Raw genomic sequence first — 54802 nt, 5'->3', positions numbered from 1 at the left:
ATCCCGGCGTGCGCCTCGTGGTCGCGCAGCGCCTGCCGGCCGCGCAACTGCCGCTGCTGGCGGACGACCCGGACTGGCGTATCCGCCATGAAGTCGCGCAGCGCATCGAGCCGTCGCGCCTCGGTTCGCTGCTCGACGACGAGGATGCCGCGGTACGCGAGGCCGCGCGCGGCCGCGGAAACCGCGTCGCATGAATGCCACCGACCCAGGAGCCCAGCATGAAGATCAACCGTGACGGCGACATCGTGGAACTGAACGCTCCGCCGCGCTTCGGCTACGGCGAGAAAGTCATGAGCACGAAGACCGTGCGCAACGACGGCACCTTTCCGGGCCGCGAGATCGGCGACATCCTCGTCAAGAAGGGCGACGTCGGCTACGTCAGCAGCATCGGCACCTTCCTGCAGCAGTTCTACATCTATGGCGTCGAGTTCGTCGACCACGGCTACCGCGTCGGCATGAAGGGGCGCGAGCTCGAATCGCTCGACTACGACGACGATGAAGACGAGGCCGATGCCGCAACGGCCGCGGCCGATCTCGAAAACATTCCGGGAGCACCCGCATGATCGATCCGAGACTGCCGAAATTCGACTGGGGCATGCGCGTGATCGCTGTCGCCGACCTGCTCAACGACGGCTCCTACCCCGACCGCGAACCCGACGCCCTGCTCGCCGGCGCCGGCACGGTCGGCGAGATCGTGCAGATCGGCCGCCACACCGAGACCGACGCGCCGGTGTACCTGGTGGAGTTTCCCGACGGCAGCGTGATCGGCTGCCTCGAAGAAGAAATCGCGCGGGCGAGCTGAGCATGAAGGCCCACGCGATGAAACGCTCCGCCCCCGCCCCGGTCGCGCCGGCCGACGCCCCGCGCGCCGGCTTGCGCACCCAGCCCAACGAGCTCGACCTGCGGCGCATCGAGCGCCTGCTGGAAAAGCGCATCCGCTACCGCTACGTGTCGCCGCGCGTCGAGGCCTGCGACGACGGTTACCGCGTCGTCAGCCCGTGCTGCTCGCGCAATGTCGATACGGCCGGTGGCGACATCGAGATCGCGCGCCTCGTGTGGGACGGCGCCGGCGGCAGCTGGCGCCTGTATTCCCGCGACCACGCGCGCGGCGAGTGGATGTTCTACGACAGCGGCCGCCAGATCGACGCGGTGCTGATGGCGCTGCTCGCCGACCCCTTCCGCGTGTTCTGGCCGTAAGCGGACGCTGACGATCATGGGCGCGCCCATCTACCTCGACCACAACGCGACGACCCGGCCCGCGCCGGAGGTGATCGCCGCGATGACTGAGTGCCTCGAACACGGCTGGGGCAACCCGTCGAGCGCGCATCGCCTCGGCACCGAGGCCAAGGGGCGGCTCAATGCCGCGCGCGCTCAGGTCGCGGCGCTGATCGGCGCCGTCGCGGCGCGCATCGTATTCACGGCGAGCGCGACCGAAGCGAACCATATGGCGATCCTCGGCGCGCTCGCGGCGCGGCCGGACCGGCGCCACATCGTCACGAGCGCGGTCGAGCATCCATCCTCGCTGATGCTCTTGCGTCACCTGCAGAGCCGCGGCGTGCGCGTGACGACGCTGGGCGTAGATGCGGAAGGCCGCCTCGACCGCGCCGCACTGGACGCGGCGATCGACGACGACACCGCGCTCGTGAGCCTGATGTGGGCCAACAACGAGACCGGCGTGCTGTTTCCGGTCGCCGAGATCGCCGAAATCGCACAGCGCCGCGGCGTGCTGTTCCACTGCGACGCCGTGCAGGCCGCCGGGCGCGTGACGATCGACCTCGCGCAGCTGCCGATCGACCTCCTCACCCTGTCGGCGCACAAGCTGCACGGCCCCAAGGGCGTCGGCGCGCTCCATGTACGCAAGGACTTCGCGCTGCCGCCGATGGTCTTCGGCCATCAGGAGCGCGGCCGGCGCGGCGGCACCGAGAACCTCGCCGCGATCGTCGGTTTCGGCGTCGCCGCCCAGCTCGCTGCGCGCGCGCCGACCGAGGACATCCCCCGCCTCGCCGCGCTGCGCGACCGGCTCGAATTCGGCCTGCTGCAACGCATCCCGCAGACCCGCCTCAACGGCGCCGTCGCCGCGCGCATCGGCAACACGACGAACCTGCGCTTCGCCACCGTCGACGCCGAGATCGTGCTCGACCGCCTCGACCGCGCCGGCATCTGCGCCTCCAGCGGCTCGGCCTGCGCGGCCGGCGGCAGCGAGCCCTCGCCGGTGCTGCTCGCGATGGGCCAGAGCCGCGCCGAGGCGCTCGCCGCGCTGCGCTTCTCGCTCGGGCGCGACACCACCACCGCCGACATCGACCGGGTCCTCGAGCTGCTGCCCTGCATCGTGTGCCCGCTCGTCGGAGAGGCGGCATGAATCCGATTCACGCAAACCTGGAGCCCGCACCATGAAAATCATGATCCGCAAGGACCACGCCGGCGCGCTGTCGGCCTACGTGCCCAAGAAGGACCTCGAGGAGCCCATCGTCGCGATGGAGAAGGAAGGGCTGTGGGGCGGCAAGGTCACGCTCGGCAACGGCTGGCAGCTGGAACTGCCGGAGATGGCGGCCGACACGCGGCTGCCGATCACGGTCGAAGCACGCCGCCTCGGAGACTGAGATGAGCGTCACCGCGGAACAGCTCGCCCACGTGTGCACGCTGCTGCAGCGCACCGGCCCCGCCGAGAACCCGCTGCCGGCACTGCGCGCGGCCCTTCCCGGCATGGTGTTCACGCGCTGCGACGCCTCCGACATGGACGGCGAGACCCCCGCGACGCGCGCCGGCGACTACGACCTCTACCTCGTCGACAACTCCGACCATTGCTGGCGCATCACGACCGACCCGCAGCACGCCGGCGGTGTCGTGATCGCGGCGCACAGATAGCGAGACGCACCATGGACGACGGCTGGATCCCCCTCAACGACCCCGACATGAGCCTCGCCGAGATCGACGCGGTGAGCGCGGTGCTGAAGTCGTCGCGCCTGTCCGCCGGCCCGCGGGTCGAAGCCTTCGAGGACGAATTCGCCGACTACGTCGGCCGCCGCTACGGCATCGCGGTCGCGAGCGGCACGCTGGGCCTGATGCTCGGGCTGCGCGCGATGGGCATCGGCCCCGGCGACGAGGTGATCGCGTCGGCGTACGGCTGGCACCAGATCGCCCATGCGATCGTGCTCGCGGGCGCAACCCCGGTGTTCGCCGAGATCGACTACTGGTCGGGCTGCCTCGCGCCCGACAAGGCGGCGCAGAAGATCGGCCCGAGGACGCGCGCAATCGTCGCCGGCAACAGCAACGGCCATCCGGCGGCGTGGAACGAATTCCGCCAGCTCGCGGCGACCCACGGTCTGAAGCTGATCGAGGACTCGACCGAAGCGATCGGCTCGCGCTACCAGGGCCGGCTCGTCGGCGGTTTCGGCGACCTCGCGATCTTCGACTTCTCGCAGCCCTCGGCGCTGTGCTGCGGCGAAGGCGCGATGATCGTCACCGACGACCCGGAACTCGCGAGCGAGCTGCGCTACCACCGCAGCCGCGCGCTCGACGAGCGCTTCTCGATCTCGATCGCCAACCGCGTGCCCGCCCAGGCCGGCATCGGCGACGTGACCGCCGCGCTGGGCCTGGCGCAGCTGCAGCGCATCGACGAGATCCTCGCACGGCGCAAGAAGGTCGAGAGCTACTACCTCGCCCAGATCCAGTCCTTCGAAGGCATCAAGCCGCCCTACATCGCGCCCGAGATCGACGAGATCCACTGGCTGCTATTCCTCGTGCATCTGGGCACGCGCTTCACGAAGAGCGCGCGCAACCAGATCGTCGACGACCTCGCGACCGAGTCGATCGGGGCCGCCGCCTTCTGCAACCCGCTGCACCAGCAGTACTTCTACTCGACGCTCGGCTACAAGCGCGGCGACCTGAAAGTCACCGAAAAGATCGCCGACCGCGCGCTCGCCCTGCCCTTCCACGCTCACCTCGCCGAAGACCAGGTGCGCTTCATCGTCCAGACCGCCAAGGATTCGTCGGTGAATGTCGGCGCCGGCGCGGCGATCTACTGATACCCCCCTCGGAGACCGGAAATGACTGCAAACGCCCCCGCGCTGGAAGACATCGGCGCCGCCCTCGCCGCCGGCACGCTGATCCCCTACCTCGGCCCCGGCATGCTCGACCTGCTGCCCGACTGCCCGGTGCCTGCCTCGCCCGAGCAGCTCGTCGCCACGCTCACCGCGAAGACCACCGTGCCGCACAAGATCCGCGGCAAGCTCACCGCGGCGGCGCAGTACATCGAGAACTTCAAGCACCGCAAGAGCCTCGTCGCGCTGATGAACGACGCCTACGCCGTGAGCGTGCCACCCTCGGTGCTGCATCGCCGGCTCGCCGAACTGCCGCTGCCGCTCGTCGTCGACGCCTGGTACGACGACGCGATGCCGGCCGCGCTCGCGCCGCGACGCGACTGGGGCCAGGTGCAGGGCCTGTCGCAGTCCGAGCACTTCGGCAACTGGTTCGGCTTCTACGACGCCGACGGCGCGGTGACACCGGACGAATACGCCGCCGGCTGGACCACGCTGCTCTACAAGCCCCTCGGCGGACGCGCCCCGGCCGCGAATTACCTCGTCTCCGACTCCGACTACGTCGAGGTGCTGACCGAGATCGACATCCAGACGCCGATCCCGCAGGCGGTGCAGTACCTCCGCAGCGGGCGCAACTTCCTCTTCCTCGGCTGCCGCTTCAACGACCAGCTGCAGCGCAGCTTCGCGCGCCAGATCATGAAGCGCTCGTCCGACCGCCACTGGGCCGTGCTGCCGGGCGAGCCGACGAAGAACGAGCTGCGCTTCCTCGCCGAACAGAACATCACGCGCATCGACCTGCCGCTCGCCGAGTTCGCGGCGCGGTTCGCCACGCTCGGCGCGGAGGCGGCAGCGGCATAAGCCCCCACAACAGGCCCCTTCCCGGAAAAGGAGCGCACCCCATGTACGCAGGCGACCACTGGAACCCGCAGGCCCTCGGCCTGATCCCCACCGTCATCGAACAGAGCGGCCGCGGCGAGCGCGCGTACGACATCTACTCGCGGCTGCTGCGCGAGCGCGTGGTCTTCCTCGTCGGGCCGGTGAACGACGCCACCGCGAACCTCGTCGTCGCCCAGCTGCTGTTCCTGGAATCCGAGAACCCGGACAAGGACATCCACTTCTACATCAACTCGCCGGGCGGCTCGGTCACGGCCGGGCTTGCGATCTACGACACGATGCAGTTCATCAAGCCGGACGTATCGACGCTGTGCGTCGGCCAGGCCGCCTCGATGGGCGCCTTCCTGCTCGCCGCCGGGGCCGCCGGCAAGCGCTTCGCGCTGCCCAACTCGCGGATCATGATCCACCAGCCGCTGGGCGGCTTCCAGGGCCAGGCCTCGGACATCGCGATCCACGCGAAGGAGATCCTCTACCTGCGCGAACGGCTCAACGCCATGCTCGCCAGGCACAGCGGCAAGACCGTCAAACAGATCGATAAGGACACCGACCGCGACAACTTTCTTTCCGCCGAGGCAGCGGTCGCCTACGGGCTGGTGGACGAGGTCCTCGCCCACCGCGGCGCGCCTTCGGCCCCACGAGCCTGACACGGAGGGCTGCAGCATGTCAGAGAAGAAATCGTCCCCGACCGGCGTGCCGGTCCACTGCTCGTTCTGCGCCAAGAGCGCCGCGGAAGTGCGCAAGCTGATCGCCGGTCCGTCGGTGTTCATCTGCGACGAATGCATCGACCTGTGCAACGACATCGTGCACGACGAGGCGGCGAAGCTCACCGCCGCGGCGCTCGCCGACGGTGACCGCGCCCTGCCCACGCCGACGCAGATCCACGCGATCCTCGACCAGTACGTGATCGGCCAGCAAGCCGCGAAGCGCATCCTCGCGGTCGCGGTGTACAACCACTACAAGCGCCTGCGCCACCAGCACGACACGGCGGGCGGCGGCGACGTGGAGCTGTCGAAGAGCAACATCCTCCTCGTCGGTCCCACCGGCTCGGGCAAGACGCTGCTCGCGCAGACCCTCGCGCGGCTGCTCGACGTGCCTTTCGTGATGGCCGACGCGACGACGCTCACGGAGGCCGGTTACGTCGGCGAGGACGTCGAGAACATCATCCAGAAGCTGCTACAGAAGTGCGACTACGACGTCGACAAGGCCCAGCGCGGTATCGTGTATATCGACGAGATCGACAAGATCGCGCGCAAGTCGGACAACCCCTCGATCACGCGCGACGTCTCCGGCGAAGGCGTGCAGCAGGCGCTGCTCAAGCTCATCGAAGGCACCGTCGCGTCGGTGCCGCCGCAGGGAGGGCGCAAGCACCCGGGGCAGGACTTCATCCCGGTCGACACCGGCAACATCCTCTTCATCTGCGGCGGCGCCTTCGACGGACTCGAACGGGTCATCCGCCGCCGGCGCGAGAAGGGCGGCATCGGCTTCGCTGCGGAACTCAGCGACGGCGAAGACCGGCGCAGCCTCGGTGAACTCTTCGCCGACGTCGAGCCGGCCGACCTGATCCGCTTCGGCCTGATCCCCGAATTCGTCGGCCGGCTGCCGGTCGTCGCGACGCTCGCCGAGCTCGACGAGGCCGCGCTCGTGCAGATCCTCGTCGAGCCGAAGAACGCGCTGGTCAAGCAATACCGCAAGCTGCTGGAAATGGAAGGCGTGGAACTGGAGATCCCGCCCGCGGCGCTGTCGGCGATCGCCCGCAAGGCGCTGGCGCGCAAGACCGGTGCGCGCGGCCTGCGCTCGATCCTCGAAGCGGCGCTGCTCGACACGATGTACGAGCTGCCGGGGCGGCACGACGTGCAGGCGGTGCATGTCGGCGCCGAGGTGATCGAAGCGGGCGCCGCGCCGCTGCTGCTGCCCGCGCACGAGGAATTCGCCGAGGCCGCCGCCTGAGCGCGGCCCCCCGGCGTAGCCCCCTTTAGTTGCCGGGCTGCAGCGTGACCGACAGGCTCAGCGGCTTGCCCTCGCGCAGCACGCCCAGCTTCACGACATCGCCGACGCGATGGTCGTCGAGGCGGGCCGTGAGCCTGGCGACCGAATCGACGGGCTTGTCGTCGAGCGAGACGATGATGTCGCCCGGATACATGCTGCCGTCGATCTCGCGGCGGATGCCGCGCAGGCCCGCCTTGTCCGCCGCCGACCCGGGCATCACGCGCAGCACCACGATGCCCTCCACCTCGAGTTCGCGCTGCAGGCGCTCGTTCACGCCCTCGTCGATCTCGATGCCCAGCACCGGGCGGACATACTTGCCGTTGCGGATGAGCTGCGGCACCACGCGCATCACGGTATCGACGGGCACGGCGAAGCCGATGCCGGCGGACGCGCCGGACGGGCTGTAGATCGCCGTGTTGATCCCGATCAGCCGCCCGTTCGAGTCGAGCAGCGGACCGCCGGAATTGCCGGGATTGATCGCGGCGTCGGTCTGGATCAGGTGCTCGATGGTGGTCTCGCCGCCTTCGCCGGGCAGCGAGCGGTCCAGCGCCGACACGATACCGGTCGTCAGTGTCCAGTCCAGGCCGAAGGGGTTGCCGATCGCGAACACCTTCTGCCCCACCCTGAGGTCGCCGCTCGTGCCGATCGGCACCGGCGGCGGGCGTTTGAAACCGACGCCGATCCTGAGCACCGCGATGTCGTGCGCCGGACTCGCCCCGACCAGCGCCGCCTGGTAGTCGCGCCCGTCGGAAAGCTTCACGGTCGCCTGCGAGGCGCCCTGGATCACGTGGAGATTCGTCACGACGTGGCCGGCGTCATCCCAGATGAAGCCCGAACCCGTGCCGCGCGGCACCTGCATCACGTTGCGCGTCCACGCGTCGCGCACGAGCTGGGCCGTCGTGATGAACACGACCGAACCGCGCGCATGCTCGAACAGCTCGATGGTCGATTTCTCGTCCGCGGCGAGGTCGCCGCGCGGCGTGACGGTGCGCTCGGCCGCCTGCTTCGGGCTGAACCAGTCCTCGATGGCCGGCAGCACCTTCCACAGCAGCATCAGGGCTGCAAGGGCGAGCGTGACGATGAGCAGGCGCTGCAGGAATCGGTCGCGCGGCGGCGCGACAGGCGGAAATCGGTTGTAGGGGGTCATGATCGGGTCGAATGCGAAGCGGGTGGCCGGCGCAGCGCGGGTCGCCGCGGCAGCCGGTAGCCGTGAAACCCGCAAGATACCAACAGCAGCGCCGCCCGCGCCATAGGCAGACGCCGCGGCGTGCTCCCCTCAGTGCCGCGTGATCGAATCCGCCACCTTGGCGAACGCGGCGACGAGCTGCGCGCGCAGCTCGGCGTCGGCCACCTGCTCGTCGAGCGCGCGCGTCATGCACAGCATCCACGCCGCGCTCGCCGCGCGGTCGATGCCGAAACCGGCATGCGCCCGCCCCAGTCGCGGCGGGCCGTGGCGCTGTGCGTACAGCGGCGGTCCGCCCAGCCAGCCCGACAGGAACATGAAGAGTTTTTCCTTCGCGTGCGCCAGATCCTGCGGGTGCATCGCGCGGATCCGTGCCGCCTCGGGCAGTTCGCACATCAGCTCGTAGAAGCGCTCGACCAGGCGGCGCACGCCCGCCTCGCCACCGAGCTTCTGGTAGTGCGGGTTCGCGTTGGCGACGATCTTCGGAAAGGTCGGATGCATCGGGAGGAAGCCTCAACGGACGACAAGGGGAATGCCGAGCGGCGTGCGCCGCCCGAGCTGGGCGTCCACTTTACGCCGTACCGTGGCGAGGTCCAGTGGCCGCGTGAGCAGGCCGTCGGCACCGTATGCGCGCAGCGCGGCGACATCGGGCGCGGAGGCGGCATCGCACACCAGCAGGATCTTCGCGCCGCCCAGATTGGCCCGAAGGTGCGCGATCAGCCCCCCTTCCCGCCCGCCGCACAGGCCGTGCCCCAGCAGGACGAGCTGCGGCGGCCACGCGCTCGCCTTGTCGAGCGCCGCGTCCAGTTCCCCGAACACGTGGGTTTCGTTCTCGTCCGCGAGCATGAACTGCAGCGCGATACCGCTCACGTCATCGTCGTCGATGACGAAGATGCGCTTGTTTTCCACTGCCCGCTGGGTGTCGACGCCGATCTGCATGATGCGCTCCTGTGCGTGAAGTCCATCCGCAATGAAGCAAGGCCCATTCCGGCGGCACGGCCTGCGCTGCGCAGGCCGCCCACCCCCTGCGCCCGCGCGACGATCGAGCCCGCAGCCGCCATGCAACGACCCTCGCCCGCCCGCGCCGCGGAACGCCGTGCACGCGTCGCTCTGTGCCCTTTGTTCGGTTTGTAAAGCGCGCAGGCGCCTGTCACGGAAACGCGTCAAAACAGTTTTTATTCTTTTTATTCATCACGTTACAAGATTTTCCCCGCACTGGCACAAGGGTTGCTGAAGAGGCTTGCACCGTGATGTCTCGCCGAACGCGCAACTTGAGACGAAGACCTATAAGAGTTTCGGAGCGGCCAATACCGGATGCATGCAACGGTAAGCGCTGAAAACCTCAACCTGATTTTTCGATGTCAAGGAGATTCAAATGTCTGACCTCAGGCAAATCGCTTTCTACGGCAAGGGCGGGATCGGCAAATCCACGACCTCCCAGAACACCCTCGCGGCGCTGGCCGAGATGGGCCAGAAGATCCTCATCGTCGGCTGCGACCCGAAGGCCGACTCCACCCGCCTGATCCTGCACGCCAAGGCCCAGGACACCGTGCTGTCGCTCGCCGCCGACGCGGGTTCCGTGGAGGACCTGGAGCTCGAGGACGTGCTCAAGGTCGGTTACCGCGACATCCGTTGCGTCGAGTCCGGCGGCCCGGAGCCCGGCGTCGGCTGCGCCGGCCGCGGCGTCATCACCTCGATCAACTTCCTCGAGGAAAACGGCGCCTATGACGGCGTCGATTACGTCTCCTACGACGTGTTGGGTGACGTGGTGTGTGGCGGTTTCGCGATGCCGATCCGCGAGAACAAGGCGCAGGAAATCTACATCGTGATGTCCGGCGAAATGATGGCGATGTACGCCGCCAACAACATCTCGAAGGGCATCCTGAAGTACGCCAACGCCGGCGGCGTGCGCCTGGGCGGCCTGGTGTGCAACGAGCGCCAGACCGACAAGGAGTACGAACTCGCCGACGCGCTGGCGAAGAAGCTCGGCACCTCGCTGATCCACTTCATCCCGCGCGACAACGTCGTGCAGCACGCCGAGCTGCGCCGCATGACCGTGCTCGAGTACGACCCGGAATCCAAGCAGGCCGGGGAATACCGCCAGCTGGCGCAGAAGATCCACGCCAACAAGGGCAAGGGCACGATCCCGACGCCGATCACCATGGACGAGCTGGAGGACCTGCTGCTCGAGTTCGGGATCATGAAGCAGGAGGACACGTCGCTGATCGGCAAGAGCGCTGCCGAACTGGCGGCCTGAGCGCCCCCCGCGCGCCTGCGTCCCCGCGCGGGGCTGCAGGCGCGCAATGCGGAGACCTCCGCCGAAAGTGTGGCGCGGCCAGGGTGGCCGTTCGCCCGCCCCGCCGGTCCGCGCTTTGCGCAGAGCTCTCGCAGGTCGAGGGCGTGCCGGATTGACGACTCAGCTGACAACTCAGCGACAACTTAGACCGTGACTGGAGAGCACCATGAGCCTCACCGTTGAAGAAACCAAGACCCGCAACAAGGAACTGATCGCCGAGGTCCTCGAGGCCTACCCGGAAAAGACCGCCAAGAAGCGCGCCAAGCATCTGGCGGTGCACGAGGAAGGCAAGCCCGACTGCAACGTCAAGTCGAACATCAAGTCGCTGCCCGGCGTGATGACGATCCGCGGCTGTGCCTACGCCGGCTCCAAGGGCGTGGTGTGGGGCCCGATCAAGGACATGGTGCACATCAGCCATGGCCCGGTCGGCTGCGGCCAGTACTCGTGGGCGGCGCGCCGCAACTACTACATCGGCACGACCGGCGTCGATAGTTTCGTGACGATGCAATTCACCTCCGACTTCCAGGAGAAGGACATCGTCTTCGGCGGCGACAAGAAGCTGGAGAAGATCATGGACGAGATCCAGGAACTCTTCCCGCTCAACAAGGGCATCACGGTGCAGTCCGAATGCCCGATCGGCCTGATCGGCGACGACATCGAGGCGGTATCGAAGAAGAAGTCCAAGGAATACGGCGGCAAGACCATCGTGCCGGTGCGCTGCGAGGGCTTCCGCGGCGTGTCGCAGTCGCTCGGCCACCACATCGCCAACGACGCGGTGCGCGACTTCGTGTTCGACAAGACCGACCCGGACAAGAACAAGTTCGAGAGCAGCCCCTACGACGTCGCGATCATCGGCGACTACAACATCGGCGGCGACGCGTGGTCCTCGCGCATCCTGCTCGAGGAGATGGGCCTGCGCGTGATCGCGCAGTGGTCGGGCGACGGCACCCTCGCCGAGCTCGAGAACACGCCCAAGGCAAAGCTCAACGTGCTGCACTGCTACCGCTCGATGAACTACATCTCGCGCCACATGGAAGAGAAGTACGGCGTGCCTTGGGTCGAGTACAACTTCTTCGGCCCGTCGAAGATCGAGGCCAGCCTGCGCGAGATCGCCAGCCACTTCGACGACAAGATCAAGGAGAACACCGAAAAGGTCATCGCCAAGTACCGCGCGCTGACCGAGGCGGTGATCGCCAAATACAAGCCGCGCCTCGAAGGCAAGACGGTGATGCTCTTCGTCGGCGGCCTGCGCCCGCGCCACGTCATCGGCGCGTACGAGGACCTCGGCATGAACGTGGTCGGCACCGGCTACGAGTTCGGCCACGGCGACGACTACCAGCGCACCACGCACTACGTGAAGGACGGCACGCTGATCTACGACGACGTCACCGGCTTCGAGTTCGAGCAGTTCGTCGACAAGATCAAGCCCGACCTGGTCGGCTCCGGCATCAAGGAGAAGTACGTCTTCCAGAAGATGGGCGTGCCCTTCCGCCAGATGCACTCGTGGGACTACTCCGGCCCCTATCACGGCTACGACGGCTTCGCGATCTTCGCGCGCGACATGGACATGGCCATCAACAGCCCGGTGTGGGGGCTGGCGAAGGATCCCTTCGCCGAAGGCGAGCCAGCACTCGCCGAAGGCGAACCAACACTCGCAGCCTGACCTTGACGCCCAAATCCTTACGCTTCCAGGAGATTCACCATGCCGCAAAACGCTGAAAAGGTCATCGACCACGAGATGCTGTTCCGCCAGCCTGAATACACGGAGCTGTTCGAGAACAAGAAGGCCAACTTCGAATTCGGCCACCCCGCCGACAAGGTCGCCGAGATCCGCGACTGGACCAAGAGCTGGGACTACCGCGAGAAGAACTTCAAGCGCGAGGCGCTGACGGTGAACCCCGCCAAGGCCTGCCAGCCGCTCGGCGCGGTGTTCGTCGCCAACGGCTTCTCGAAGACGCTGTCCTTCGTGCATGGCTCGCAGGGCTGCGTCGCCTACTACCGCTCGCACTTCTCGCGCCACTTCAAGGAGCCGACCTCCTGCGTCTCCTCGTCGATGACCGAGGACGCGGCGGTGTTCGGCGGCCTCAACAACATGGTCGACGGCCTCGCCAACACGCTGAGCCTGTACAAGCCGGAGATGATCGCCGTCTCCACCACCTGCATGGCCGAGGTGATCGGCGACGACCTCGACGCGTTCATCAAGACCGCCAAGCAGAAAGGCAGCGTACCGGCCGAGTTCGACGTGCCCTTCGCCCACACCCCGGCCTTCGTCGGCAGCCACGTCACCGGCTACGACAACGCGCTGAAGGGCATCCTGCAGCACTTCTGGGACGGCAAGGCGGGCACCGCGCCCAAGCTCGAACGCGCGCCCAACGAGACCGTGAACTTCATCGGCGGCTTCGACGGCTACGTCGTCGGCAACATGAAGGAGATCAAGCGCCTGTTCTCGATGATGGGCGTCGAGGCGACCTTCCTGTGCGATCCGTCGGAAGCCTGGGATACCCCCACCGACGGCCAGTTCCGCATGTACGACGGCGGCACGACCAAGGAAGAGGCGGCGGCTGCCATCAACGCCAAGGCCACCTTCATCTACCAGGAGTACAGCGCCGAGAAGACCGCCAAGTACATCGCCGAGAAGGGCCAGGAAGTCGTCGCGCTGAACTCGCCGATCGGCGTCACCGGCACCGACAAGTTCCTCAAGGAGCTGTCGCGCATCACCGGCAAGCCGGTGCCCGAAGCGCTGAAGAAGGAACGCGGGCGGCTCGTCGATGCGATCACCGATTCGCAGGCCCACCTGCACGGCAAGAAGTTCGCGCTCTACGGCGATCCGGACCTGATGCTGGGCCTCACCCAGTTCCTGCTGGATCTCGGCTGCGAGCCGACCCACATCCTCGCGACCAACGGTGACGACAAGTGGGCCGCGAAGGTGCAGGCGCTGCTCGACGCCTCGCCGGTGGGCCGCGACTGCCACGTCTATCCGAAGCGCGACCTGTGGCACATGCGCTCGCTGCTCAACACCGAGCCGGTGGATTTCCTGATCGGCAACACCTACGGCAAATACCTCGAGCGCGACACCGGCACGCCGCTGATCCGCATCGGCTTCCCCATCTTCGACCGCCACCACTACCACCGGCTGCCGATCTGGGGCTACCAGGGCGGGCTGCACGTGCTGATGCAGATCCTCGACGAGTACTTCGAGGCGCTGGACGCCAACACCAACGTGGCGTCGAAGACCGACTACAGCTTCGACATCATCCGGTAAGGCGTCCCCGGACGCGCCGGGCCGGCGGCTTCGGTCGCCGCGCCCGGCGCCTTCTGAACCCGCAGCACCCGTCGCGCGGAGGCAAGAGATGAGCGCCCTGCTCAACCAGAAGATCCAGGCCGTTTTCGACGAACCCGGTTGCGACAAGAACCAGGGCAAGTCGGAGAAGGAACGCAAGAAGGGCTGCACCAAGCAGCTCGCGCCCGGCGCGGCGGCCGGCGGCTGTGCCTTCGACGGCGCGAAGATCGCGCTGCAGCCGATCGTCGATGTCGCCCACCTCGTGCACGGCCCGATCGCGTGCGAGGGCAACTCCTGGGACAACCGCCACGCGCTGTCCTCGGGCCCGACGACCTACCGCACCGGCTTCACGACCGACATCAACGAGATGGACGTCATCTACGGCGGCGAGAAGCGGCTCTTCAGGGCGATCAAGGAAATCATCGACAAGCAGGACCCGCCCGCGGTGTTCGTGTACCAGACCTGCGTCACCGCGCTGATCGGCGACGACGTCGAGGCCGTGTGCAAGGCCGCCAGCGCGAAGTTCGGCAAGCCGGTGATCCCGGTCAATTCGCCCGGCTTCGCCGGCGTGAAGAACCTCGGCAACAAGCTCGGCGCCGAGGCGCTGCTCGACTACGTGATCGGCACCGAGGAACCGGAATTCACCACGCCCTACGACATCAACATCATCGGCGAGTACAACCTCTCCGGCGAGCTGTGGCAGATCACGCCGCTGCTCGACGCGCTCGGGATCCGCGTGCTGTCCTGCATCAGCGGCGACGCGCGCTATAAGGAGGTCGCTTACGCGCATCGCGCGAAGGCGGCGATGATGGTGTGCTCGAAGGCGATGATCAACGTCGCGCGCAAGATGGAGGAGCGCTACGACATCCCCTTCTTCGAGGGCTCCTTCTACGGCATCGGCGACGTGTCGGACTCGCTGCGCGAGATCGCGCGCCTGCTGATCCAGCGCGGCGCGCCGGAAGAACTGATGGCGCGCACCGAAGCGCTGATCGCCGCCGAAGAAGCGCGCGCCTGGGCGCGGCTCGAACCCTACAAGGCCCGCCTCGCGGGCAAGCGCGTGCTGCTGATCACCGGCGGCGTGAAGTCCTGGTCGGTGGTCGCCGCGCTGCAGGAAGTCGGCATCGAGATCGTCGGCACCAGCGTCAAGAAATCGACCAAGGAAGACAAGGAAAAGATCAAGGAGATCATGGGCGACGAGGCGCACATGATCGACGACATGAGCCCGCGCGAGATGTACGCGATGCTCAAGGAAGCGCGCGCCGACATCATGCTCTCCGGCGGGCGCTCGCAGTTCGTCGCGCTGAAGGCCAAGATGCCGTGGCTCGACATCAACCAGGAACGCCACTACGCCTACGCCGGCTACGAAGGCATGGTGAGCCTCGTCGCGGAGATCGACAAAACGCTCCACAACCCGGTGTGGAAGCAGGTGCGCAAAGTTGCCCCCTGGGACGCCCCCGCTGTGGAGGTGGCCCATGGCTAAGGTGACGATCCCCAAGAAGGCCTGTGCGGTCAATCCGCTCAAGATGAGCCAGCCGCTGGGCGCGAGCTACGCCTTCCTCGGCATGAACCGCTGCATGCCGGTCATGCACGGCTCGCAGGGCTGTACCTCCTTTGGCCTCGTCGTGCTGGTGCGCCATTTCCGCGAGGCGATCCCGCTGCAGACGACCGCGATGAACGAGGCCACCACGATCATGGGCGGCATGGAGAACATCGAGAAGGCGATCCTCAACATCCGCACGCGCGCCAAGCCCGACCTGATCGCGATCTGCTCGACCGGCCTCACGGAGACCAAGGGCGACGACGTCGAGGGCTTCCTCAAGCTGATCCGCCAGCGCCACCCCGAGATCGCCGACACCGCGATCGTCTACGTCTCGACGCCGGACTACCTCGGCGCCTTCCAGGACGGCTGGGCGAAGGCCACGACCGCGATCATCGACACGCTCGTCGATCCGATCCCCAACGTCCACCCCCTGCGTCCGCAGCGCTCGCGCCAGGTCGCAGTCCTCCCCGGCTGCCACCTCACGCCGCGCGACATCGAGGAAGTGCGCGAGATCGTCGAATCCTTCGGCCTCGCGCCGATCTTCCTGCCCGACGTCTCCGGCTCGCTCGACGGCCATATCAACGACGACTTCAGCCCGACGACGATCGGCGGCACGACGCTCGCCGACACCCGCCGCCTCGGCGCTTCGATCGCCGCACTCGCGATCGGCGAGCAGATGCGCCCCGCCGCCGAAGCTCTGCACGCCCGCGCCGGCGTCCCCTACCGCGTCTTCGACCGGCTCACCGGCCTCGACGCGATGGACCAGTTCATCGCCCATCTCGCTGACATCTCCGGCACGCCGGTGCCCGAGAAATGGCGCCGCCAGCGCAGCCAGCTGCAGGACGCGATGCTCGACGGCCACTTCTTCATCGGCGGCAAAAGAATCGCGATCGGCGCCGAACCCGACCTGCTGTGGGCGCTCGGCAGCCTCGTCACCGAGATGGGCGCGACACTGCACACCGCGGTCACGACCACCGCCTCGCCGCTCCTCGAGCGTCTGCCGACCGACGAAGTCCTGATCGGCGACCTCGAAGACCTGGAGATCGGCGCCCGCGACTGCGACCTGATGATCACCCACTCGCACGGCCGCCAAGCCGCCGAACGGCTGCACATCCCCTTCCACCGCGCCGGCCTGCCGCTCTTCGACCGTCTCGGCGCCGGCGACCAGCTGTCCGTCGGCTACCGCGGCACCAAGGCGCTGATCTTCACGCTCGGCAACATGTTCCTCGCCGAACACCACGAGGTCGGGCCGACCCGCTGGGCCCTGCCTGCCGCCACGCTGCAGGCCGTCGCACGCGCGAGTCTCGCCGCCTGAAACCCACCGCAAAGGAGCTGACCATGAAAGTCGCCTTCACCACCCAGGACCTGCAAAGGGTCGACGCCCACTTCGGCTGGGCCAAGAACATCGCCGTGTATGACGTCCGCCCCGACGGCTACGACTTCGTCACGACCTTCGTCTTCGACGGCGACCTGCAGGAAGACGGCAACGAAGACAAGCTCGCGCCCAAGCTCGACGCGATCCGCGACTGCGCGATCCTCTACGTCGCCGCGATCGGCGGCTCGGGCGCCGCGCGCGTCGTCGCCAACAAGATCCATCCCGTCAAGGTGCCGCAGCCCGAGCCCATCCTCGACATCCTCGACAAGCTGCAGGCCACGCTCGCCGGCACGCCGCCGCCGTGGCTGCGCAAGGCGCTGCTGAAGGGACAGGAACGCGAATTCGATTTCGAAGACGAGGTGGAACATGGCTGAAGCAGCAGAAGCAACGGCGCTCGCCGCCGACCCGATGACGAGCGAGTTCATCGTCGAGCTCGTCAAACAATGGCGCGCGCAGGACACCCACGGCACCTGGGACGGCAAGAGCAACGAGACGCTGCTCGCGCCCTACATCATCACCCGGGAACAGCGCCGCGAGATCCCCATCATCGGCGACCCCGACCCGGAGACGCTGTGGCGGCTGGAGCTCTTCTACAACGCGGTCGGCCTCGCCATCGAGCGGCGCACCGGGATCATGGTCAAGCCGATGATGAAGATGAGCCACGAAGGCTTCGGCCAGCTCAACCTCGCCGCCGGGAGGCTGATCGTCGTCAATCGCTACCTGCGCGACATCCACCGCTTCGGCTTCGAGTCGGTGGAAAAGCTCGCCGCCGAAGGCACCAAGTGGGTCGAGGCCGGCGTCGACATGATCGCGAAATTCCCCGACGTCGCGAACTACGGCTGATCCAGGAGAAGGACATGGAAACGCTCGACGACCTGAAGGCCCAGGTCAGGAAACTCTCGGCCCGCGCGATGAACCTGAAGATGGAGCTGCACGACCTCTCGGAGGAGCTGCCGATCGGCTGGGAGAAGATCCCCGACATCGCCGCGAAGGCCTTCCAGGCCTTCGACGAACTCGCCGCCATGCGCGCGCGCATCGCCGAACTCGGAGGCTGAGCTCATGGCCGAGTTCACCATCACCCTGCCCAGCGGCCGCGCCTGGACGCCCCGCTTTGCCGAATCCATCAACGAAGAGAAGTGCATCGGCTGCGGCCGCTGCTTCAAGGTCTGCGGCCGCGACGTGCTGCAGCTCGTCGGCCTCGACGACGAAGGCGAACGCATCGCGGTCGGCGACGACGGGGACGACGACGAGTACGAGAAGAAGGTCATGACGATCGCGCACCCGGAGAACTGCGTCGGCTGCGAGGCGTGCATGAAGATCTGCCCCAAGAAGTGCTACACGCACCGCGCCGCGAGCGCCGCCTGAACCGCCTTAACCCCAACCCCGAGAGAGAACGAGGACGCCACCGATGCCCACCCTGACCATCCAGCCCGCCGGCAAGACCGTAGCCGTCGCCGCCGGCACCACCCTGCTGCAGGCCCTGCTCGCCGCCGGAGAGAACGTCGGCCACAAGTGCGACGGCAAGGCCCAGTGCGGATCCTGTCACCTCTTCGTGCAGGACGGCCGCAAGACCCTGTCGAAGATCCAGCGCGACGAAAACGAAAAGCTCGACAGCATCGTCGGCGTCGGCTCGAAATCGCGGCTCGCCTGTCAGGCCGTGATCGGCGAAGCCGACATCGCGGTCGAGCTGCTGAGTTTCGTGTAGGCGAGGACGGAATCATGCCGACCGCCGCCTGCACTCCGCTCCCCGACGGTGCCCTGGCGGCGATCGCGCGGCTGCGTCGGGCCACGGCGGGCTCCGCCCCGACCTACCCCGAGCTCCTCGCCGCCGCGCGCACGCCGGACGACGTCGTCACCCTCGCCCTCGCCGGCGTCATCACGAACGCGCCCCTGCGCCCCGCCCCCTACGACGTCCCCATCGCCGGCCTCGCCCCGCCAATCCTCGCGGCCGTCCTCGCCGACCGCTTCCCCCGCCTCACCCACGCCCACCACGCCGCCCTGCTCGCGCCCGCAGAAGCCGCGCAAGCCGCCGAGGCCGCCGGCGACCCGATCGACGAATTCCACGATCTCGTCACGCTGCTGCTCGAACACCGCAACGACGCCGACGCGAGCTCCCACGCCCTCGCGCACGCCGTCGCCACCGCGAGCATGGGCGCCGATCACCTGTGGCAGGACCTCGGGCTGCCGCACCGCCGCGCGCTGTCCGAACTCATGGACACGCGCTTCAGGACGCTGGCCCGGCGCAATAGCGGCGACATGAAGTGGAAGAAGTTCCTCTACAAGCAGCTGTGCGAACGTGCGGATATTTTCGTGTGCAAATCGCCGAGCTGCGCGGCCTGCTCCGACTACGACGCCTGCTTCGGCCCGGAGACCGATCCGGCGCCCTAGCCGCGCGCCCCCAACGGGGCGCTCACCACACCTCGGCGGGCGCGAGCAGGCGCTCGACGGGCCGCCCCTCGATCAGGTGTTCGTTGAAGATCTCCGCGACATCCTCCTTCTGCACGCCGCGGTACAGCACCCCTTCCGGATACACGAGCACGTTCGCGCCCTGATCGCAGGGTCCGATGCAACCGCTGTAGGTAACGGCGATCTCGGCGTACAGGTTGCGGTTCTGCAACTCCTGCCAGAAGGTCTGCAGCACATCGGACGCGCCCTTGTGCGCGCAGGCGCCGCGCGGATGTCCCGCGGGGCGGTTCTGGGAGCAGACGAAAACGTGGCGTTGGGGTCGGGGCATGGCGGTTCTCCGCTTGTCGTTTGGAATCCGGACCGGCATCCCGGCTCGCGGCACGATCGGCACCGCGACGCCGGGGCCGGGTTCTCAGCGCTGCGAGGGCAGCGAGGTGCGCAGCGAGTCGAGGCTCACGCCACGCGCGCCGCCGGCCTCCTGGAAGACCTTGAAGACCTTCTCGTCGGCCGGCGTCGAACGCACGAAATCGTCGTAGGCACGCGCCAGAAGCCCCTGGTAGCGCTTGTACAGCTCGGTTTCGTCGGACGACGCCCCGAGCCCCTTGTCCTGCCGCAGGTACTGGTAGAAGCGCTTCAGGATGTGCAGGCGGTTCACGTTCACGATGGCCTGCTGGTAGGGCACGGCGAAGAAGTCGAGAAATTCCTCGGCGTCCGAAAGCTTGGCCAGGCTTTCGATCAGGGTGCTCATGGGGGGGCTCCTCCAGTGACGACGCCGCGCGTAGAGCCCGGCGCAAGGGTAATGGGCGTGCCCGCCGGCGCGAACACGGGTTGGACGCAGTAATCCTCGGGCGCGCAGGCATGACAGGCGTCCGCCTGCGCATCCGCGGGCGCAACCGTCGCGAGCCTGCGCTCGAGGTCGCCGATGCGGTCGAGCAGGCACGCGATGGCCTTGCCGACCGGGTCCGGCATCTGGTGATGGTCGAGGTCTATGCCCTGCGCGAGGATGCGCCGCCGACTGCGCGGCAGCACCGTGCGCCCGGGGATGCCGACGACGGTCATGCCCGCGCTGACATCCTCGATGACCACCGAGTTGGCCGCGACGCGCGCGTTGTCGCCGATCGTGATCGGCCCGAGGATCTTCGCGCCGGCGCCGACGACGACCCCGCTGCCCAGCGTCGGGTGACGCTTGCCGGGGTTCCAGGTCGTGCCGCCGAGCGTGACGCCGTGGTACAGCGTGACGTCGTCGCCGATCTCCGCGGTTTCACCGATCACCACGCCGCAGCCGTGGTCGATGAAGAAGCGCCGCCCGATGCGCGCTCCCGGGTGGATGTCGATGTGCGTGACCATGCGCGCGACGTGGCTCAGCAACCGGGCGGGGTAGCGCAGGCCGCGCCGCCACAGCGCATGGGCGACGCGGTGCGCCGCGATCGCGTGGATGCCGGGGTAGATCGTCAGCACCTCGAGGCGGCTGCGCGCCGCCGGATCGCGCGCGAACACGCAGGCGACGTCCTCGCGCATCAGGGCGAACAGGCCCGGCGCGGCCACCGGCGCAGAGACGAGATCCGGGCAATCGGCGGCGTTCATCGCACGGACCCTCCGTCATGCGCCTCGCGCGCGAGGTTGCGGCTGTAGCGCGGCAGCTCGACGACCAGATCGTCCGAGCGGATCACCACCTGGCAGGCGAGACGCGACTGCGCCTCCAGCCCCCAGGCGCGGTCGAGCTGGTCCTCCTCGTCGGGCGAGGCGGGCGCGAGCGATGCGAAGCCCTCGCGGATGACGACATGGCAGGTCGCGCACGCACAGGACTTCTCGCACGCATGCTCCAGCGCGACCCCCTGCCGGAGCAGCGCGTCGCACAGGAAGGCGCCGGAACGCGCCTCGAACACCGCGCCTTCGGGGCTCAGCGTCGCGTGGGGGAGCAGCGTGATGCGCGGCATGGCGAAGTCCTTGTGGCTATCCTCGGGGGGCTCAGACGAGTTGTTCGAGCTGATCCAGCCGCTGACCGGAGAAAGCGCGCTGCACACCGGCGTTCATGCGGCGGGCGGCAAATTCGGTGGTCGCGCGGTTCAGTCCGTCGGTCGCCTGGCGCAGCGCGGCGAGACTCTCGGGGCTATGCACCTCCAGCAGTTCGCCGAGCGCGTACATCGCACGCGCGATCGCGGCACGCTCGGGCGGCGACAGCAGCGCCTGCCCGTCCTCGGCGAGCGCCGCCTCGGTCGCATCCAGCAGCCGGCGCGCGTCGACCTGCGCCTCGCGCACCATGCGCAACTGCAGGTCCTCCTCGGCACGCGCGTGCGAATCCTCCAGCATGCTGGCAATCTGTGCGTCGGTCAGGCCGTAGGACGGCTTCACGACGACCGCGGCCTCGACGCCGCTGCTCTGTTCGCGCGCCGACACCGACAACAGGCCGTCGGCGTCGACCTGGAAGGTCACGCGGATGCGCGCAGCCCCGGCGACCATCGGCGGAATGCCGTGCAGCTCGATCTGCGCGAGCGAACGACAGTCCGCGACCAGCTCGCGCTCGCCCTGCAGCACATGGATCGCCATCGCCGTCTGCCCGTCCTTGAAGGTCGTGAACTCCTGCGCGCGGGCGACCGGGAGCGTGGAGTTGCGCGGGATGATCTTCTCCATCAAGCCGCCCATCGTCTCGAGGCCCAGCGACAGCGGGATCACGTCGAGCAGCAGCCAGTCGTCCTCGCCGCGGTTGCCGGCGAGCACGTTGGCCTGCATTGCGGCACCGAGCGCGACGATCTGGTCGGGGTCGAGGTTCGTCAGCGGCTCGCGGCCGAAGCACTTCGCGACGGCCGCGCGCACGTGCGGCATGCGCGTCGCGCCGCCGACCAGCACGACGCCGCGGATGTCCTCCGCGGCCAGCCCGGCATCGCGCAAGGCCCGGCGCGCGGGCTTGAGGGTGCGCTCGACGAGGTCCTGCGTGAGCGTGACGAAGGTCTCGCGCGACAGGATCAGGTCGACCGGATCGTCGGCGCCCATCGGCACGCGGATCACCGCCCGATCGGTGCCCGACAACGCCTCCTTCGCCGCGCGGCAGCGCGCGTACAGCGTCTGCAGGTCCTGCGTGGAAGGCTGGCCGAGGCCGACCTCGGTACGCGCCCACGCGACGACGCGCCGATCGAAGTCGTCGCCGCCGAGCGCCGCGTCGCCGCCGGTCGCGAGGACCTCGAAGACGCCGCGCGCGAGTTTCAGGATCGAGATGTCGAAGGTGCCGCCGCCGAGGTCATACACCGCATACACGCCCTCCGCCGCGTTATCCAGGCCGTAGGCGATCGCCGCGGCGGTCGGCTCGTTCAGCAGGCGCAGCACGTCCAGGCCGGCGAGGCGCGCGGCGTCCTTGGTCGCCTGACGCTGGGCATCGTCGAAGTAGGCCGGCACCGTGATCACCGCACCGACCAGCGCCCCGCCCAGGCTCGCCTCCGCGCGCTCGCGCAGCGTGCGCAGGACTTCCGCGCCGATCTCGACCGGGCTCCGCGCGCCGGCAACCGTGTCGACGCGCACCATGCCCGGCGCATCGAGCAGACGATAGGGCACCACATGCCCGTCGCGCTCGACGTCCGCGAGACCGCGCCCCATCAGGCGCTTCGCCGACGAGACGGTGTTGAGCGGATCCTCGCTCTGGTGCGCAAGCGCCGCGTGGCCCGTCGTCACCTCGCCGTTCGCGCGGAAACGCACGACCGAAGGCAGCAGCATGCGCCCGTCGGCATCGGGAATCACCGCGGCGCTGCCGCTGATCACGCTGGCGACGAGCGAATTGGTCGTACCGAGATCGATGCCGACGGCCAGCCGGTGCTGGTGCGGGGCGGCCGAGCGGCCGGGTTCGCTGATCTGCAGAAGGGCCATGATCCTGTTTCCTCGTGTGCGTGAAAGGGCTGCGCGCCAACGTCGCTCAGACGTTGAAACTCTCGCCGCAGCCGCACTGGTCCTTGACGTTGGGGTTATGGAACTTGAAGCCTTCGTTGAGCCCCTCGCGCACGAAGTCGAGTTCGGTGCCGTCGAGGTACACATGGCTCTTGGGGTCCACCAGCACGGTGACGCCGTGGCTCTCGAACGTCAGGTCGTCCGCTTCCTGCCGGTCGACGAATTCGAGCGCGTACGCCATCCCGGAACAACCGCTGGTCTTCACCGCGAGCCGCAGGCCGATGCCCTTGCCGCGCTGCGCAAGGAAGGCATTGACGCGGCGCGCGGCGGATTCGCTGAGAGTGACGGACATGGCGCGCCCCTCACACCGAGAAGGAACTGCCGCAGCCACAGGTCGAGGTGGCGTTGGGGTTCTTGATCACGAAGCGGGAGCCCTCGAGCCCCTCCTCGAAGTCGATCTCGGCGCCGGCGAGGTACTGGTAGCTCATCGCATCGACGACGACCTGCACGCCGCGCCGCTCGACCGCGACGTCGTCCTCGGCCAGAGCCTCATCGAAGGCGAAGCCGTACTGGAAGCCGGAACAGCCGCCGCCGGACACGAAGATGCGCAGCTTGAGGCTCGCGTTTCCCTCCTCCTCGATCAGCTCGCGCACCTTGTCGGCGGCGGCATCGGTGAACAGGAAGGGCGCGCCGTCGGCTGCGGCAGGTGCGGCCGCGGTCTGGCAGGTGGCGAGGGAAGACGGCTTGCAGGCCGACGGGGCGGCAGCCGGAGAGGTGGCAGCCGGAGAGGTGGCACAGGCGGACATGGGAGGCTCCTTGAAGAGGGGTCGGGCGGGACGGTCGGGGTGGGTGAGGCTCAGGCGGCCTCGGGCTCGCAGGCGGCGTACTCGGACGCGGACGGCAGGTCGCCGGCCGACCGCTTCGAGCGGTAGTCGGCCACCGCCGCCTTGATCGCGTCCTCGGCGAGGATCGAGCAGTGGATCTTCACCGGCGGCAGCGCGAGCTCCTCGGCGATCGCGGTGTTCTTGATCGCCAGCGCCTCGTCGAGCGTCTTGCCCTTGACCCATTCGGTCACCAGCGAGCTCGACGCGATCGCCGAGCCGCAGCCGTAGGTCTTGAACTTCGCGTCCTCGATCACGCCGTCCTTGCCGACCATGATCTGCAGCTTCATCACGTCGCCGCAGGCCGGCGCGCCGACCATGCCGGTGCCGACACCGGCGTCGCCCGCATCCAGGGAGCCGACGTTGCGCGGGTTCTCGTAGTGGTCCAGGACCTTTTCGCTGTATGCCATTTCCAATCTCCAATTAACCGGGCGATGAAATACCGTTCGGGCTGAGCCTGTCGAAGCCCTGCGATTGCCCTTCGACAAGCTCAGGGCGAACGGAGGTGTTCGATCGGCGCCTTAAGGATCAATGCGCCGCCCATTGCACGGAATCGAGGTCGATGCCGGCCTTGTACATGTCCCACAGCGGCGACAGCTCGCGCAGCTTGCCGACCTTGTCGCGGATCAGCCGGATCGCGAAATCGACGTCCGCGACGCTCGTGAAGCGCCCGATGCTGAAGCGGATCGAGCTGTGCGCGAGCTCGTCGGAGAGCCCCAGCGCGCGCAGTACGTACGAGGGTTCGAGGCTCGCCGAGGTACAGGCCGAGCCGCTCGAGACCGCGATCTCCTTGATCGCCATCAGCAGCGATTCGCCTTCGACGTAGTTGAAGCTGATGTTCAGGTTGTGCGCGACGCGCCGTTCGAGGTCGCCATTGACCGACACCGCCTCCATGTCCGCGAAGCCCGCCAGCAGCCGGTCGCGCAGCATGCGGATGCGCTCGTTCTCGGCGCCCATCGTCTCGCGCGCGATACGGAAGGCCTCGCCCATACCGACGATCTGGTGCGTCGCCAGCGTGCCGGAACGGAAACCGCGCTCGTGCCCGCCGCCGTGCATCTCGGCCTCCAGCCGCACGCGCGGCTTGCGGCGCACGTAGAGCGCGCCGATCCCTTTCGGGCCGTAGGTCTTGTGCGCCGAAAAGCTCATCAGGTCGACCTTCAGCCGTGCGAGATCGATGTCGACCTTGCCGGTCGCCTGCGCCGCATCGACGTGCAGCAGCACGCCGCGTTCGCGGCAGATCTCGCCCAGCTCCGCGATCGGCTGGATCACGCCGATCTCGTTGTTCACGAACATCACCGACGCCAGGATCGTGTCCGGGCGCAGCGCCGCGCGGAAGGCGTCGAGGTCGAGCAGGCCGTTCGGCAGCACGTCGAGATAGGTAACCGAGTAGCCCTGGCGCTCCAGCTCGCGCATCGTGTCGAGCACCGCCTTGTGCTCGGTCTTCACGGTGATCAGGTGCCTGCCCCTGCCCGAGTGGAAGCGCGCCACGCCCTTGATCGCGAGGTTGTTCGATTCGGTCGCGCCCGAGGTCCACACGATCTCGCGCGGATCGGCGCCGACCAGCGCGGCGACGTTTTCGCGCGCGTTCTCCACGGCCTCCTCGGCCGCCCAGCCGAAGGCATGCGAGCGGCTCGCGGGGTTGCCGAATAACTCGGTCAGGTAGGGGATCATCCGTTCGGCCACGCGGGGATCGACCGGCGTGGTGGCGGAGTAATCCAGATAGATCGGCTGTTTGCTCATCCTCGGCTCCGGCACGTTCGGGACTGTGTGCAGTTCAGTCCGTGACCACTTTTCGCAAGGTCCGTACCAGATCGAGAATTACGACTACCGCATTGTTTTTACACGTTTTTCAAAAATGACCATGTCGCAGCCGCAGACCGGGGTTTGTCGCGTTTGTCGCTTTTAGTGCAGTGCAGTGCTCATCGAGCAGGGGACGGAGTCCCCCACGTCGCCCGCTCGTATCGAACTGCGCCAAGTGGGAGCGCCTGGGACGTACCCAAAGAAAAACGAGCGATGTCCCAATTGCATGGGCAAGACGTCCGCGGCGATCACCCGCCATCGGCCGTTGCCGGCCGGCGGACTCAGCAGCCCGCCCGGATTATGCTAATGTGCTCGATTTGATTCCGGTAACGATATGCGTCGACGCGCAAGATGGGTCGCGGGCACGCTGCCCGCGGGCGGATCGCCAAAACGCCCCCCAGAGCGGCCACCCAGCACGGAGCGAATCCAGCGACTCGTTCGCGCAAACCGGAAGGGACTTGTCGGCCGCCCGCTGACGTCGAGTCTGCACCGGACGGCCGTCACACGGGAGAGGCTGCCCTATCGCCTTTGCGCGATCGCATTGGCCGTCCTCGGCTGCGGCCTGATCGCCGCAACATTCGGGGCAGGACATTCGACGTGGCTGGCGGGAGCGGGAGCGGTCACGTTGGGCGCGGGCGTCGCACTCGCATCGCGACACCGCGCAAGCTCCGCCGCGCCGCCGAACATGCTCGGACTGGACCTCGGACGCGCGGCCGAAAGCCTGGACGCCTTCCTCGCGGACGTTTCGCCGCATCTTCCCGAGGCCGCCCTGGCCACACTGGCGCGGATCAAGGCGACGCTCGCACAGGTTCTCGCCACGCTGGCGGAAGGCGGGAATCCGGCGCTCGACGTGTCGAGCGAGGAACGCTTCTTCGCGCACGCGATGGTTTCGCGCTACCTGCCCGATGCCTGCCGCCACTACATGGACGCGGCCACCGCCGCCGGCCGCACCGGCCGGCTTCGGGACGGTCGCACGCTGGAAGAGTCCCTTTGCCGCCAGCTGGATGCGCTCCAGTCGAGACTGGAGCGCATCCAGGCAAACCTCGCCGCCAGCAAGGCCGAGCAGCTGGCCAACCACGAAGCCTTCCTCAATACGAAGAATTAAAGGAGCGCGGGCAACCGCACTCCTTCCCGACAGCGCGCTCCTGCTCAGGACTGCAGGCTGGCAGCGGCCTCCGGACTGCCCTGGATGTCGATCGCTCCGTCCATCAGGTCGGCCTCCTGCTTGTCACGGACGGTCTTGGCCAGGGTGAACACGGAACTCACGAGGAACATCCAGGCCACGACCATGTAGCCCTTTTCCCAGCCCCCGATCTTCATGCGAATCAGCCCCCAGGCCGTCAGCGCGATCGCGACACCGAAGCCGACCCACACCGTCATCACCCAGCCGTTGGTATCGATACGTTCGTCGCGGTTGTCACGGGTCATCTTCGCGAGCGTGAATGCGGCGAAAAGGCAGAAGAAATAGCCGATGGCGACGAACGCCCGATCGAGATCCTCGCTCGGCATGTTCCAGATGCCGACCGCGCACCCGATGACTGCGAGACCGAATGTCAGCCACACCTGAAAGATCCAGCTTGGGGTGTCGCGACGAATGAGATATTTCTGGGACATTGCTTGCTTCTCCTTTAGTGAAAACGATGTACTAGAGACGGACCGGGCCGTCGATCTGCGCCGGCGTACCCCTGGCGATCCGCGCCTGGCGGGCAGTATCCATATAGGCCTCGGATCGCCTGAGCTGCTCGCGCATCACCGCGTTGTGCTGCCCCATGACCTCGAGCGCCTTGCTGCGGAAGGTGTCCATCGTGTCCATGGCGGAGAAGGTGAGATCGAACATTTCCTTCATCTTGTCGACGCCCAGGAGCGGATTGCTGCCGAATTGAACGCAGCGTTCGGCGTGGTTGTTCAGTAGCTTGCCCGACTCCGCTATCAGGTTTTCGATCGTGCCATTGACGCCGGCGAGCATGTTCATCACCTTGACCTGATTGCCCGTCGCGCGCGCGACCGTCTGCGCCACGGCGAGCGCCGACATGCCGGTTGTCGCCACCCGGTCGCAACCGATCACCATCTCGCGGCAGGTCTTCTTGAGCACGTCGAGCGACAGGTAGCCGTTCACGCACACCGCCTGCTGGGTAAGGATGTCCTGCAGGTTCTGCCGGGCGTAATACAGCACTTCCTGTTCGAGGGCCGTCGCCCGTTCGATATCCACGGACCTGAGCGCGGCCGCCTTCTGTGCGAGGTGCTCGTCGAGACGCTCGGCGAAATGCGCGGCGGATTTGAGCTTCTGCAGCGCTTCCCATAACCGTGCGCGCGTCGCCTCGATTTCCAGCGCATCGCGCTCCATGTCGTCACGCGCCGCATAGATGCGCTGCAGCGTTGCCTGGATCTGGGTTGCGGCGCTCTGGAAGCGGCGGAAGTATGTCTTCAGCTTGTCGCCGAACGGCAGGATGCCGAGCAGCTTGTTGCGCGACAGCAGGTCCCCTTCCTTGCCGGGGTCGAGTTCATCGAGCTGTCTGCGCAAGTCCTCGATTGCCCGGAATGCGGGCGAGTCCTCCATGCCGATCATGTTGCGCTCCATGAAGCGGCCGGTCATGAGACCCGACGCCATGGAAATCTCTTCGCGCCCCAGTCGGAATGCGGAGTCCAGCCTGGACTTGAAGACGTCGCCCCGCACGTCCTCCGTCAGCAAGGCATTCACGAAGCGCTCGACCTGCGCATCGATTTCGGCGACACGCTCGGCGCTCAGCGGAATCGCGTCGGTCGCCTGCTCATCGCTGACGGCCGGCGGCACCTCAGGCGGAGTGAGTGAAAAGGCGGGCGCAGCGTGGCTCACCCGTGAGGATGTCGTCATGGCGGAAGCGGCAATCAAAGCTATTACTATAGCATTTTTGCATGCCTATGCCATTTACCGATACCGATGCGCCAGGGGATGCAGCCGCGAACGGGAACATTCGCCGCGATCCGGACCGCTACCCCTGAATAAAAACACCGGCACGGAGCCGGTGTCGTTCGCATCTATCGCTGAGCCTTCCCGGCTAGCAGTTCCCCTTCTTCGCCTGTCCCGGCGGACAGAATCCGCCACCCGAGCCTCCATGGCCGCCCGGATCGACCACGACCGAACCGGCCGGCGTATACACAGCGCATGCGCCGACGAGCGACGCGAGCGCGATCAGGGCAAAGAAGCGCTTCATGTAACCTCCGCAAATTCAGGAATGCGGCGCAATCATAGCGCAGCCTCGGCCGGGCCTTGGGACGGACGCGTTGCGGAGGATTTCAGTCGGGCTCGCGCTCCGCCAGGGCGCGTGCCGCCGCGATGCGTTCGGCACCGTCCGGATGGGTGCCGAGAAAGGCGAAGCGCTCCGGCTGTCCGCTGGTCGAGAGCTTCTCGAAGAAGCGCACCGCCCCCTCCGGATCGTAGCCTGCGCGGCGCATGTAGGCGATGCCGGCCTCGTCGGCGGCGCGCTCGTCGTCGCGGCTGTACCCATTCTCGGCCATGTTGGTCGCGAATTCGGCGAAGAGCGGCGTCAAGGGGAAGCCCACCGCGGTCAGGAGCACGCTCGCGATGGCCACCATGCCGCCGGTCTCGTTGCGGCGCGACAGGCGCTGTTCCGTGTGACGCAGGTTCAGGTGCGCCAGCTCGTGCCCGATCAGCGCCGCCCACGCCGCTTCGTCCGCGCCGAGCAGTTCGACCATCCCGACGTGGATGCCGATCACGCCGTCCTGGCCGGAGCGTATCGCGAAGGCGTTGGCACCGGGGTTGTCGACCAGCAGGTACTGCGGACGAGCGCCCGGCGTCGCCGCCCCCACGCGCCGGGCCGCGGCCCAGGCGGCGCGCAGGGCATCCGCATCGAACCAGCGCACGGCGCCCTGCACCTGCACGCCGACCCGCCGCCCTTCAGCGGCACCGAGCTCGGCAAGCGGCCACGCCGTCGCGTGGCCGTTGTGGCGCGGCACCTTGCTCCGCTGCGGCGGGCTCTCGGCAGGCGGATGCCCGGCCGGCGGCTGCATCGCGCAGCCGCCGGCCAATGCCAGCAGCAACGCCAGCGCATACGTCCGACCATCGGCAGCGACGTTCATCATGGGGACGGGCAATCGATGCGCGAATACATTCCTGCAGCATACACAAAGAACATCGCCCGCGGGCGCCGCGCGAGATGCGGATATCCGCCCACGCGAACCGCCTCAGGCCGGCTTCACGACCATCAGGAAATACACCGCCACCATCGCCGTGAACGCCGGGTAGCCGAGCAGCTCCCAGCGTTTCGCATAGGCCCAGTAGCGCTGCGGCAGCACATCCCCGTGCTCGTGGGCGGCGATCGCCATCCGCCCCATCGCGATCTGGTACCACACGACCGGCAGCCAGCAGATCCCCGCGAGCACATACAGCGCCAGCGAGGCGACGAGCCACGGCGCGTCCAGCGGATAGCCGGCGAGGTGGATCATGTAGGCGCCGGACAGCGGCTGGACGATCACCGCGGGCGTCGTGAACCACCAGTCCGCGCGCACGACGAGGCGCGACACCACGGCGATCGCCTCGACCGATCCCGAGCGGTTGGCGAAGAAGAGATAGAAGGCCGTGCCGAAGCCGGTGCCGACCATCAGCACGGACGAAAGGATGTGGATCGTCTTCACGGTCAGGTAGTCCATGACGGCTCCTCTGCGGCAAGGATGAACAGGATGGCGAGGATGGGCACGTTCTTGAGCACAGGCCCGAAGGGATGGGCGAGGAAGTCCGGCAGCGCGACGGCGATGATCGCCGTGTAGCCGACCACCAGCGCCGCCTGCGCGGCCCACAGCGCCCGGCGCGGATAGGCGAGGCAGGCGATGCCCAGCGCGAGATCCAGTGCCGCGGCCCCATAAAGCGCAAGCGTCGCCGGCCATCCGTCCAGCCCGACGCGTGCCAGCAGCTCGAGGCTGTGCTCGACCGGATGGACGAAGACACTCACGAACGCGGTCGCGATCCAGACGAACGCGAGGGCGAGTCGGAGCAGCGGCCCGCGCCAGGCGGCGAGCGCGCGCTGGCGCAACAGCTCCGATTCCGCGGGCGGAATGAAGTCCTCGATGCCCTTCGGCGTATGCCCCAGCAGCGTCGCGGTGGCGGCCGCATCGGCGGCGCTGCCGGCGCGGAGCATGCGCCAGCTGTCCGGCGTCAGCGGCACCCGCGGAATCCAGCCGGCAACACGCGCGACAAGCGCCATGAGCGGGGCGGGGATGCGCAGGTACAACGGCCGCGGGAAACCCATCCCCCGCCGCAAGCACTCCAGCATCTCGCGATAGGACACGCGCGTGCCGCCGGCCAGGTCGATCTGCTGCCCGCTTGGCGTGTCGGAGGCCACCGCCCGCTCGACCGCCGCGGCGAGGTCGTCGATATGGATCGGCTGGAACGTAGCCGCGCCCAGCGCCGGCAACGGCACCACCGGCAGGCTCGCGAACATGCGGAACATCGACGCGGAAATGCCGTCCGGCCCATACACGAGCGACGGCCGCAGGATCAGCCATTCCACGGGCAGGCTCGTCAGGCAACGGTCGGCCGCGTACTTGCTCGCGAAGTAAGGTGTTGCACAGGACTCGGCGCCGAGCGCCGAGATCTGCACCACCCGTCGCACCCCGGCCTTCGCGCAGGCCGCAAACAGCGCCGCCGGTGCACGCTGGTGCACGTCGTCGAAACGCGCGTCCGCGCTTTCCCTGATGATGCCCACCGCATTGACGACGACCTCGACACCGGCCAGCCGCCCGCACCACCGCTCCACCGCCGTATCCGCTGCGAAGTCGATCGCGATGTCACCCGCCCGGACGGGCTTCCTCACGCCGCGGACGACCTCGTGGCCGGCCGCCGCGAGGCGTGCGCAGATCGCCATCCCCATGAAGCCGGCGGCACCGCACACGAGGATCTTCATTGCGCGATCTCCAGCAGTTCCCTGCGTGTTGCGGGGTCGGGGAGGTTGCGCATGATCATCCGCGCGACGACGGCGACGGACACGACGATTCCGAGCGCCGTCATCATCAGCGCATGACGCGCAACCACGTCGATCGCCGCGCCCGGATTGCTGCTGCGCCCGAAGGCGAGCGCGAGGATCAGCGGGATGCCCGTGATCATGATCGCATTGACGCGCACCCAGAACTCGGACCGGTCGTACGTACCGCACAGGTCGCACAGCAGCCGTGTCGTGACTTCCTGCAGGTAGCGGCTGACGGCGAACCCGATGACGACCGGAATGGAGACTTCGACGAGGAAATTCACGATACCCATGGCTACTCTCCTTTTCAGACAGTTGTTTCAGTAAAAACAGAAATTCACGCCGCAAAAAAACGGGCGGTCAAGCCCGTGGTCCCGCCAGCCTGCTCAGCCCTTCTTCCTGAACGTCTTGCTGATCTTCGCGCTGACACCCAGCGTCTTCATCAAGGTTTCCGGCCTGATCCGCAACATCTCGTCCGACAGCGTGCACATGATCTCGATGAACTTCAGCGTCTCCTCGATACGCTGCCGCGTCCCGTCGTCCTCGTCATCGATTGCCGGATTCTCCAGACATTCGCGCAGCGCGACCGCCGTCGGATCGATCTCGCGCTGACGGCGCCCGGCGACGATCAGCTTGAAGAGTTCCCAGATGTCGGTCGAGGTCTCGAAATGGTCGCGGCGGTCCCCCCTCAGATGCACGACCCGCGCGAGGTTCCACGCCTGCAGCTCCTTGAGGCTGGTACTCACGTTCGAGCGTGCGACCCCCAGCGTCTCGGTGATCTCCTCGGCGTCGAGCGGTCGCCCGGCGAGGTAGAGCAGCGCGTGGATCTGCGCGACGGTGCGATTGACCCCCCAGCGGGATCCCATCTCCCCCCAGTGGAGGACAAAGCGTTCGGCGATCGGTTTGAGTTCCATGGGGGCAACTCTAAACCTTCTGTTATTTCTGTCAATGCAGAAATACAAAGAAAGGATCGAGCCGGTGCGGGGCGAAAGCAGGCCCCACGGCGCGTTCGGCTGCAGTTCCCGCGCGCCTGCGCTTGTGCCGAAAGCCGCGACGCTGCCCCGATAAAGAAAGGGCCTGCTCGCGCAGGCCCTTTCGGCGTTCAGACAGGCGCCGCCGCAGATGCGGCGGCGGCCGTCCCGATCACTCGAACTCGATGATGACTTCGTCCACCGAGAGACTCGCGCCCGGCTTCGCGACGACCTTGCTGACCTTGCCGTCCTGCTCGGCCTTGAGCACGTTCTCCATCTTCATCGCCTCGATGATCGCGAGCTTCTCGCCCGCCTTCACTTCCTGGCCTTCGGCGACGCAGATGTCGCGCAGCAGGCCCGGCATCGGCGACAGCAGGAACTTCGACATGTCCGGCGGCAGCTTCTCCGGCATCATCGCCAGCAGCTCGGCGGCGCGCTCGGTCATCACGATCGGCTCGACCTGCAGGCCGAAGTGCGAGATGCGGTAGCGCAGGCCGCGGCGCTCGATCTGCAGGCAGATCGGCGCGCCGTTCACGGTGCCCTGGAACAGCAGGTCGCCGAACTTCCAGTCGGAGACGATGCTGTAGGTCTTGTCGGCGTGCGTGATGTCGAGCCCGTTGGCCGTATGCAGCACGGACATCGGGTACTGCTTGCCGCCCATCACGACCACCCACTCGCTGCCCACCTTGCGGCCGTGGCCGGCGAGCTGGCCGTCGATCTGCACGGCGCGGTCGATGTAGCGCAGGCGCGCGAAGGTCGCGACCGCCGCGAGCAGCGCGGGATCGTCGTGCGGCACCATCGACGCGTCGAAGCCCTGCGGGTACTCCTCGGCGATGAAGCCGGTGTTGAAGTTGCCCGAGCAGAAGCGCGGGTGCTGCAGCAGCGCGGCCTGGAAGGGGATGTTCGAGCTGATGCCGCGGATCACGAAGGCGTTGAGCGCGTCGCGCATGCGCTCGATCGCCTGCTCGCGGTTCGCGCCGTGCACGATCAGCTTCGCGATCATCGAGTCGTAGAACATCGAGATCTCGCCGCCTTCATACACGCCGGTATCGACGCGCACCTTGCCCGGAATCTCGGTCGGCGCCTGGAACTTCACCAGGCGGCCGGTCGAGGGCAGGAAGCCGCGGAACGGGTCTTCGGCGTTGATGCGGCACTCCATCGACCAGCCATTGATCTTCACGTCGGCCTGGGCGATGGGGAGCTTCTCGCCATAGGCGACGCGGATCATCTGCTCGACCAGATCGAGGCCGGTGATGAGTTCGGTGACCGGATGCTCCACCTGCAGGCGGGTGTTCATCTCGAGGAAGTAGAACTCCTTGGTCGCGCCGCTGACCACGAACTCGACCGTGCCGGCCGATTCGTAGTTCACCGCACGTGCCAGCGCCACCGCCTGCTCGCCCATCGCCTTGCGCATGTCGGGGTCGACGAAGGGGCTCGGCGCCTCCTCGATGACCTTCTGGTGACGGCGCTGGATCGAGCAATCGCGCTCGTTCAGGTACACGTAGTTGCCATGCGAGTCGCCGAGCACCTGGATCTCGATGTGGCGCGGCTCGAGCACGTACTTCTCGATGAACACGCGGTCGTCGCCGAACGACGCCTTCGCCTCATTCACGCACGACGAGAAACCCTCGAAGGCTTCCTGGTCGTTGTACGCAACGCGCAGGCCCTTGCCGCCGCCGCCGGCGGACGCCTTGATCATCACCGGATAGCCGATCTTCTTGGCGATCTCGACCGCTTCCGCGGGGCCGGCGATCGCGTCGTTGTAGCCGGGGATCGTATTCACGCCGGCTTCGATCGCGAGCTTCTTCGACTCGATCTTGTCGCCCATCTTGGCGACCGAGTAGTGCTTCGGCCCGATGAACTTGATGCCTTCCTCTTCCAGGCGGCGCGAGAACTCGGCGTTCTCGGACAGGAAGCCGTAGCCCGGATGGACCGCTTCGGCGCCGGTCTGCTTGCAGGCGTCGATGATCTTGTCCATGCGCAGATAGGACTCTTTCGACGCAGCCGGTCCGATGCACACGGCCTCGTCGGCCATCTCCACGAACAGCGCATCCTTGTCGGCCTCGGAATGGACGGCGACGGTGGCGATGCCCATCTTGCGGGCGGTCTTGATGACGCGGCAGGCGATCTCGCCGCGGTTTGCGATCAGGATTTTCTTAAACATATTCCTCAGTCTCCCTGGGCAATCAGAGCGGGATGTTGCCGTGCTTGCGCCACGGGTTTTCGAGTTCCTTGTTCTTCAGCATCGACAGCGAGCGGCACACGCGCTTGCGCGTCTCGTGCGGCATGATCACGTCGTCGATGAAGCCGCGCGCGCCGGCCACGAACGGGTTGGCGAAGCGCGCCTTGTACTCGGCTTCGCGCTGCGCGAGCTTGGCGGGATCGTCCTTCTCGCCGCGGAAGATGATCTCCACCGCGCCCTTCGGGCCCATCACCGCGATTTCGGCCGACGGCCACGCGAAGTTCACGTCGCCGCGCAGGTGCTTGGACGACATAACGTCGTAGGCGCCGCCGTAGGCCTTGCGGGTGATGAGCGTGACCTTCGGCACCGTGCATTCGGCGTAGGCGTAGAGCAGCTTGGCGCCGTGCTTGATGATGCCGCCGTATTCCTGCGTCGTGCCCGGCATGAAGCCCGGGACGTCGACCAGGGTCACGACCGGGATGTTGAACGCGTCGCAGAAGCGCACGAAGCGCGCCGCCTTGATCGAGCTCTTGATGTCGAGGCAGCCTGCGAGCACCAGCGGCTGGTTCGCCACGATGCCGACCGGAGCGCCTTCCATGCGCGCGAAGCCGATGATGATGTTCTTGGCGTAGTCGGGCTGCAGCTCGAAGAAGTCGCCGTCATCGACCATCTTGATGATGACTTCCTTCATGTCATAGGGCTGGTTCGGGTTGGTCGGCACCAGCGTGTCGAGCGAGAAGTCGAGGCGCTCGGCCGGGTCGATCGCCGGCACCGTCGGGGCCTTCTCGCGGTTGCTCGACGGGATGAAGCCGATCAGGCGGCGGGTCATCATCAGCGCCTCGACGTCGTTCTCGAACGCGAGGTCGGCGACACCCGACTTGGTGTTGTGGGTCACCGCACCGCCCAGTTCCTCGGCGGTCACTTCCTCGTGGGTCACGGTCTTCACGACTTCCGGACCGGTCACGAACATGTACGAGGAATCCTTCACCATGAAGATGAAGTCGGTCATCGCCGGGCTATACACCGCGCCGCCGGCGCAGGGGCCCATGATCAGCGAGATCTGCGGCACGACGCCCGAGGCCATCACGTTGCGCTGGAACACGTCGGCGTAGCCGCCGAGCGAATCCACGCCTTCCTGGATACGCGCGCCGCCCGAGTCGTTGAGGCCGATCACCGGCGCGCCGACCTTCATCGCGTGGTCCATGACCTTGCAGATCTTCTCCGCGTGGGTCTCGGACAGCGAGCCGCCGAACACCGTGAAGTCCTGCGAGAACACGAACACCAGGCGACCGTTGACGGTGCCGTAGCCGATCACCACGCCGTCACCCGGAGTGTGGTCCGCTTCCATGCCGAACTCGGTGCAGCGGTGCTCCTTGAACATGTCCCATTCTTCGAAGCTGCCTTCGTCGAGCAGCAGCTCGATGCGCTCGCGCGCGGTGAGCTTGCCCTTGGAATGCTGCGCGTCGATGCGCTTCTGCCCGCCGCCGAGGCGCGCCTTGGCGCGCTTTTCGTCGAGCTGACGAATGATCTCTTGCATTGATGACCTCCTTGACTTGTTCTGCTGTCCCCGACCTTGTGCCGACCGGGCCTTCAACTTCAATTCTGTTCGAAACTGCTTGCATCGGTACTAGCGTCCACTACCGCGGCAACTCGATACCGTTCGCCCTGAGCCTGTCGAAGGGCGGGGCATCGGCAGGGCTTCGACAGGCTCAGCCCGAACGGTGGTGGGTAGCCTGCGTCTCAGCAGCCTGCGGCCTTCTCCACATATCCGAGCAAGCGCATCGCGGCAGCCGAGGGCGTCGTCGTCCCCTCCTCCACCGCGCGGGCGAGCCCGGGCAATTCGTGCTTCACCTGCGGATGTCCGCGGAAATGACTGCGCAGCCCCGCGTCGATCAGATCCCACATCCACGCCAGCGCCTGATGGCGCCGCTTGGCCTCGAACTCGCCGGAGGCCTGCATCGCCTTGCGGTAATCCGTCACCGCCGTCCAGAAGTCGGCGATGCCGTGCTTCTGCAGGGCGGACAGCGTCAGCACCGGCACCGTCCAGTTCGGACTCGCCGGCCGCAGCATGTGCAGCGCCGTCTTCATCTGCGACTTGGCGCGCATCGCCGCACCGGCGTCGATGTCCGCCTTGTTGATGACGATGAGATCGGCGATCTCCATGATCCCTTTCTTGATCGCCTGCAGGTCGTCGCCCGCGTTGGGCAGCTGCAGCAGGCAGAAGATGTCGCTCATGCCGGCGACCGCGGTCTCGCTCTGCCCGACGCCGACGGTCTCGATGATGATGACGTCGAAGCCCGCGGCCTCGCATACCAGCATCGTCTCGCGCGTCTTCTCGGCGACGCCGCCGAGGCTGCCCGCAGAGGGGCTCGGTCGGATGAACGCGGCGGGGTTCTGCGACAGCAGCTCCATGCGCGTCTTGTCGCCGAGGATCGAACCGCCCGTCAGCGACGAGGACGGGTCGACCGCCAGCACCGCGACACGCAGACCCTGTTCGATCAGATACAGCCCCAGTGCCTCGATGAAGGTCGACTTGCCCACCCCCGGCACGCCCGAGATGCCGACCCGCATCGCCCCACCGGTATGCGGCAGCAGCGCTTCGAGCACGTGCCGTGCACGCGCCTTGTGGTCCTCGCGCTGCGACTCGATCAACGTGATGGTCTTGGCGAGGGGACGCAGTTGACGCGCGAGCACGCCGTCAACCAGCGCACGGTCGGCGGACGAGAGGTCAGATTGAACTTCCCGCATCAGACCTTCTCACCGTTCGCCCTGAGCCTGTCGAAGGGCATCTCCGGGCCCCAAGTACGCTTGGCGTTGGCAAGCTCCGTGATCCTGTTCCAATCTCCCGCAATCAATGCTTCCTTCTTGGCTCTGGACCAACCCTTGATCTTCCTTTCGAAGGCGATGGCTTGCTCGCGCGTTTCGAACTCACCGGCCCACAGCAAAGTCACCGGCTTCCGCGATGCGGTATACCCCACCAGCCCAGATTCATGTTGGCGCATTCGCTGCTCCAAATCGTCTGTATGCCCGCAGTAGTAAGAGGTATCCGTGCATCGCAGGATATAAACAAGAAAAGGTCGCATTGCCGGGAATTGACAAGCCCTTCGACAAGCTCAGGGCGAACGGTCATTAACGGAATGTCATTGTTTCCGCGTCGCGCGGATCTGCTTCAGCACTTCACGCGCGGCCGCCGGAATCGGCGTGCCCGGTCCGAAGATGCCTTTTGCCCCGGCAGCATACAGCGCATCGTAGTCCTGCGCCGGGATCACGCCGCCGACGAAGACGACGATGTCGTCCGCGCCGAGCCGCTTCAGCTCGTTCACGATCTGCGGCACCAGCGTCTTGTGACCGGCGGCGAGGCTCGAGCAGCCCACCGCGTGCACGTCGTTCTCGACGGCGTGGCGCGCGGCTTCTTCCGGCGTCTGGAAGAGCGGGCCGATGTCGATGTCGAAGCCGAGGTCGGCGAAGGCCGAGGCGACAACCTTCGCGCCGCGGTCGTGGCCGTCCTGGCCGAGCTTGGCGATCATGATGCGCGGGCGGCGGCCTTCTTCGGCGACGAAGGTTTCGATGTCGGCCTTCAGTTCCTTCCAGTCGGCATCGTTTTCCACGACGGCTCCATACACGCCGGACACGGCTTGCGGGTTGGCACGATAGCGGCCGAAGATCTTCTCCAGCGCGTCGGAGATCTCGCCGACCGTCGCGCGCAGGCGCACGGCCTTCACGGCGAGGTCGAGCAGGTTGCCGTCGCCGGTCTCGGCGCACTTCGTCAGCGCATCGAGGGCGGCCTGCACGGCGGCGCTGTCGCGCGTCGCACGGATCTTGGTGAGGCGCGCAATCTGCGACTCGCGCACCGCGTGGTTGTCGATGTCGAGGATCTCGATCGGATCCTCCTTCGCCAGCTTGTACTTGTTCACGCCGACGATGACGTCCTTGCCCGAGTCGATGCGCGCCTGCTTGTCGGCGGCACATTCCTCGACCTTCATCTTGGCCCAGCCCGACTCGACCGCCTTGGTCATGCCGCCCATCGTCTCGATCTCCTCGATCAGCGACCAGGCCTTGTCCACCATGTCCTGGGTCAGCTTTTCCATCATGTACGAGCCGGCCCACGGATCGACGACGTTACAGATGTGCGTCTCTTCCTGGATGATGATCTGGGTGTTGCGCGCGATCCGTGCCGAGAACTCGGTCGGCAGCGCGATCGCCTCGTCGAGCGCGTTGGTGTGCAGCGACTGCGTGCCGCCGAAGACCGCGGCCATCGCCTCGATCGTCGTGCGCACGACGTTGTTGTAGGGATCCTGCTCGGTGAGCGACCAGCCCGAGGTCTGCGAGTGCGTGCGCAGCATCATCGACTTCGCGCTCTTCGGGTTGAACTGCTTCATGATCCGCCACCACAGCAGACGCGCCGCGCGCATCTTGGCGATCTCGAGGTAGAAGTTCATCCCCACCGCCCAGAAGAAGGACAGCCGACCGGCGAAGGTGTCGACGTCCATGCCGCTGTTGATGCCGGTGCGCACGTACTCGAGGCCGTCGGCGAGCGTGAACGCGAGTTCGATTGCCTGGTTCGCACCCGCTTCCTGGATGTGGTAGCCGGAGATCGAGATCGAGTTGAACTTCGGCATGTGCTGCGCCGTGTACCCGAAGATGTCGGCGATGATCTTCATCGACGGCGTCGGCGGGTAGATATAGGTATTGCGGACCATGAACTCCTTGAGGATGTCGTTCTGGATGGTCCCGGAGAGCTTGTCCTGCGAAACGCCCTGCTCTTCGGCGGCGACGATGTAGCCGGCGAGAATCGGCAGCACGGCGCCGTTCATCGTCATGGATACCGACACCTTGTCGAGCGGGATCTCGTTGAAGAGGATCTTCATGTCCTCGACCGAATCGATCGCCACGCCGGCCTTGCCGACGTCGCCGGTGACGCGCGGATGATCCGAGTCATAACCACGGTGCGTCGCGAGGTCGAACGCGACCGACACGCCCTGGCCACCGGCCGCGAGCGCCTTGCGGTAGAACGCGTTCGACTCCTCGGCGGTCGAGAAGCCGGCGTACTGGCGGATGGTCCACGGCTTCACGGCGTACATCGTCGGCTGCGGGCCGCGCAGGAAGGGCTCGAAGCCGGGCAGCGTATCGGTGTGCTGCAGGTCGGCCGTGTCCGCCTTGGTATACAGCGGCTTGACCGCGATGCCTTCGGGCGTCACCCAGTTGAGCTTCGCCACGTCGCCACCCGGCGCATGTTTCGCGGCCGCCTTGTTCCAGGCTTCCAGGTCCGACTGCGGATAAGCCGGCATCTTGTCGTTCGGCATGACAAACCCTCTCCGATTCCATTGGCCGCGGCAGGCGGCGTTAGCGTTGTCTCGTACTGCTGTTTGAACGGCTGGCTGGCGACGACGAGACCGCCCGCAGTCCGAAGACTGCAGGCGGTCGCCGGCGCTCCCATGCATTCGGCGTAGCTCCCTCTCCCTCTCGTTGCGCAGCAGGCCAAGGGTCCGCCAGCGCAAGCTCCCAATCCTACGCCGCACATGGGAAGTTGACTTGTACCGTCGCACGAATAATACTTTATCCATAATTATGAATGCAACAGTCGGCGAGCCGGAATTTCGACGACAATTCGGCCCGCAACATTTCCGCATCGAACAGCCCCCATGACCGCCACCCGCATCGCCCCGCTCGCGCTGTACCAGGAAGTCGCCGAGCGGCTGCGCCAGCTCATCTTCTCGCACGAACTTGCACCCGGCACCTGGGTCGACGAGCAGGCGCTCGCCGACAACTACGGCATCTCGCGCACGCCGCTGCGCGAGGCGCTGAAGGTGCTCGCCTCCGAAGGGCTCGTCACGCTGAAACCGCGCCGCGGGTGCTACGTCACCGAGATCTCCGAGCGCGATCTCGACGAGATCTTCGCCGTGATGGCCCTCCTCGAAGGCCAGTGCGCCCAGACCACGGCGCAAAAGGCCACCGACGCGGACCTCGACCACCTGCGCGCGATCCACGCCGGACTGGAAAAGGCCGCAGCGGCGGAAGACATCAACGGCTTCTTCGAATCGAACCAGGCCTTCCACCTCGCGCTGCAGGAAATCGCCGACAACCGCTGGCTGCAGCACGCGATCGAAGATCTGCGCCGCGTGATCAAGCTGTCGCGCCATCACTCGCTGTTCGGCGAAGGCCGCCTCGAGCAGTCGCTCGCCGAACACCGCGAGATCCTCGCCGCGCTCACCGCGCGCCGTGCGGACGACGCGGAACGGCTGATGCGCGCCCACATCAACAGCGGCCGCGCAGCCCTCGGGCGCATCGCCAAGGCACGCAACAAGGTCGCCTGAACAAGGTCGTCGCAGGGCGGAAAACGAAGTTTCGGCGCAGCCAGAAGCGAAGCGCCTTCCGCCGAACGCGTGGGCCAATCCAGACGCCCCCTCCGGCGGATAACGCCTTCGGCTCATCCGCCCTACGGAGCTGCCCTTCGACAAGCCCAAGGCGAACGGTGGTGAGTCGAGTCCCGCCTCCTACCCGCCCGGCCGCGTCATCGCCTCCGGATCGACCCACAGATCGAACTCCTCCGCGCGGACGTAGCCGCTCGCCAGCGCCGCCTCGCGCAACGACAGGCCTTCGTGGTGCGCCTTCTTCGCGATCTCCGCGGCGCGGTCGTAGCCGATGTGGCGGTTGAGCGCCGTCACGAGCATCAGATTCTTCTCCAGGTTCTCGCGGATGCGCGGCAGGTTGGGCTTCAGGCCGCGCGCGCAGTGCGCCTCGAAGGCGTCGCACGCATCCGCCAGCAGCGCGATGCTCTCCAGCACGTTGTGCGCCATCACCGGCTTGTACACGTTGAGCTGGAAGTTGCCCTGCGTACCGGCGAACGCGACCGCGGCATCGTTGCCGAACACCTGCACGCACACCATCGTCAGTGCCTCGCACTGCGTCGGATTCACCTTGCCCGGCATGATCGACGAACCCGGCTCGTTCTCGGGAATCGACAGCTCGCCGATGCCGCAGCGCGGCCCGCTCGCCAGCCAGCGCACGTCGTTGGCCATCTTCATCAGCCCGCCCGCCAGCGTGCGCAGCGCGGCCGAGGTCTGCACCAGCGCATCGTGCGCCGCCAGCGCGAAGAAGCGGTCCGGCGCGCTGCGGAACGGATGGCCGGTGAGCTGCGCGATCTGCGCCGCCGCGCAATCGCCGAAGCGCGGATGGGCATTGAGCCCGGTACCGACGGCCGTGCCGCCGATCGCCAGCTCGTACAGGGCCGGGAGACTCGCCGTCACCGCGGCGAGGCCGAAGTCGATCTGCGCCACCCACGCGCCGATCTCCTGGCCGAGCGTCACCGGCGTCGCATCCTGCAGATGGGTGCGACCGGTCTTGACGATCTCCTCGCTGGCCTTCGCCTTGTCCGCCAGCGTATCGCGCAGGCGCCGCACGGCCGGCAGCAGGCGATCGTGCAGTTCGCCGACGATCGCGATGTGCATTGCGGTCGGAAACGTATCGTTCGAAGACTGCCCACGATTGACGTGGTCATTCGGATGAATTGGCCGCTTCGACCCGATCGTGCCCCCCGCCAGCTCGATCGCGCGGTTCGCGATCACCTCGTTGGCATTCATGTTCGACTGCGTGCCGGAGCCGGTCTGGAACACGACCAGCGGAAAATGCGCATCCAGTTCGCCGGAAATCACCTCGTCGGCCGCCACGCCGATCAGCCGTGCCAGCTCCGGCGGCAGCTCGCCCAGCTCGGCGTTCGCCTGTGCCGCCGCCTTCTTGAGAATTCCCAGCGCCCGGATCATCGCCCTCCCCCAGCGGAAGCGGTCCGTACCGATCGGAAAGTGCGCGAGCGAGCGCTCCGTCTGGGCTCCCCAGTAACGGTCCGCCGCCACCTCGACAGGCCCCATCGAATCGGTTTCGGTACGCGTCGCATCCATGCTTTTCTCCCGTCCGTCCGCCAGCCACACTTCCGGCCCGCACGTTTCTTTGACGTCCCCGGCTGACGCGGATTCCCGCAACCCGCACACATGACGGACACCGTGAATTTGTAACTTCTCGCAATAATCCCGCGCTCACTAACATCCTGAAGCAGGTAAGGGAGCAGCGACTCCCCGGACGCAAGCGCGTTACGGCCCGCAGGGAGACTCCACGCGATGCCAGGAAGCCAGAGCGACTCGAACACGCCTGCCCGCAGAAACGGAGCGGCCGCACGCGCCGACAACAGCCCCGAGCTGCGGCGCGTGCTGGCGAACATCCGCGTGCTGATCGCGATCGTCGCCGCCACCGAGGCCGTCTCCCTGTCGGCCTCCACCCGCCCGACGATGATGATCGCAGTGCTGGGCTACGCGGCCTGGGCGGGCTGGCTGTGCTGGGTCGAGCTGCACGGCACGCGCCCGATCCGCTCCATGCTCACCTCCTGGATCGACGCCATCTGGATCCTGTTGTTCGCGTGGCTGGCCGGCACGCAGAGCAGTCTCTATACGCTGCTCCTGCTCTTCCCGGTGCTCTTCGCCGCACTGAGCTTCGGCTTCGTGCCCGGCCTCGTGATCTCGCTATTCTCCGCTGCAGGCGCGGCCGGCGAACTGCTCCTCCGCGACATGGACATCGGCAGACACTCGCCGGAAATCATCCTCCAGCCCTTGTCGATCCTGATCCTGGGACCACTGGTTGCCGGCCTCGCGCGCGCCGGCGTGCAGATGAACGAGCAGATGTCCATCGCCGACCGCCTGCTCGGCGCCGCCGACCCGCGCCTCGGCGTCAAGCGCGTCGCCGAGACCCTGCTGCGGGCCGTCGCACGACACTTCACGGCCGATCTCGGCCTGCTGCTGATCTGGCTCCCGGGCGGCGACGCGCGGCTGTTCCGCTGCGACCGCAACGGCCGGTTCGGCGAACTCGACGGCGAACTGCGCACCGCCTTCGTCGACGCGCTGGTGCGCCTGCCCGCGGACGTCGTCAGCGTGCACCACTACACCCACGTCCTCGGCCGCTTTCCGCTGCGATACACCAGCGGCTTCGATCTGGTGAACAAGGCGCCCACGAACGCGGCACGCGCGGCCGTGCAGGATCTCGCCGAGGCGCTGGACGCGCACTCGATGATCGCGATCCCCATCTGCCGCCGCGGCCCCCATCCCTGCCGCCTGGTGCTCGAATCCGCGCACCGCCGCTATCGCTCCCACGACGCCGACCTCGTCGCCGGCGTCATGGACCAGCTCGCCCCCGTGCTCGAGAACGCCGGCCTGCTGGAGCGCCTCGCCGACGAGGCGATGGCCACCGAACGAGCTCGCATCGGCCGCGACCTCCACGATAATGCGATCCAGCCCTATCTCGGCCTCAAGTACGGCATCGAAGCCCTCGCGCGCAAGGCCGGCGCGGACAATCCGCTGCGCACGGACATCCTCACCCTGCAAGAAGTCGCGCTCGAAGAACTGCACACCCTGCGCGAGCTCGTGAGCGGCATGCGCAACGGCGCCTCCGGCGGCGACGACGCCCTCTGCCCCGCCTTGCAGCGACAGGCCAGGCGCTTCAAGGAACTGTTCGGCATCGACGTGTCGGTGCAGTGCGAAGGCAATCTGTCGATCCGGCGCAAACTCGCCGCTGCCATCTTCCCGATGGTCAGCGAGGCACTCACCAACATCCGCCGCCACACTGCCGCCCCACGTGCGGAGATCCTCGTCCGCGCGGACGACAATAACTACGTCGTCGAGGTCCGCAACCCGCACGACATCGACTCGCCTCCGGAACCCTTCGTACCCCGCTCGGTTGTCGAACGCGCGGATTCTGTAAGTGGATGTGTCGTAGTCGACATCCAGCGGAACGGCATCACTGCTCTAATGATTTCGATCCCGAAAACAACCTGAGCGGCGACCGATCATGATTGAAGTCACCGAACGCCCAATCCGTGTTTTCCTCGTCGATGACCATCGCGCAACGCTGTGGGGCCTCGAACGCCTCGTCGGCACGGCGCAACGCATGCAACTGGCAGGCAGCGCGACCAGCATCGCCGAACTTCTCGCATCCCCGGAAAGCCGCGAGGCCGACGTCATCGTCATCGACCTCGACCTCGGCGGCCACGACTCCAGCGACTCCTTCGCCGAGCTTCTCTCGACCTACGGCGCGAAGGTCCTCGTCCTCACCGGCGCCCGCGATCTCGACGCCCATCGCCGCGCCGTGCTTGCCGGCGCCCGCGGCGTCGTGCGCAAGGAGGAACCCGTCGACGTCCTGTTGCGCGCGATCGAAAAGGTGCACGAAGGCGACGTTTGGGTGAACCGCGCGCTCATCGGCGACATCATGAACATGCTCACGGGCAAAAAGAAAGCCGCCGCCCCCGACGACGCCCGCATCGCAACCCTCACGCCCAAGGAGGTCGAAGTCATCGGCGCCGTCGTACGCTACAAGGGCGCCAAGAGCCTCGTCATCGCCGACGACCTCGGCATCAGCGAACACACGCTGCGCAACCACCTGACCGCCATCTACCACAAGCTCGAAGTGCATGGCCGGCTCGAGCTGTACCTGTACGCCAAGGAACGCTGCATAGGCACCGTCGCGCAATAGCTCACTCGTCGCGCTGCACCGCTCCAGCCTCGACAGTATCTTGCGCGGCACACCGCAGCCAAGGTTCACTGGTCGGCCGGCGATGAGCCGGACGGCCTGCAACTAGTTCATTTGTCACGCCCGGCAGGGGCACCTCCGCCCGCGCGCAACGCCTGCCCGAACACTAGTCTTGGAAAGTAGCGCGGACACTGCAATCGCCCGCGAATCCGCCGACAGGCACCATGACCGCCCCCGCGCACGAGACGCCGCGCGGGAGCATGCCGTGCCCCCTGCCCGTCACGCACCCACCGCCACACCGGAGGAGAGACCATGCGTCGCGCCATTTTCCTCGCCCCGCTCGTCGGAGCCTGCCTGCTGTTCGCCCAGCCGCACGCCCACGCCGGCGACCTGCCCGCCGGCGTCACACCGCCACCCCGCTTCGCGCCAGACCAGCTACTGGTCGCCTTTCGCCCCGGCACCCCCGGCGCCGACATCGCGCAGGCCCATGCCGCGGCCGGCGCACAGGTGATCAGGCGCTTCGACGCCATCGGTGTGCATTTCCTGCGGATTCCCTCGGGTGCGGTCGAAGCGACGGCCGCGCTCTACGAGCGCAATCCGAACGTCCGCTATGCCGAACCCAACTTCCACCGCCCGCTGATCCTCCCCACCGAAGGCCGGGACCCGATGCTCCCGACGGGGCTCGGCACCGAGTACCTGGCCCTGCAATGGGGCCTCAACAACACCGGCCAGCCGCTCTACGATTCGGCGTCGGGTGCCAACGTGACCGGCACGCTGGATGCCGACATCGACGCACCGGAAGCGTGGGATCTCTCCCGCAGCAATGACAGCATCAAGATCGCGATTCTCGACAGCGGGGTCGAATGCACCCACGTCGACCTCCTCGGCAAGTGCGTCGAACAACAGAACTTCACCGACAGCACCACCACGGCGGACGTGATCGGGCACGGCACCCACGTCGCCGGCATCGCCGCAGCGAACACAAACAACGGCAAGGGCACGGCCGGCGTCGGCTGGAACGCGAAAATCGGTTCGCTCAAGGTATGCCATGAATGGCCGTCCGAATCCTTCCCCCTGCTCGGCATGTGCGACGTCGCCGACTCCGTCGCAGGCCTGATGCATGCCGCCAACAACGGTTACCGCGTGGCGAACATGAGCTACGGCAGCGACCCCGATCCCTATTCGCCCTCGCAGGCCGAAGCGGACGCCATCAAATACGCCTGGAGCAAGGGCGTCGTCCTCGTCGCGGCCGCCGGCAACGACTACGCCTCGACGCGCCACTACCCCGCCGCCTTCCCCGAAGTCATCTCCGTCGCAGCCACCGACCGCCACGACAACCTCGCCTACTTCTCGAGCTTCGGCTCGTCGTGGGTCTCCGTCGCCGCCCCCGGCCACGACATCCTGTCGGCCTACCCCAACGCCGGCTGCGGCATTCCGGCGGACGACCCGGAAGGCTGCTACAACTGGCTGTCCGGCACCTCGATGGCCTCCCCCCACGTCGCCGGCCTCGCCGCGCTCGTGCTCACCCGCTACGGGAACATCACGAACACCCAGGCCCGCGCCCATATCGAGAACACCGCCAACGCCCAAGGCGCACTCGGCCAGAACTTCCGCGCCTGGGTGCGATACGGCCGCATCAACGCCCACCTCGCCCTCACCGCCGACAACCCGCCCCCTCCGCCTGCGAGCATCACCCTGACGGCCACCGGCTACAAGGTGAAAGGCCAGCAAAAGGCCGACCTGCAATGGACCGTCACGACCGCGGGAACCATGAGCATCCTGCGCAACGGTGCTGTCATCGTCAACGAACCCAACGACGGCACCTACACCGACCCGATCAACCGCACCGGCGGCGGTTCCTATACTTACAAGGTGTGCGAAACCGGCACGGCCACCTGCTCAAATGAGGCTGTTGTCGCCTTCTGATGCCGGACGGGCACGGCCACAAACGCGCAAAGGAACTGTGGTCGGAATGGAAACGGAGGCAAACATGAGCAAGCTCAAAGACGTGGTGTCGCACCATGCTCTGCAGTCGCTTGAAATGCCACCTGCTTGTTCAAGTTTGACAAACGTTCACGTATAAAGAACAATCGAAAATAATGAACGAGAACGCCGTTCATATTCAACAACCGTTCACGTAACGCGAACAAACCCAACCGACGGCCGTGGATCGAGGCAGCCCCTTGAAGGAAAAAGAAATCCTTGAGCGCGCGACCGAGGCCTTTGCAAACGAAACCGGTTTGCGCACGAGAATTTGGCCCGCGCCTGCCGACCAGTTGCGAGCCGATGCCTTGCTCGATGTCCTTGTAGACAATCGTACTGTCCGCTTTCTCGCAGAGATCAAAGCGGTCGACCGTTTTCAGACCTTGGGGACGATCAAAGCAAAGGGCGAACATGCGCCGCATCCGCTCATCCTGGTCGCCCCATACATCACCGCAGTGACCGCCCAGCAATGCCGGGCGCTGCGCCTCCCGTTCATGGACGAGGCTGGCAATGCATACATTGAAGCCCCCGGGTTGTTCGTCTACATCACGGGAAAACGCCGCCCCGTCCAAACGCGTATCACTCCCGCCTATCGCGCCTTGACCCCCGCTGGACTCCGGATCGTGTTTGCGTTGCTCAATCGCCCCGTGCTCGCAAATGCACCATACCGCGACATCGCCAAGGCCGCACGGGTAGCGCTTGGAACTGTGGGTGACGTATTGATGGATCTGGAACACCGCGGCCATCTCGCACCCGAAAAGCCCGGCCCACGTCGTCTACTGGCCCCGCGTCGCCTCCAGGAAGAGTGGATAACCCACTATCCGATCAAACTCAGGCCCAAGCTGAACGCTCGTCGCTTCACCGCACCCAAGAACGACTGGTGGCGGGATCAAGATGTCCGCCAGCACAATGCCTACTGGGGAGGCGAAGTTGCCGCAGCAAAGATTACCGGCTACCTGAAACCAGCGACTGCCACGGTCTACCTCCAAGGCAAGCCGGATGCGCTCATCCTTGCCAACCGACTTCGTCCTGATGCTAACGGTGAGGTCGAGCTCCTGGATGCGTTTTGGACTCCCGACACCCCGCGTCAAGCCGATGATGTCGCCCCCCCTCTGGTCATCTATGCCGACCTGATGGCCACCGCCGATCCGCGCAATGTCGAAACAGCGAAATTGATCCATGACCAATACCTCGCCACAACTGACGGTGCGACCCGACCGCCCGGTTGATCCCCTCCTTCAAGACATTCTGCGCCGGGTCGATGCCGCCACACGCGAACTGGGCATCGAATACTTCGTCGGTGGCGCATTGGCGCGCGACCTGATCCTGCTCCACGTCTTTGGCCGACACACGGGCCGCGCCACCCGCGATGTCGATCTGGGAATCCACATCGATGATTGGACCACGCTCGACGCGCTCAAGGCCAACTTGACCCGGGAGGGAGCGTTCTCCGAGAAGGCCGGCATTGCTCATCGGCTTATGTACGACGCACACGATGCGGCCTTCGGGATTCCCCTTGATCTGTTGCCGTTTGGCGGTGTCGAATCAACTGACGGAACGATCGCCTGGCCCCCGGGCATGGAGATCCTCATGAGCGTCGCCGGATTCGCCGAAGCTCGCCAGTCGGCCATGATGGTCGGCGTGGCCGACGACCTTTGCGTTCCTGTCGCCTCACTGCCGGCCCTTGCGATGCTCAAGCTCATCGCCTGGCGTGACCGTCATCGGGAAACCACCAAGGATGCCGCGGACTTCCTGCTGATCGCGCGGCACTACTGCGACGCCGGCAACATCGACCGGCTCTACGATGCTGAGCCGGTTTTGCTGCAGGCGGCCGATTTCGATCCGGAACTCGCAGGCGCCATACTGCTGGGCAAGGACGCTGCGGAAATCTCCCTGCCGCGCACGACGCAGGCCGTAACGGTCATCCTGACCGACGCCGGGCTACGGCAGCAACTGATCGGCCAACTCCTGCGAACCACGCTATCAATGGGAGACGATGCCGGAAGCTCCCGAGTAGAGCGCTACCTTAACGCATTCCAAAGCGGACTAACGACTGTTGCGGCGAAGCAGCCCCAACGCCGGCGGACACGCTGATCAAGGTCTGCGTATCGCAAGACACCCCCTTCTCCTGGTCCGACCGCGTGATCGAGGCGACGAGCCTCGACGACGTCTTCGCCGACGACTGACCCGACCCCGCCCGGCCTCCCATCCGGGTAATTTGTCACGGGTCTCCCGCGCGTATCATCCCATGGGCGAAACTACCCAATGCACGGTATGTTGAGACCATCGCGGCCCAAGCCGCATGCGTGGAGCACGCCGTCGTGCCCTGCCTCACCGTTGCCCGTCCGATTGAAGTGCTGCTGGTCGATGACCAGCGGGCGATTCTGGCCGGAGTGAGCGCGCTCGTGGAAAGCGAAGGAAAAGCGATGCAGGTTTCCGGCTGCGCCACCACCGGCCGCCAAGCCCTTGACCTGGCGCGGCGTCTCCAGCCAGACGTCATCGTCCTCGACGCCGAACTCGGCGGCGAGGACGGACTGGCACTGATCACTCAACTCCGCAACGCCTGTTGCGCCACCATCATCGTCTTCACCTGCCACTGCGACGCGGCCACCCTCCAACGCTCGCTCGCGCTAGGTGCCGCACGGCTCGTCACGAAAACCGCGCCGGGCGCGGAACTGCTAGCCGCCATCGTCGAAACGGCCGAAGTGTCCGGCTGAATCGATCGCGAGCATCCATGCGCCGACAGCTTGGCCTTATAAGGCTAACACGCCCACAACCTGGCATCCGACCGGGCTGAAGACCGGGACATCTGTCACGGACGCACCGACAGCAACGCACTATCTTCGGCAGGCGGATCCAACGATGCCTTGCAGACACAATTGGTCCATGCTTGAAAGGCCCGAATCGAGCCGGCGAACCACCCATTCGCCCGCACCAAGGACCGGAGAGAGGGAGTCATGAAAGACCGCAAGCTGCTCTCGATCGTCATTCCCGCATTCAACGAAGCTGATGTCCTGCCTGAGTTCCAGCGGCGGCTCACAGCCGTCACCACTGCGCTGCCGCTCGAATGCGAAATCGTCTATGTCAACGACGGGAGCACCGACGGTACGCCCTCCGTGCTGCGCGCCCTGCGGCAGCGGGACGACCGGATCGCGATCATCGAACTGTCGCGCAACTTCGGCAAGGACCTTGCGATGACGGCGGGCATCGACCACGCGCGGGGCGACGCAGTCGTCGTGATCGACGCCGACCTGCAGGATCCGCCCGAACTCATCCCGGAGCTCGTTCGCGGCTGGCAGGAGGGCTACGACGTCGTCTACGCGCAGCGCACCGAGCGCAACGGCGAAAGTCTCGCCAAGAAACTTACCGCACGGCTTTTCTATCGCGTCATCGGCAAGCTCGCCCACTTCCACATCCCGCGCGACACCGGGGATTTCCGCCTGCTCAGCCGCCGCGCCGTCGAGGCGCTTGGCCGGCTGCGCGAACAGCACCGCTTCATGAAAGGGCTGTTCGCCTGGATCGGCTACCCGCAAAAGGCCGTACCCTACCGGCGCGCCCCTCGCCATTCCGGGCGCAGCAAGTGGAATTACTGGAAACTGTGGAACTTCGCGCTGGAGGGAATCACCTCCTTCAGCACCGCCCCGCTCAAGGCCGCCACCTATATCGGCGCCCTTACGGCCGCCTTCGCCTTCATGTACGGCGCTTACATCATCGTGTCGACGCTGCGCTTCGGCAACGCCGTGGCGGGCTACCCCTCGTTGATGACCGTGATCCTCTTTCTTGGCGGCATACAGCTTGCTGCCCTGGGCGTGATTGGCGAATACCTGGCGAGACTCTTCGACGAAGCGAAGGGCCGCCCCCTTTATCTCGTCAGTGAATTCCAGCCCTCACGGCCCGCAATGCGTCCGCGTCTCGCGACCCGGCAGCACGGCGTGCGGCGCGTTGGCGCCTGACTCCGGCGGATTCGCACTGGTCCTCCGAAAACGGATCGCTCCATAGGTGAGACGCCCAAAAATTTTTCCACGGCCGTCGTCGTACGACGGCTCTCTCATTGAGTGACCGCGACGGATTCCTTGATGTGAGCGACAGCCACCCCATCGGTATGAACCCGCCTCCAGCCCGGCAAGCGGTCCAATAACGCCACGGCGGGGGCACCAGCGTCCAGCAAGGTCCAGCCGATTCGGTAATCCGCCAGCAGCATCTCAAGCGCATTCGTATCCGCCAGTCCCACCGCGTCGATATAGCGCTTCAGAAAGCCATCGCCATACATGTCGGCGCGCCCGTCGATGAACACAGGGATGCCTCGGTAGATAAGGTATCCACCAAAATTATATGAGTTGAGTACCGACCCTGTAGCTCCGGCGCGGATCGCCGCGTCCACCGCGGCATCGGGGGTACTTTTCGCTAGTGGCGAAAACTCTCGTGATTGAAAGACTGCTCCGATCATCACGGCTGCAAGCAATCCGGCAACGGCGATTGCCCCACGTCGTGCAGGCACCGCAAACGCAGCGAACATGCGATCCAGGAATTCCGCATCGCGCTTCGTATCCTTCGTTTCACGCCCGGCACCCGCAAAGGATGCCGCAATCAAGAAGGGACTCACCAACCCGAGAAGCGACACATGGCGCTGATGTTTAAGTGCGAGGTGCGCCAACCCCAGCACGAGGATCAGCCTTATTAGTGGCAGGCGCATACGTCCCGAGCACGCCAAAGCCAATACAAGCAGGAGCCAGAGTTCCAGAGTCTGCAGCTGCTGGAAATCCGCCGAACGCCATTCGTCAATAACCTTTAGGGCGAGTTCCATGCTGCTCACCTGAAACGGAAACACAAGCCCGTTCCAGCCCCAAGGCGTCACCAGCGCCGCCAGCGCGCTCAGTCCGACAAAGGCAGCCCACGGCAACACGCTATTGCGCCTCTTGTCCGCGGGCAGGCTCATAACTGCATCCAAGGCCAGTACCGCCCCCAGTCCAATCCCGAGAATGAAGCTGCCATGCAGATTGGCCCACAGCGGCATCAGGAGCAGCGCCCACCAAGGGGGATTTCTCCGGTACTCCCCCGCATTCACCAAAGTTCCCACCCAGACAGCCAGAAAGGGCCAAACAAGAACGTGCGGGCGCACCAGCAGATGCCCCATTAACATGCCCGCGGCGAATGCCGTCAACAGTAGCGCATAGATCGGCTCCATACGCGACAGCAGGAAACGCGCCAGATACGCCAGCGTACCAGCGAAGACCAACGCCACGAGCACGACGAGTCCCGTCCACCCCAAGATGTCATGCACGCTAGCAAGCAACACCTCCGAAAGCCATTCATGTGCCATCCAGGGGGTACCGGGCATCGAATGTGAGAATGGATCACTTTTGGGGACTACACCGTGATCGAGGATCCACCGCCCCGCGGCGAGGTGCCAATATGTGTCAGGATCCCCCAGCAATGCACTGAACCGCGGGATTCCCAACACGGCAGCGAGCGAAACCAAACCGACCAGCATTGGCCATGAAACACCATATGTTCGAAATCCGAACGGCGTCGCGCCGCAGGCGCTGTCGATTGTCGTCATGAGTCGGTAAATCCTGCGTTACACATGGGAACTCGGAGATCGATTCAGTTTTCCGATCACGCAGAACCGAACAATCGGATTCGCACAAAACCAACGCTTGCTCCGTTCACCCGTACCATCAGCGGTGAACGCCGCGACGCTGCCCCTTGCGTCCCAGCTGGAAATCAAGGGCTGCAAAACCACGATAGTTCCGTGCAACCTGCGCATTGCTGGCCTTCCCATCGGACGTAAGGCTGAAATTTCACACTGGAATACCCGTTCGGTCGCGGTAACACATCACAGGCAACGCAAGCAGCAAACCGGACCGTATCGGAGGATGTGAAGCCAGGTCATTGTATTCGCCTGCCACACGGCCCCTGAGATCCGCGCTCGCTCACTGCGCCTCGGCGCGCGCGATGCAATTTCGAAAACTGCGTCGGGAAGCGACGTGGCGGCGGGGATGGCGCTGCTCGCCAACGCGCTCGCACGAGAGACGTATTCGTGTGATTCCTGCCCCCCACTGGGACAGGGTAGCTCGACACGAATGCTCCTGGCTTGCCTCTCCTCTCCCAAATGGACGCGCGACTGCACGCACGGGCAACGCCAAGGCCCATGACAATTGTCATGCCTTCACCCCGGCACATGTACCCACGTGAATTAGGTCCAAACACCGATGCCGGAACGACGTTTCGGCCCTAATCTGCAATCAACAGTGACGGGCCGGAGCGACGTGATGAAAGCCGCGCAGATCGGTAAGCGACTCAGCGCTATCTGGTTCGATGAGGACGGGGTGACCGCGATCGAGTATGCACTGCTGGCGGCCCTGATCTTCGGCGCGATCGTTATTTCTGTCGCTCTGTTGGGCGACAGTGTCAAGACGCTCTATGACGATATCGCACGGACAGTCACGGACGCGATTTTGTGAGTAAGTAGCAGTCTTGCTTCGGGTCGTAAGGCGACTCGTACTGATTATCCGGAACGGGCCTCCCGCTCCGGGGTGTAGCCGGGAGGTCCGGCGTCTTTTAGATGAAGGAGAAAATCATGTTGGAAATGCTCAAACAGTTCGCGAGTGACGAGGAAGGGGTAACGGCGATTGAATACGGGCTGATTGCCGCCCTGATCGCAGTGATGATTATCATTGGCGCTAAAGCGGTCGGAACCAACTTGAACGCGCTCTTCTCCAAGATCGCCACATGTCTCACAACCCCGTCCACATGTACGTTCTGATAGAACACGCGATCTAAAGTGCCAACCAGTTGCGACGGCGCTGGAATCAAATTGCGCCATCGCACTGGTCTCCGGGCAAAGTTGTTCGAGAGGACTGACGGCAAATGAATATCGGACTTGCGGTACTGATTGCCGTGCTGGCATTAGCCGTTGTCGTTGATATACGTCGAGGCAAAGTGCCAAACCTCCTTGTGGCTCTAGGAATGGTAGCGGCAGTCTTATTCCACAGCATCGCGACGCCAGGCCTAGGCGTATTGGATGATTTCTTGCCGGGGAGCATCGGCTTGATCCCGCTGCTGCAGGGATTGATGGTTGGATTTGTCTGTCTATTGCCCCTATACGCCCTCAGAGCGATGGGCGCGGGCGACGTCAAGCTGATGATGATGATCGGCGCATTCCTCGGCCCGCTTCAGACCCTCGGCGCGGTCGTGCTAACCTTCGCCGCCGGTGGCGTCTTCGCCATCGTCATGGTGCTGTGGCAACGGTCATTCAAGCAACTTGCCTTGAATCTTCGCTTCATGCTGACCACCAGCGCGGTGAATGCCGCTACCGGCCAAAGCGCTAGCAGGGTGATGCAAAACCCAGTGAACGAACTGACGAGTTGATTGTCATAGAGGCATTCCCGAAACTCCCGTCCTGACAGCGATGCGCGGCCAACTCGATCCCCAGTCCTCGATGTTCCATTACTTCTCGCCCGAGTCGCGCGTGCCCGCGGATCATCCGCTGCGGCGGGTGAAGAAGCTCGCCGATCGGGCGCTCGCAGCCATTTCGGCGGATCTGAATGCGCTGTATTCGAGTGTCGGACGGCCGTCGATCCCGCCCGAGCGCCTGCTCAAGGGGCAATTGCTGATCGCGCTGTACTCCATTCGCTCGGATCGGCAGTTTT

Annotated in this window: 62 protein-coding genes (1 of these 62 cut by a window edge); 35 read left to right on the top strand and 27 right to left on the bottom strand. The window is 66.1% G+C overall.

Features of this window, described 5'->3' with window-relative positions:
• The 11 genes in view from BW991_RS19815 to clpX are tightly spaced (at most 41 nt apart) and all read left to right on the top strand, a layout consistent with a single transcriptional unit that may run on beyond the window.
• On the top strand, positions 1-194 hold the 3' portion of the coding sequence (locus tag BW991_RS19815; protein WP_076603846.1) for a 4Fe4S-binding leucine-rich repeat protein. The gene continues 574 nt to the left of window position 1, outside the view; only the last 194 of its 768 coding nucleotides appear in the window; its start codon lies beyond the left edge, outside the window; its stop codon occupies positions 192-194.
• 24 nt (positions 195-218) lie between these two features.
• Positions 219-563, top strand: a complete 345-nt coding sequence (locus BW991_RS19810) for a nitrogen fixation protein NifZ (RefSeq protein ID WP_076603845.1) — start codon at positions 219-221, stop codon at positions 561-563.
• The gene (locus BW991_RS19805; RefSeq protein WP_076603844.1) at positions 560-802 is read left to right on the top strand and encodes a nitrogen fixation protein NifZ; all 243 of its coding nucleotides are present in this window, start codon (positions 560-562) and stop codon (positions 800-802) included. Before BW991_RS19810 ends, BW991_RS19805 begins: the two co-directional genes overlap by 4 nt.
• Positions 803-819: 17 nt before the next feature.
• Positions 820-1197, top strand: a complete 378-nt coding sequence (locus tag BW991_RS19800) for a DUF3024 domain-containing protein (RefSeq protein WP_084205168.1) — start codon at positions 820-822, stop codon at positions 1195-1197.
• A 16-nt stretch (positions 1198-1213) separates the two neighbouring features.
• A complete protein-coding gene (locus BW991_RS19795) occupies positions 1214-2359 on the top strand; it encodes a cysteine desulfurase family protein (RefSeq protein WP_076603843.1) in 1146 nt (381 codons plus the stop codon).
• A 31-nt stretch (positions 2360-2390) separates the two neighbouring features.
• The gene (gene nifT / locus BW991_RS19790; protein WP_076603842.1) at positions 2391-2600 is read left to right on the top strand and encodes a putative nitrogen fixation protein NifT; all 210 of its coding nucleotides are present in this window, start codon (positions 2391-2393) and stop codon (positions 2598-2600) included.
• A 1-nt stretch (position 2601) separates the two neighbouring features.
• Positions 2602-2865 (top strand): hypothetical protein, encoded by a 264-nt coding sequence (locus BW991_RS19785; RefSeq protein ID WP_076603841.1) that lies wholly within the window; start codon positions 2602-2604, stop codon positions 2863-2865.
• Between the two features lie 11 nt (positions 2866-2876).
• Positions 2877-4025 carry a DegT/DnrJ/EryC1/StrS family aminotransferase gene (locus tag BW991_RS19780; RefSeq protein WP_076603840.1) on the top strand — a complete coding sequence of 383 codons (1149 nt, stop codon included), beginning with the start codon at positions 2877-2879 and terminating at the stop codon, positions 4023-4025.
• 21 nt (positions 4026-4046) lie between these two features.
• Positions 4047-4895: an SIR2 family NAD-dependent protein deacylase gene (locus BW991_RS19775; protein WP_076603839.1), complete on the top strand. Its 849-nt coding sequence runs from the start codon at positions 4047-4049 to the stop codon at positions 4893-4895.
• A gap of 41 nt (positions 4896-4936) precedes the next feature.
• On the top strand, positions 4937-5575 hold the full coding sequence (gene clpP / locus BW991_RS19770; protein WP_076603838.1) for an ATP-dependent Clp endopeptidase proteolytic subunit ClpP: 639 nt from the start codon (positions 4937-4939) through the stop codon (positions 5573-5575).
• A gap of 16 nt (positions 5576-5591) precedes the next feature.
• Positions 5592-6878, top strand: a complete 1287-nt coding sequence (gene clpX, locus BW991_RS19765; RefSeq protein WP_076603837.1) for an ATP-dependent Clp protease ATP-binding subunit ClpX — start codon at positions 5592-5594, stop codon at positions 6876-6878.
• 25 nt (positions 6879-6903) lie between these two features.
• On the opposite strand, the gene BW991_RS19760 is transcribed toward clpX, so the two are convergent.
• From BW991_RS19760 to BW991_RS19750, 3 genes are all read right to left on the bottom strand, one after another.
• A complete protein-coding gene (locus BW991_RS19760; RefSeq protein WP_076603836.1) occupies positions 6904-8064 on the bottom strand; it encodes a S1C family serine protease in 1161 nt (386 codons plus the stop codon).
• A gap of 129 nt (positions 8065-8193) precedes the next feature.
• Positions 8194-8601 (bottom strand): group II truncated hemoglobin, encoded by a 408-nt coding sequence (locus tag BW991_RS19755; protein WP_076603835.1) that lies wholly within the window; start codon positions 8599-8601, stop codon positions 8194-8196.
• 12 nt (positions 8602-8613) lie between these two features.
• On the bottom strand, positions 8614-9039 hold the full coding sequence (locus BW991_RS19750; protein WP_076603834.1) for a response regulator: 426 nt from the start codon (positions 9037-9039) through the stop codon (positions 8614-8616).
• A gap of 436 nt (positions 9040-9475) precedes the next feature.
• Between BW991_RS19750 and nifH the strand changes: the two genes are divergently transcribed.
• The 11 genes from nifH (at position 9476) to BW991_RS19695 (ending at position 18979) form a co-directional block, all read left to right on the top strand.
• Positions 9476-10357: a nitrogenase iron protein gene (gene nifH, locus BW991_RS19745; RefSeq protein ID WP_076603833.1), complete on the top strand. Its 882-nt coding sequence runs from the start codon at positions 9476-9478 to the stop codon at positions 10355-10357.
• Positions 10358-10562: 205 nt separating this feature from the next.
• Positions 10563-12059: a nitrogenase molybdenum-iron protein alpha chain gene (gene nifD, locus BW991_RS19740; protein ID WP_076603832.1), complete on the top strand. Its 1497-nt coding sequence runs from the start codon at positions 10563-10565 to the stop codon at positions 12057-12059.
• A 39-nt stretch (positions 12060-12098) separates the two neighbouring features.
• The gene (gene nifK / locus BW991_RS19735) at positions 12099-13658 is read left to right on the top strand and encodes a nitrogenase molybdenum-iron protein subunit beta (RefSeq protein WP_076603831.1); all 1560 of its coding nucleotides are present in this window, start codon (positions 12099-12101) and stop codon (positions 13656-13658) included.
• 88 nt (positions 13659-13746) lie between these two features.
• Positions 13747-15156 carry a nitrogenase iron-molybdenum cofactor biosynthesis protein NifE gene (gene nifE, locus BW991_RS19730; RefSeq protein ID WP_076603830.1) on the top strand — a complete coding sequence of 470 codons (1410 nt, stop codon included), beginning with the start codon at positions 13747-13749 and terminating at the stop codon, positions 15154-15156.
• A complete protein-coding gene (gene nifN, locus BW991_RS19725) occupies positions 15149-16531 on the top strand; it encodes a nitrogenase iron-molybdenum cofactor biosynthesis protein NifN (RefSeq protein ID WP_076603829.1) in 1383 nt (460 codons plus the stop codon). Before nifE ends, nifN begins: the two co-directional genes overlap by 8 nt.
• Before the next feature lie 23 nt (positions 16532-16554).
• Positions 16555-16965, top strand: a complete 411-nt coding sequence (nifX, locus tag BW991_RS19720; protein ID WP_076603828.1) for a nitrogen fixation protein NifX — start codon at positions 16555-16557, stop codon at positions 16963-16965.
• Positions 16958-17434: a NifX-associated nitrogen fixation protein gene (locus BW991_RS19715; protein WP_076603827.1), complete on the top strand. Its 477-nt coding sequence runs from the start codon at positions 16958-16960 to the stop codon at positions 17432-17434. The genes nifX and BW991_RS19715 overlap by 8 nt, the downstream gene beginning before the upstream one ends.
• Before the next feature lie 14 nt (positions 17435-17448).
• Positions 17449-17646, top strand: a complete 198-nt coding sequence (locus BW991_RS19710; protein ID WP_076603826.1) for a CCE_0567 family metalloprotein — start codon at positions 17449-17451, stop codon at positions 17644-17646.
• Positions 17647-17650: 4 nt separating this feature from the next.
• Positions 17651-17956, top strand: a complete 306-nt coding sequence (gene fdxB / locus BW991_RS19705) for a ferredoxin III, nif-specific (RefSeq protein WP_076603825.1) — start codon at positions 17651-17653, stop codon at positions 17954-17956.
• A 43-nt stretch (positions 17957-17999) separates the two neighbouring features.
• Positions 18000-18296 (top strand): 2Fe-2S iron-sulfur cluster-binding protein, encoded by a 297-nt coding sequence (locus BW991_RS19700; RefSeq protein WP_076603824.1) that lies wholly within the window; start codon positions 18000-18002, stop codon positions 18294-18296.
• 14 nt (positions 18297-18310) lie between these two features.
• The gene (locus tag BW991_RS19695; protein ID WP_084205166.1) at positions 18311-18979 is read left to right on the top strand and encodes a nitrogen fixation protein NifQ; all 669 of its coding nucleotides are present in this window, start codon (positions 18311-18313) and stop codon (positions 18977-18979) included.
• Between the two features lie 22 nt (positions 18980-19001).
• Here the strand turns inward: BW991_RS19695 and BW991_RS19690 are convergent, their stop codons facing one another.
• The 9 genes from BW991_RS19690 to BW991_RS19650 form a co-directional block, all read right to left on the bottom strand.
• The gene (locus tag BW991_RS19690) at positions 19002-19325 is read right to left on the bottom strand and encodes a (2Fe-2S) ferredoxin domain-containing protein (protein WP_076603823.1); all 324 of its coding nucleotides are present in this window, start codon (positions 19323-19325) and stop codon (positions 19002-19004) included.
• A gap of 84 nt (positions 19326-19409) precedes the next feature.
• On the bottom strand, positions 19410-19745 hold the full coding sequence (gene nifW, locus BW991_RS19685; RefSeq protein WP_076603822.1) for a nitrogenase-stabilizing/protective protein NifW: 336 nt from the start codon (positions 19743-19745) through the stop codon (positions 19410-19412).
• On the bottom strand, positions 19742-20581 hold the full coding sequence (cysE, locus tag BW991_RS19680) for a serine O-acetyltransferase (RefSeq protein WP_076603821.1): 840 nt from the start codon (positions 20579-20581) through the stop codon (positions 19742-19744). Before cysE ends, nifW begins: the two co-directional genes overlap by 4 nt.
• Positions 20578-20934 (bottom strand): ISC system 2Fe-2S type ferredoxin, encoded by a 357-nt coding sequence (gene fdx, locus BW991_RS19675; RefSeq protein WP_076603820.1) that lies wholly within the window; start codon positions 20932-20934, stop codon positions 20578-20580. Before fdx ends, cysE begins: the two co-directional genes overlap by 4 nt.
• A 31-nt stretch (positions 20935-20965) precedes the next feature.
• A complete protein-coding gene (hscA, locus tag BW991_RS19670; RefSeq protein WP_076603819.1) occupies positions 20966-22852 on the bottom strand; it encodes a Fe-S protein assembly chaperone HscA in 1887 nt (628 codons plus the stop codon).
• A 46-nt stretch (positions 22853-22898) separates the two neighbouring features.
• On the bottom strand, positions 22899-23222 hold the full coding sequence (gene iscA, locus BW991_RS19665; protein WP_076603818.1) for an iron-sulfur cluster assembly protein IscA: 324 nt from the start codon (positions 23220-23222) through the stop codon (positions 22899-22901).
• Positions 23223-23232: 10 nt separating this feature from the next.
• Entirely contained in the window at positions 23233-23550 is a 318-nt protein-coding gene (erpA, locus tag BW991_RS19660; RefSeq protein ID WP_076603884.1) for an iron-sulfur cluster insertion protein ErpA, read from the bottom strand.
• A gap of 176 nt (positions 23551-23726) precedes the next feature.
• On the bottom strand, positions 23727-24161 hold the full coding sequence (gene iscU, locus BW991_RS19655) for a Fe-S cluster assembly scaffold IscU (RefSeq protein ID WP_076603817.1): 435 nt from the start codon (positions 24159-24161) through the stop codon (positions 23727-23729).
• A gap of 118 nt (positions 24162-24279) precedes the next feature.
• Positions 24280-25491 carry an IscS subfamily cysteine desulfurase gene (locus BW991_RS19650; protein ID WP_076603816.1) on the bottom strand — a complete coding sequence of 404 codons (1212 nt, stop codon included), beginning with the start codon at positions 25489-25491 and terminating at the stop codon, positions 24280-24282.
• Positions 25492-26236: 745 nt separating this feature from the next.
• On the opposite strand from BW991_RS19650, the gene BW991_RS19645 reads away from it, so the two are divergent.
• Positions 26237-26656, top strand: a complete 420-nt coding sequence (locus tag BW991_RS19645) for a hypothetical protein (RefSeq protein WP_139335964.1) — start codon at positions 26237-26239, stop codon at positions 26654-26656.
• 44 nt (positions 26657-26700) lie between these two features.
• On the opposite strand, the gene BW991_RS19640 is transcribed toward BW991_RS19645, so the two are convergent.
• The 13 genes from BW991_RS19640 to scpA all read right to left on the bottom strand — a co-directional run bounded on the left by BW991_RS19640 (position 26701) and on the right by scpA (position 39964).
• The gene (locus BW991_RS19640; protein WP_076603814.1) at positions 26701-27165 is read right to left on the bottom strand and encodes a YiaA/YiaB family inner membrane protein; all 465 of its coding nucleotides are present in this window, start codon (positions 27163-27165) and stop codon (positions 26701-26703) included.
• Between the two features lie 31 nt (positions 27166-27196).
• Positions 27197-28402 (bottom strand): toxic anion resistance protein, encoded by a 1206-nt coding sequence (locus BW991_RS19635; RefSeq protein ID WP_076603813.1) that lies wholly within the window; start codon positions 28400-28402, stop codon positions 27197-27199.
• Positions 28403-28586: 184 nt separating this feature from the next.
• Complete coding sequence (locus BW991_RS23940; protein WP_088179639.1) at positions 28587-28742, bottom strand: hypothetical protein; 156 nt, start codon at positions 28740-28742, stop codon at positions 28587-28589.
• A gap of 82 nt (positions 28743-28824) precedes the next feature.
• On the bottom strand, positions 28825-29631 hold the full coding sequence (locus tag BW991_RS19630) for a M48 family metallopeptidase (RefSeq protein ID WP_076603812.1): 807 nt from the start codon (positions 29629-29631) through the stop codon (positions 28825-28827).
• A 102-nt stretch (positions 29632-29733) separates the two neighbouring features.
• Positions 29734-30198: a DUF2269 family protein gene (locus BW991_RS19625; RefSeq protein ID WP_076603811.1), complete on the bottom strand. Its 465-nt coding sequence runs from the start codon at positions 30196-30198 to the stop codon at positions 29734-29736.
• Positions 30186-31448, bottom strand: coding sequence for an SDR family oxidoreductase (locus tag BW991_RS19620; RefSeq protein WP_076603810.1), 1263 nt, complete (start codon positions 31446-31448; stop codon positions 30186-30188). Before BW991_RS19620 ends, BW991_RS19625 begins: the two co-directional genes overlap by 13 nt.
• Positions 31445-31801, bottom strand: coding sequence for a hypothetical protein (locus tag BW991_RS19615; protein WP_076603809.1), 357 nt, complete (start codon positions 31799-31801; stop codon positions 31445-31447). The genes BW991_RS19620 and BW991_RS19615 overlap by 4 nt, the downstream gene beginning before the upstream one ends.
• A gap of 93 nt (positions 31802-31894) precedes the next feature.
• The gene (locus BW991_RS19610; protein WP_076603808.1) at positions 31895-32422 is read right to left on the bottom strand and encodes a GbsR/MarR family transcriptional regulator; all 528 of its coding nucleotides are present in this window, start codon (positions 32420-32422) and stop codon (positions 31895-31897) included.
• Positions 32423-32651: 229 nt separating this feature from the next.
• On the bottom strand, positions 32652-34643 hold the full coding sequence (gene accC, locus BW991_RS19605) for an acetyl-CoA carboxylase biotin carboxylase subunit (RefSeq protein WP_076603807.1): 1992 nt from the start codon (positions 34641-34643) through the stop codon (positions 32652-32654).
• 22 nt (positions 34644-34665) lie between these two features.
• Complete coding sequence (locus BW991_RS19600) at positions 34666-36198, bottom strand: acyl-CoA carboxylase subunit beta (RefSeq protein WP_076603806.1); 1533 nt, start codon at positions 36196-36198, stop codon at positions 34666-34668.
• Between the two features lie 203 nt (positions 36199-36401).
• Positions 36402-37409 carry a methylmalonyl Co-A mutase-associated GTPase MeaB gene (gene meaB / locus BW991_RS19595; RefSeq protein WP_076603805.1) on the bottom strand — a complete coding sequence of 336 codons (1008 nt, stop codon included), beginning with the start codon at positions 37407-37409 and terminating at the stop codon, positions 36402-36404.
• Positions 37409-37744: a GIY-YIG nuclease family protein gene (locus BW991_RS19590; protein WP_076603804.1), complete on the bottom strand. Its 336-nt coding sequence runs from the start codon at positions 37742-37744 to the stop codon at positions 37409-37411. The genes meaB and BW991_RS19590 overlap by 1 nt, the downstream gene beginning before the upstream one ends.
• Positions 37745-37801: 57 nt before the next feature.
• Positions 37802-39964: a methylmalonyl-CoA mutase gene (scpA, locus tag BW991_RS19585; protein ID WP_076603803.1), complete on the bottom strand. Its 2163-nt coding sequence runs from the start codon at positions 39962-39964 to the stop codon at positions 37802-37804.
• A 339-nt stretch (positions 39965-40303) separates the two neighbouring features.
• On the opposite strand from scpA, the gene BW991_RS19580 reads away from it, so the two are divergent.
• Positions 40304-40975 (top strand): GntR family transcriptional regulator, encoded by a 672-nt coding sequence (locus tag BW991_RS19580; RefSeq protein WP_076603802.1) that lies wholly within the window; start codon positions 40304-40306, stop codon positions 40973-40975.
• Between the two features lie 180 nt (positions 40976-41155).
• Here the strand turns inward: BW991_RS19580 and fumC are convergent, their stop codons facing one another.
• Positions 41156-42556, bottom strand: a complete 1401-nt coding sequence (fumC, locus tag BW991_RS19575) for a class II fumarate hydratase (protein WP_076603801.1) — start codon at positions 42554-42556, stop codon at positions 41156-41158.
• A gap of 216 nt (positions 42557-42772) precedes the next feature.
• Here fumC and BW991_RS19570 point away from each other — a divergent pair, with 216 nt between their 5' ends.
• The 7 genes from BW991_RS19570 (at position 42773) to BW991_RS19540 (ending at position 51103) form a co-directional block, all read left to right on the top strand.
• A complete protein-coding gene (locus BW991_RS19570; protein ID WP_076603800.1) occupies positions 42773-44476 on the top strand; it encodes a sensor histidine kinase in 1704 nt (567 codons plus the stop codon).
• A 13-nt stretch (positions 44477-44489) separates the two neighbouring features.
• A complete protein-coding gene (locus BW991_RS19565) occupies positions 44490-45170 on the top strand; it encodes a response regulator transcription factor (protein WP_076603799.1) in 681 nt (226 codons plus the stop codon).
• 309 nt (positions 45171-45479) lie between these two features.
• Positions 45480-47093 carry a S8 family peptidase gene (locus tag BW991_RS19560; protein WP_076603798.1) on the top strand — a complete coding sequence of 538 codons (1614 nt, stop codon included), beginning with the start codon at positions 45480-45482 and terminating at the stop codon, positions 47091-47093.
• 257 nt (positions 47094-47350) lie between these two features.
• Positions 47351-48379, top strand: a complete 1029-nt coding sequence (locus tag BW991_RS19555) for a type IV toxin-antitoxin system AbiEi family antitoxin (protein ID WP_084205164.1) — start codon at positions 47351-47353, stop codon at positions 48377-48379.
• Positions 48330-49244, top strand: a complete 915-nt coding sequence (locus tag BW991_RS19550; RefSeq protein WP_076603796.1) for a nucleotidyl transferase AbiEii/AbiGii toxin family protein — start codon at positions 48330-48332, stop codon at positions 49242-49244. Before BW991_RS19555 ends, BW991_RS19550 begins: the two co-directional genes overlap by 50 nt.
• Positions 49245-49471: 227 nt before the next feature.
• Positions 49472-49867, top strand: a complete 396-nt coding sequence (locus tag BW991_RS19545; protein ID WP_076603883.1) for a response regulator — start codon at positions 49472-49474, stop codon at positions 49865-49867.
• Between the two features lie 240 nt (positions 49868-50107).
• Positions 50108-51103: a glycosyltransferase family 2 protein gene (locus BW991_RS19540; RefSeq protein WP_076603795.1), complete on the top strand. Its 996-nt coding sequence runs from the start codon at positions 50108-50110 to the stop codon at positions 51101-51103.
• A gap of 95 nt (positions 51104-51198) precedes the next feature.
• Here the strand turns inward: BW991_RS19540 and BW991_RS19535 are convergent, their stop codons facing one another.
• Positions 51199-52710, bottom strand: coding sequence for a hypothetical protein (locus BW991_RS19535; protein WP_076603794.1), 1512 nt, complete (start codon positions 52708-52710; stop codon positions 51199-51201).
• Between the two features lie 712 nt (positions 52711-53422).
• Here BW991_RS19535 and BW991_RS19530 point away from each other — a divergent pair.
• From BW991_RS19530 to BW991_RS19515, 4 genes are all read left to right on the top strand, one after another.
• Positions 53423-53614, top strand: coding sequence for a Flp family type IVb pilin (locus BW991_RS19530; protein ID WP_076603793.1), 192 nt, complete (start codon positions 53423-53425; stop codon positions 53612-53614).
• Between the two features lie 116 nt (positions 53615-53730).
• The gene (locus BW991_RS19525; RefSeq protein WP_076603882.1) at positions 53731-53916 is read left to right on the top strand and encodes a Flp family type IVb pilin; all 186 of its coding nucleotides are present in this window, start codon (positions 53731-53733) and stop codon (positions 53914-53916) included.
• 104 nt (positions 53917-54020) lie between these two features.
• Positions 54021-54521, top strand: coding sequence for an A24 family peptidase (locus tag BW991_RS19520; protein WP_084205162.1), 501 nt, complete (start codon positions 54021-54023; stop codon positions 54519-54521).
• Between the two features lie 40 nt (positions 54522-54561).
• Positions 54562-54802, top strand: a 241-nt coding sequence (locus BW991_RS19515; RefSeq protein WP_139335963.1) for a transposase, incomplete at its 3' end; no start/stop codon positions are given.

Source organism: Aromatoleum tolulyticum, assembly GCF_900156155.1.
GTDB classification, from domain to species: Bacteria; Pseudomonadota; Gammaproteobacteria; order Burkholderiales; family Rhodocyclaceae; genus Aromatoleum; species Aromatoleum tolulyticum.
Note: the sequence above shows the minus strand (reverse complement) of the source record. Positions and strands in the feature narration are given on the sequence as shown.

Bases quoted from the DNA above. Each gene is read 5' to 3' on its own strand.
- BW991_RS19810 (WP_076603845.1), top strand. From the start codon at position 219: ATGAAGATCAACCGTGACGGCGACATCGTGGAACTGAACGCTCCGCCG.
- BW991_RS19805 (WP_076603844.1), top strand. From the start codon at position 560: ATGATCGATCCGAGACTGCCGAAATTCGACTGGGGCATGCGCGTGATC.
- BW991_RS19800 (WP_084205168.1), top strand. From the start codon at position 820: ATGAAACGCTCCGCCCCCGCCCCGGTCGCGCCGGCCGACGCCCCGCGC.
- BW991_RS19795 (WP_076603843.1), top strand. From the start codon at position 1,214: ATGGGCGCGCCCATCTACCTCGACCACAACGCGACGACCCGGCCCGCG.
- nifT (WP_076603842.1), top strand. From the start codon at position 2,391: ATGAAAATCATGATCCGCAAGGACCACGCCGGCGCGCTGTCGGCCTAC.
- BW991_RS19785 (WP_076603841.1), top strand. From the start codon at position 2,602: ATGAGCGTCACCGCGGAACAGCTCGCCCACGTGTGCACGCTGCTGCAG.
- BW991_RS19780 (WP_076603840.1), top strand. From the start codon at position 2,877: ATGGACGACGGCTGGATCCCCCTCAACGACCCCGACATGAGCCTCGCC.
- BW991_RS19775 (WP_076603839.1), top strand. From the start codon at position 4,047: ATGACTGCAAACGCCCCCGCGCTGGAAGACATCGGCGCCGCCCTCGCC.
- clpP (WP_076603838.1), top strand. From the start codon at position 4,937: ATGTACGCAGGCGACCACTGGAACCCGCAGGCCCTCGGCCTGATCCCC.
- clpX (WP_076603837.1), top strand. From the start codon at position 5,592: ATGTCAGAGAAGAAATCGTCCCCGACCGGCGTGCCGGTCCACTGCTCG.
- BW991_RS19760 (WP_076603836.1), bottom strand. From the start codon at position 8,064: ATGACCCCCTACAACCGATTTCCGCCTGTCGCGCCGCCGCGCGACCGA.
- BW991_RS19755 (WP_076603835.1), bottom strand. From the start codon at position 8,601: ATGCATCCGACCTTTCCGAAGATCGTCGCCAACGCGAACCCGCACTAC.
- BW991_RS19750 (WP_076603834.1), bottom strand. From the start codon at position 9,039: ATGCAGATCGGCGTCGACACCCAGCGGGCAGTGGAAAACAAGCGCATC.
- nifH (WP_076603833.1), top strand. From the start codon at position 9,476: ATGTCTGACCTCAGGCAAATCGCTTTCTACGGCAAGGGCGGGATCGGC.
- nifD (WP_076603832.1), top strand. From the start codon at position 10,563: ATGAGCCTCACCGTTGAAGAAACCAAGACCCGCAACAAGGAACTGATC.
- nifK (WP_076603831.1), top strand. From the start codon at position 12,099: ATGCCGCAAAACGCTGAAAAGGTCATCGACCACGAGATGCTGTTCCGC.
- nifE (WP_076603830.1), top strand. From the start codon at position 13,747: ATGAGCGCCCTGCTCAACCAGAAGATCCAGGCCGTTTTCGACGAACCC.
- nifN (WP_076603829.1), top strand. From the start codon at position 15,149: ATGGCTAAGGTGACGATCCCCAAGAAGGCCTGTGCGGTCAATCCGCTC.
- nifX (WP_076603828.1), top strand. From the start codon at position 16,555: ATGAAAGTCGCCTTCACCACCCAGGACCTGCAAAGGGTCGACGCCCAC.
- BW991_RS19715 (WP_076603827.1), top strand. From the start codon at position 16,958: ATGGCTGAAGCAGCAGAAGCAACGGCGCTCGCCGCCGACCCGATGACG.
- BW991_RS19710 (WP_076603826.1), top strand. From the start codon at position 17,449: ATGGAAACGCTCGACGACCTGAAGGCCCAGGTCAGGAAACTCTCGGCC.
- fdxB (WP_076603825.1), top strand. From the start codon at position 17,651: ATGGCCGAGTTCACCATCACCCTGCCCAGCGGCCGCGCCTGGACGCCC.
- BW991_RS19700 (WP_076603824.1), top strand. From the start codon at position 18,000: ATGCCCACCCTGACCATCCAGCCCGCCGGCAAGACCGTAGCCGTCGCC.
- BW991_RS19695 (WP_084205166.1), top strand. From the start codon at position 18,311: ATGCCGACCGCCGCCTGCACTCCGCTCCCCGACGGTGCCCTGGCGGCG.
- BW991_RS19690 (WP_076603823.1), bottom strand. From the start codon at position 19,325: ATGCCCCGACCCCAACGCCACGTTTTCGTCTGCTCCCAGAACCGCCCC.
- nifW (WP_076603822.1), bottom strand. From the start codon at position 19,745: ATGAGCACCCTGATCGAAAGCCTGGCCAAGCTTTCGGACGCCGAGGAA.
- cysE (WP_076603821.1), bottom strand. From the start codon at position 20,581: ATGAACGCCGCCGATTGCCCGGATCTCGTCTCTGCGCCGGTGGCCGCG.
- fdx (WP_076603820.1), bottom strand. From the start codon at position 20,934: ATGCCGCGCATCACGCTGCTCCCCCACGCGACGCTGAGCCCCGAAGGC.
- hscA (WP_076603819.1), bottom strand. From the start codon at position 22,852: ATGGCCCTTCTGCAGATCAGCGAACCCGGCCGCTCGGCCGCCCCGCAC.
- iscA (WP_076603818.1), bottom strand. From the start codon at position 23,222: ATGTCCGTCACTCTCAGCGAATCCGCCGCGCGCCGCGTCAATGCCTTC.
- iscU (WP_076603817.1), bottom strand. From the start codon at position 24,161: ATGGCATACAGCGAAAAGGTCCTGGACCACTACGAGAACCCGCGCAAC.
- BW991_RS19650 (WP_076603816.1), bottom strand. From the start codon at position 25,491: ATGAGCAAACAGCCGATCTATCTGGATTACTCCGCCACCACGCCGGTC.
- BW991_RS19645 (WP_139335964.1), top strand. From the start codon at position 26,237: ATGCTCGGACTGGACCTCGGACGCGCGGCCGAAAGCCTGGACGCCTTC.
- BW991_RS19640 (WP_076603814.1), bottom strand. From the start codon at position 27,165: ATGTCCCAGAAATATCTCATTCGTCGCGACACCCCAAGCTGGATCTTT.
- BW991_RS19635 (WP_076603813.1), bottom strand. From the start codon at position 28,402: ATGACGACATCCTCACGGGTGAGCCACGCTGCGCCCGCCTTTTCACTC.
- BW991_RS23940 (WP_088179639.1), bottom strand. From the start codon at position 28,742: ATGAAGCGCTTCTTTGCCCTGATCGCGCTCGCGTCGCTCGTCGGCGCA.
- BW991_RS19630 (WP_076603812.1), bottom strand. From the start codon at position 29,631: ATGATGAACGTCGCTGCCGATGGTCGGACGTATGCGCTGGCGTTGCTG.
- BW991_RS19625 (WP_076603811.1), bottom strand. From the start codon at position 30,198: ATGGACTACCTGACCGTGAAGACGATCCACATCCTTTCGTCCGTGCTG.
- BW991_RS19620 (WP_076603810.1), bottom strand. From the start codon at position 31,448: ATGAAGATCCTCGTGTGCGGTGCCGCCGGCTTCATGGGGATGGCGATC.
- BW991_RS19615 (WP_076603809.1), bottom strand. From the start codon at position 31,801: ATGGGTATCGTGAATTTCCTCGTCGAAGTCTCCATTCCGGTCGTCATC.
- BW991_RS19610 (WP_076603808.1), bottom strand. From the start codon at position 32,422: ATGGAACTCAAACCGATCGCCGAACGCTTTGTCCTCCACTGGGGGGAG.
- accC (WP_076603807.1), bottom strand. From the start codon at position 34,643: ATGTTTAAGAAAATCCTGATCGCAAACCGCGGCGAGATCGCCTGCCGC.
- BW991_RS19600 (WP_076603806.1), bottom strand. From the start codon at position 36,198: ATGCAAGAGATCATTCGTCAGCTCGACGAAAAGCGCGCCAAGGCGCGC.
- meaB (WP_076603805.1), bottom strand. From the start codon at position 37,409: ATGCGGGAAGTTCAATCTGACCTCTCGTCCGCCGACCGTGCGCTGGTT.
- BW991_RS19590 (WP_076603804.1), bottom strand. From the start codon at position 37,744: ATGCGACCTTTTCTTGTTTATATCCTGCGATGCACGGATACCTCTTAC.
- scpA (WP_076603803.1), bottom strand. From the start codon at position 39,964: ATGCCGAACGACAAGATGCCGGCTTATCCGCAGTCGGACCTGGAAGCC.
- BW991_RS19580 (WP_076603802.1), top strand. From the start codon at position 40,304: ATGACCGCCACCCGCATCGCCCCGCTCGCGCTGTACCAGGAAGTCGCC.
- fumC (WP_076603801.1), bottom strand. From the start codon at position 42,556: ATGGATGCGACGCGTACCGAAACCGATTCGATGGGGCCTGTCGAGGTG.
- BW991_RS19570 (WP_076603800.1), top strand. From the start codon at position 42,773: ATGCCAGGAAGCCAGAGCGACTCGAACACGCCTGCCCGCAGAAACGGA.
- BW991_RS19565 (WP_076603799.1), top strand. From the start codon at position 44,490: ATGATTGAAGTCACCGAACGCCCAATCCGTGTTTTCCTCGTCGATGAC.
- BW991_RS19560 (WP_076603798.1), top strand. From the start codon at position 45,480: ATGCGTCGCGCCATTTTCCTCGCCCCGCTCGTCGGAGCCTGCCTGCTG.
- BW991_RS19550 (WP_076603796.1), top strand. From the start codon at position 48,330: ATGACCAATACCTCGCCACAACTGACGGTGCGACCCGACCGCCCGGTT.
- BW991_RS19540 (WP_076603795.1), top strand. From the start codon at position 50,108: ATGAAAGACCGCAAGCTGCTCTCGATCGTCATTCCCGCATTCAACGAA.
- BW991_RS19535 (WP_076603794.1), bottom strand. From the start codon at position 52,710: ATGACGACAATCGACAGCGCCTGCGGCGCGACGCCGTTCGGATTTCGA.
- BW991_RS19530 (WP_076603793.1), top strand. From the start codon at position 53,423: ATGAAAGCCGCGCAGATCGGTAAGCGACTCAGCGCTATCTGGTTCGAT.
- BW991_RS19525 (WP_076603882.1), top strand. From the start codon at position 53,731: ATGTTGGAAATGCTCAAACAGTTCGCGAGTGACGAGGAAGGGGTAACG.
- BW991_RS19520 (WP_084205162.1), top strand. From the start codon at position 54,021: ATGAATATCGGACTTGCGGTACTGATTGCCGTGCTGGCATTAGCCGTT.